The organism is Enterococcus sp. DIV0800, from assembly GCF_050559735.1.
Taxonomy (GTDB): domain Bacteria; phylum Bacillota; class Bacilli; order Lactobacillales; family Enterococcaceae; genus Enterococcus_A; species Enterococcus_A devriesei.
The window spans coordinates 461,371-519,041 of record NZ_CP187899.1; the positions used below are offsets into that span (position 1 = coordinate 461,371).

The 57,671-nt window shown below is 38.3% G+C and carries 52 protein-coding genes, 1 pseudogene and 1 riboswitch (2 of these 54 only partly in view); of the genes and pseudogenes, 21 read left to right on the plus strand and 32 right to left on the minus strand.

Annotation, left to right across the window (positions count from 1 at the left end):
- Positions 1 to 73, plus strand: the end of a protein-coding gene (locus IGI54_RS14130; protein WP_430621574.1) for a helix-turn-helix transcriptional regulator. It extends 860 nt beyond the left edge of the window; 73 of the gene's 933 nt are visible here — the last part of the coding sequence; its start codon lies off the left edge, out of view; its stop codon occupies positions 71 to 73.
- Between the two features lie 67 nt (positions 74 to 140).
- Here IGI54_RS14130 and IGI54_RS14135 read toward each other — a convergent pair whose 3' ends face one another.
- Positions 141 to 821: a DUF4767 domain-containing protein gene (locus tag IGI54_RS14135; RefSeq protein ID WP_430621575.1), complete on the minus strand. Its 681-nt coding sequence runs from the start codon at positions 819 to 821 to the stop codon at positions 141 to 143.
- Positions 822 to 1,331: 510 nt separating this feature from the next.
- Here IGI54_RS14135 and IGI54_RS14140 point away from each other — a divergent pair.
- Positions 1,332 to 1,937 (plus strand): ankyrin repeat domain-containing protein, encoded by a 606-nt coding sequence (locus IGI54_RS14140; protein ID WP_430621576.1) that lies wholly within the window; start codon positions 1,332 to 1,334, stop codon positions 1,935 to 1,937.
- A 122-nt stretch (positions 1,938 to 2,059) separates the two neighbouring features.
- Here IGI54_RS14140 and IGI54_RS14145 read toward each other — a convergent pair whose 3' ends face one another.
- On the minus strand, positions 2,060 to 2,839 hold the full coding sequence (locus IGI54_RS14145) for a hypothetical protein (protein WP_430621577.1): 780 nt from the start codon (positions 2,837 to 2,839) through the stop codon (positions 2,060 to 2,062).
- Between the two features lie 329 nt (positions 2,840 to 3,168).
- Here IGI54_RS14145 and IGI54_RS14150 point away from each other — a divergent pair, with 329 nt between their 5' ends.
- The 6 genes from IGI54_RS14150 to IGI54_RS14175 all read left to right on the plus strand — a co-directional run bounded on the left by IGI54_RS14150 (position 3,169) and on the right by IGI54_RS14175 (position 7,389).
- Positions 3,169 to 3,321, plus strand: coding sequence for a hypothetical protein (locus tag IGI54_RS14150; protein WP_430621578.1), 153 nt, complete (start codon positions 3,169 to 3,171; stop codon positions 3,319 to 3,321).
- A 256-nt stretch (positions 3,322 to 3,577) separates the two neighbouring features.
- The gene (locus IGI54_RS14155) at positions 3,578 to 3,787 is read left to right on the plus strand and encodes a hypothetical protein (RefSeq protein ID WP_311901239.1); all 210 of its coding nucleotides are present in this window, start codon (positions 3,578 to 3,580) and stop codon (positions 3,785 to 3,787) included.
- 45 nt (positions 3,788 to 3,832) lie between these two features.
- Positions 3,833 to 4,132: a hypothetical protein gene (locus IGI54_RS14160; protein WP_430621579.1), complete on the plus strand. Its 300-nt coding sequence runs from the start codon at positions 3,833 to 3,835 to the stop codon at positions 4,130 to 4,132.
- 193 nt (positions 4,133 to 4,325) lie between these two features.
- Positions 4,326 to 4,994 (plus strand): hypothetical protein, encoded by a 669-nt coding sequence (locus IGI54_RS14165; RefSeq protein ID WP_430621580.1) that lies wholly within the window; start codon positions 4,326 to 4,328, stop codon positions 4,992 to 4,994.
- A gap of 188 nt (positions 4,995 to 5,182) precedes the next feature.
- Positions 5,183 to 6,751, plus strand: a complete 1,569-nt coding sequence (lysS, locus tag IGI54_RS14170) for a lysine--tRNA ligase (RefSeq protein WP_430621581.1) — start codon at positions 5,183 to 5,185, stop codon at positions 6,749 to 6,751.
- A 131-nt stretch (positions 6,752 to 6,882) separates the two neighbouring features.
- Positions 6,883 to 7,389, plus strand: a complete 507-nt coding sequence (locus tag IGI54_RS14175; RefSeq protein ID WP_430621582.1) for a GNAT family N-acetyltransferase — start codon at positions 6,883 to 6,885, stop codon at positions 7,387 to 7,389.
- A 230-nt stretch (positions 7,390 to 7,619) separates the two neighbouring features.
- Here IGI54_RS14175 and IGI54_RS14180 read toward each other — a convergent pair whose 3' ends face one another.
- Positions 7,620 to 8,399: an SHOCT domain-containing protein gene (locus IGI54_RS14180; protein ID WP_430621583.1), complete on the minus strand. Its 780-nt coding sequence runs from the start codon at positions 8,397 to 8,399 to the stop codon at positions 7,620 to 7,622.
- A gap of 435 nt (positions 8,400 to 8,834) precedes the next feature.
- Between IGI54_RS14180 and IGI54_RS14185 the strand changes: the two genes are divergently transcribed.
- Entirely contained in the window at positions 8,835 to 9,845 is a 1,011-nt protein-coding gene (locus IGI54_RS14185; RefSeq protein ID WP_430621996.1) for an NADP-dependent oxidoreductase, read from the plus strand.
- A gap of 178 nt (positions 9,846 to 10,023) precedes the next feature.
- On the opposite strand, the gene IGI54_RS14190 is transcribed toward IGI54_RS14185, so the two are convergent.
- Positions 10,024 to 11,190 carry an iron-containing alcohol dehydrogenase gene (locus IGI54_RS14190; protein WP_379947243.1) on the minus strand — a complete coding sequence of 389 codons (1,167 nt, stop codon included), beginning with the start codon at positions 11,188 to 11,190 and terminating at the stop codon, positions 10,024 to 10,026.
- 213 nt (positions 11,191 to 11,403) lie between these two features.
- On the opposite strand from IGI54_RS14190, the gene IGI54_RS14195 reads away from it, so the two are divergent.
- A complete protein-coding gene (locus IGI54_RS14195; protein ID WP_430621584.1) occupies positions 11,404 to 12,414 on the plus strand; it encodes a PocR ligand-binding domain-containing protein in 1,011 nt (336 codons plus the stop codon).
- Positions 12,415 to 13,010: 596 nt separating this feature from the next.
- On the opposite strand, the gene IGI54_RS14200 is transcribed toward IGI54_RS14195, so the two are convergent.
- The 12 genes from IGI54_RS14200 to IGI54_RS14255 all read right to left on the minus strand — a co-directional run bounded on the left by IGI54_RS14200 (position 13,011) and on the right by IGI54_RS14255 (position 26,840).
- Positions 13,011 to 14,099, minus strand: coding sequence for an RNA-guided endonuclease InsQ/TnpB family protein (locus IGI54_RS14200; RefSeq protein WP_430621585.1), 1,089 nt, complete (start codon positions 14,097 to 14,099; stop codon positions 13,011 to 13,013).
- A gap of 349 nt (positions 14,100 to 14,448) precedes the next feature.
- Positions 14,449 to 17,058 carry a magnesium-translocating P-type ATPase gene (gene mgtA / locus IGI54_RS14205; RefSeq protein WP_430621997.1) on the minus strand — a complete coding sequence of 870 codons (2,610 nt, stop codon included), beginning with the start codon at positions 17,056 to 17,058 and terminating at the stop codon, positions 14,449 to 14,451.
- 246 nt (positions 17,059 to 17,304) lie between these two features.
- Positions 17,305 to 17,703 (minus strand): GNAT family N-acetyltransferase, encoded by a 399-nt coding sequence (locus IGI54_RS14210; RefSeq protein WP_430621586.1) that lies wholly within the window; start codon positions 17,701 to 17,703, stop codon positions 17,305 to 17,307.
- A 70-nt stretch (positions 17,704 to 17,773) separates the two neighbouring features.
- The gene (locus IGI54_RS14215) at positions 17,774 to 18,448 is read right to left on the minus strand and encodes an MgtC/SapB family protein (protein WP_430621587.1); all 675 of its coding nucleotides are present in this window, start codon (positions 18,446 to 18,448) and stop codon (positions 17,774 to 17,776) included.
- Positions 18,449 to 18,596: 148 nt separating this feature from the next.
- A riboswitch (M-box (ykoK) riboswitch) is annotated at positions 18,597 to 18,766 on the minus strand.
- A gap of 424 nt (positions 18,767 to 19,190) precedes the next feature.
- On the minus strand, positions 19,191 to 19,361 hold the full coding sequence (locus IGI54_RS14220; protein WP_430621588.1) for a hypothetical protein: 171 nt from the start codon (positions 19,359 to 19,361) through the stop codon (positions 19,191 to 19,193).
- A 5-nt stretch (positions 19,362 to 19,366) separates the two neighbouring features.
- A complete protein-coding gene (locus IGI54_RS14225) occupies positions 19,367 to 19,699 on the minus strand; it encodes an ArsR/SmtB family transcription factor (protein WP_311901236.1) in 333 nt (110 codons plus the stop codon).
- Positions 19,700 to 19,988: 289 nt separating this feature from the next.
- Complete coding sequence (locus IGI54_RS14230; protein WP_430621589.1) at positions 19,989 to 20,768, minus strand: histidine phosphatase family protein; 780 nt, start codon at positions 20,766 to 20,768, stop codon at positions 19,989 to 19,991.
- A 3-nt stretch (positions 20,769 to 20,771) separates the two neighbouring features.
- Entirely contained in the window at positions 20,772 to 22,196 is a 1,425-nt protein-coding gene (locus IGI54_RS14235; protein WP_430621590.1) for a family 1 glycosylhydrolase, read from the minus strand.
- Positions 22,197 to 22,208: 12 nt separating this feature from the next.
- Entirely contained in the window at positions 22,209 to 24,068 is a 1,860-nt protein-coding gene (locus tag IGI54_RS14240; RefSeq protein WP_430621591.1) for a beta-glucoside-specific PTS transporter subunit IIABC, read from the minus strand.
- A complete protein-coding gene (locus IGI54_RS14245; RefSeq protein WP_430621592.1) occupies positions 24,065 to 24,916 on the minus strand; it encodes a PRD domain-containing protein in 852 nt (283 codons plus the stop codon). Before IGI54_RS14245 ends, IGI54_RS14240 begins: the two co-directional genes overlap by 4 nt.
- A gap of 318 nt (positions 24,917 to 25,234) precedes the next feature.
- Entirely contained in the window at positions 25,235 to 25,435 is a 201-nt protein-coding gene (locus IGI54_RS14250) for a hypothetical protein (protein WP_430621593.1), read from the minus strand.
- 298 nt (positions 25,436 to 25,733) lie between these two features.
- A complete protein-coding gene (locus tag IGI54_RS14255; RefSeq protein ID WP_430621594.1) occupies positions 25,734 to 26,840 on the minus strand; it encodes a tyrosine-type recombinase/integrase in 1,107 nt (368 codons plus the stop codon).
- A gap of 548 nt (positions 26,841 to 27,388) precedes the next feature.
- Here IGI54_RS14255 and IGI54_RS14260 point away from each other — a divergent pair.
- The 6 genes from IGI54_RS14260 to IGI54_RS14285 all read left to right on the plus strand — a co-directional run bounded on the left by IGI54_RS14260 (position 27,389) and on the right by IGI54_RS14285 (position 31,056).
- A complete protein-coding gene (locus IGI54_RS14260) occupies positions 27,389 to 28,111 on the plus strand; it encodes a hypothetical protein (RefSeq protein WP_430621595.1) in 723 nt (240 codons plus the stop codon).
- Positions 28,112 to 28,129: 18 nt separating this feature from the next.
- A complete protein-coding gene (locus tag IGI54_RS14265) occupies positions 28,130 to 28,744 on the plus strand; it encodes a hypothetical protein (RefSeq protein ID WP_430621596.1) in 615 nt (204 codons plus the stop codon).
- A 423-nt stretch (positions 28,745 to 29,167) separates the two neighbouring features.
- Positions 29,168 to 29,374: a hypothetical protein gene (locus IGI54_RS14270; protein WP_379947221.1), complete on the plus strand. Its 207-nt coding sequence runs from the start codon at positions 29,168 to 29,170 to the stop codon at positions 29,372 to 29,374.
- 128 nt (positions 29,375 to 29,502) lie between these two features.
- Positions 29,503 to 29,715 carry a DUF2922 family protein gene (locus tag IGI54_RS14275; protein WP_430621597.1) on the plus strand — a complete coding sequence of 71 codons (213 nt, stop codon included), beginning with the start codon at positions 29,503 to 29,505 and terminating at the stop codon, positions 29,713 to 29,715.
- A 368-nt stretch (positions 29,716 to 30,083) separates the two neighbouring features.
- Positions 30,084 to 30,473, plus strand: a complete 390-nt coding sequence (locus IGI54_RS14280; RefSeq protein ID WP_430621598.1) for a hypothetical protein — start codon at positions 30,084 to 30,086, stop codon at positions 30,471 to 30,473.
- A gap of 34 nt (positions 30,474 to 30,507) precedes the next feature.
- Complete coding sequence (locus IGI54_RS14285) at positions 30,508 to 31,056, plus strand: DUF2922 domain-containing protein (protein WP_430621599.1); 549 nt, start codon at positions 30,508 to 30,510, stop codon at positions 31,054 to 31,056.
- A gap of 417 nt (positions 31,057 to 31,473) precedes the next feature.
- Here IGI54_RS14285 and IGI54_RS14290 read toward each other — a convergent pair whose 3' ends face one another.
- The gene (locus IGI54_RS14290; protein WP_430621600.1) at positions 31,474 to 32,805 is read right to left on the minus strand and encodes an FAD-dependent oxidoreductase; all 1,332 of its coding nucleotides are present in this window, start codon (positions 32,803 to 32,805) and stop codon (positions 31,474 to 31,476) included.
- Positions 32,806 to 33,363: 558 nt separating this feature from the next.
- On the opposite strand from IGI54_RS14290, the gene IGI54_RS14295 reads away from it, so the two are divergent.
- Entirely contained in the window at positions 33,364 to 34,593 is a 1,230-nt protein-coding gene (locus tag IGI54_RS14295) for a chloride channel protein (protein WP_430621601.1), read from the plus strand.
- Positions 34,594 to 34,812: 219 nt separating this feature from the next.
- On the opposite strand, the gene IGI54_RS14300 is transcribed toward IGI54_RS14295, so the two are convergent.
- Positions 34,813 to 35,481, minus strand: coding sequence for an aspartate/glutamate racemase family protein (locus tag IGI54_RS14300; protein ID WP_430621602.1), 669 nt, complete (start codon positions 35,479 to 35,481; stop codon positions 34,813 to 34,815).
- A 552-nt stretch (positions 35,482 to 36,033) separates the two neighbouring features.
- On the opposite strand from IGI54_RS14300, the gene IGI54_RS14305 reads away from it, so the two are divergent.
- Positions 36,034 to 36,639, plus strand: coding sequence for a rhomboid family intramembrane serine protease (locus IGI54_RS14305; RefSeq protein WP_430621603.1), 606 nt, complete (start codon positions 36,034 to 36,036; stop codon positions 36,637 to 36,639).
- A gap of 251 nt (positions 36,640 to 36,890) precedes the next feature.
- Here IGI54_RS14305 and IGI54_RS14310 read toward each other — a convergent pair whose 3' ends face one another.
- From IGI54_RS14310 to IGI54_RS14325, 4 genes are all read right to left on the minus strand, one after another.
- Positions 36,891 to 40,043, minus strand: coding sequence for a type I restriction endonuclease subunit R (locus IGI54_RS14310; RefSeq protein WP_430621604.1), 3,153 nt, complete (start codon positions 40,041 to 40,043; stop codon positions 36,891 to 36,893).
- 11 nt (positions 40,044 to 40,054) lie between these two features.
- Positions 40,055 to 41,272, minus strand: a complete 1,218-nt coding sequence (locus IGI54_RS14315; RefSeq protein ID WP_430621605.1) for a restriction endonuclease subunit S — start codon at positions 41,270 to 41,272, stop codon at positions 40,055 to 40,057.
- Entirely contained in the window at positions 41,262 to 42,857 is a 1,596-nt protein-coding gene (locus tag IGI54_RS14320; RefSeq protein WP_430621606.1) for a type I restriction-modification system subunit M, read from the minus strand. Before IGI54_RS14320 ends, IGI54_RS14315 begins: the two co-directional genes overlap by 11 nt.
- Before the next feature lie 572 nt (positions 42,858 to 43,429).
- Positions 43,430 to 44,350, minus strand: coding sequence for a hypothetical protein (locus IGI54_RS14325; protein WP_430621607.1), 921 nt, complete (start codon positions 44,348 to 44,350; stop codon positions 43,430 to 43,432).
- 318 nt (positions 44,351 to 44,668) lie between these two features.
- Here IGI54_RS14325 and IGI54_RS14330 point away from each other — a divergent pair, with 318 nt between their 5' ends.
- The 3 genes from IGI54_RS14330 to IGI54_RS14340 all read left to right on the plus strand — a co-directional run bounded on the left by IGI54_RS14330 (position 44,669) and on the right by IGI54_RS14340 (position 49,235).
- Entirely contained in the window at positions 44,669 to 45,721 is a 1,053-nt protein-coding gene (locus tag IGI54_RS14330) for an AAA family ATPase (protein WP_430621608.1), read from the plus strand.
- Between the two features lie 145 nt (positions 45,722 to 45,866).
- A complete protein-coding gene (locus IGI54_RS14335; RefSeq protein ID WP_430621609.1) occupies positions 45,867 to 48,107 on the plus strand; it encodes a S8 family peptidase in 2,241 nt (746 codons plus the stop codon).
- A gap of 309 nt (positions 48,108 to 48,416) precedes the next feature.
- Positions 48,417 to 49,235, plus strand: a complete 819-nt coding sequence (locus tag IGI54_RS14340) for a helix-turn-helix domain-containing protein (RefSeq protein WP_430621610.1) — start codon at positions 48,417 to 48,419, stop codon at positions 49,233 to 49,235.
- 158 nt (positions 49,236 to 49,393) lie between these two features.
- On the opposite strand, the gene IGI54_RS14345 is transcribed toward IGI54_RS14340, so the two are convergent.
- From IGI54_RS14345 to IGI54_RS14390, 10 genes and pseudogenes are all read right to left on the minus strand, one after another.
- Complete coding sequence (locus tag IGI54_RS14345) at positions 49,394 to 50,881, minus strand: M81 family metallopeptidase (protein WP_430621611.1); 1,488 nt, start codon at positions 50,879 to 50,881, stop codon at positions 49,394 to 49,396.
- On the minus strand, positions 50,878 to 51,186 hold the full coding sequence (locus IGI54_RS14350) for a hypothetical protein (RefSeq protein WP_430621612.1): 309 nt from the start codon (positions 51,184 to 51,186) through the stop codon (positions 50,878 to 50,880). The genes IGI54_RS14345 and IGI54_RS14350 overlap by 4 nt, the downstream gene beginning before the upstream one ends.
- 19 nt (positions 51,187 to 51,205) lie before the next feature.
- Positions 51,206 to 52,552 (minus strand): PTS sugar transporter subunit IIC, encoded by a 1,347-nt coding sequence (locus IGI54_RS14355; RefSeq protein WP_430621613.1) that lies wholly within the window; start codon positions 52,550 to 52,552, stop codon positions 51,206 to 51,208.
- On the minus strand, positions 52,545 to 52,877 hold the full coding sequence (locus IGI54_RS14360) for a PTS lactose/cellobiose transporter subunit IIA (RefSeq protein ID WP_311901206.1): 333 nt from the start codon (positions 52,875 to 52,877) through the stop codon (positions 52,545 to 52,547). Before IGI54_RS14360 ends, IGI54_RS14355 begins: the two co-directional genes overlap by 8 nt.
- The gene (gene rarD / locus IGI54_RS14365; protein WP_430621614.1) at positions 52,822 to 53,808 is read right to left on the minus strand and encodes an EamA family transporter RarD; all 987 of its coding nucleotides are present in this window, start codon (positions 53,806 to 53,808) and stop codon (positions 52,822 to 52,824) included. The genes IGI54_RS14360 and rarD overlap by 56 nt, the downstream gene beginning before the upstream one ends.
- 59 nt (positions 53,809 to 53,867) lie before the next feature.
- Complete coding sequence (locus tag IGI54_RS14370) at positions 53,868 to 54,008, minus strand: CAT RNA binding domain-containing protein (protein WP_430621615.1); 141 nt, start codon at positions 54,006 to 54,008, stop codon at positions 53,868 to 53,870.
- Between the two features lie 857 nt (positions 54,009 to 54,865).
- Positions 54,866 to 55,051 (minus strand): annotated as a pseudogene (locus IGI54_RS14375) (type I restriction-modification system subunit M N-terminal domain-containing protein); the annotation flags it as partial.
- A 157-nt stretch (positions 55,052 to 55,208) separates the two neighbouring features.
- Positions 55,209 to 56,363 (minus strand): lactaldehyde reductase, encoded by a 1,155-nt coding sequence (gene fucO, locus IGI54_RS14380; protein WP_430621616.1) that lies wholly within the window; start codon positions 56,361 to 56,363, stop codon positions 55,209 to 55,211.
- Between the two features lie 15 nt (positions 56,364 to 56,378).
- Complete coding sequence (gene fucU, locus IGI54_RS14385) at positions 56,379 to 56,804, minus strand: L-fucose mutarotase (protein ID WP_430621617.1); 426 nt, start codon at positions 56,802 to 56,804, stop codon at positions 56,379 to 56,381.
- A gap of 4 nt (positions 56,805 to 56,808) precedes the next feature.
- Positions 56,809 to 57,671 carry the 3' portion of a sugar porter family MFS transporter gene (locus IGI54_RS14390; protein WP_430621618.1) on the minus strand. 484 nt of this gene lie beyond the right edge of the window, so the window shows 863 of its 1,347 coding nt (coding positions 485–1,347); its start codon lies off the right edge, out of view — the gene reads right to left on this strand; the stop codon is at positions 56,809 to 56,811.

Consider the following 57,671-nt stretch of genomic DNA (forward strand, 5'->3'; position numbering starts at 1 on the left):
TTTAGCACCGCCTTGTGTACGGGAGGAAATAAAACGACGAATACAGAAGATGGCTAATTTGTACGAACAATAAGAAGGTTTTATAGACAATTTTCTACAAAAAAACAGCACTCGCAATTCATGCGAGTGCTGTTTTCATTTTATTCGTTGACGATCGCGGCAAAGCCGTTTTTCAGCTCTTGGTTTCCAGTTTCTTGAAGATGGAAAGCATGGTCTTCCATTCCTTGGTTTTGCATAGAAACTAAAACAACAGGCTGTTGATTATGAAAAGCAAAGAAGTAGACATGATTGTCCATCCGTCCGCGATTTTCCGCATCGGAATAAACCGCTACAACAGAATATTCCGCTGATGATGTGCCGTCTACGGACCACGCTGCTGTCGCAGGTTGATTGTCCACCGACAATGGCATTTCTGATCCACCGATCACGCCATCAGGTAATCGCAAGCCATAGAAATTCACATTATTACCTGGCGCATATTCCTTATACGATTGACCCATCGCTTGTTCCCAAGTACTGATGAATCCTTGCAGTTCTCCTGATTTAGTCGCATTCCACGTTCCGGCAGTGCTGACCGCTTGTGATACTATAGTCGATTCTTCGGTTTGGCTAGAAGCAGTGCTACTGGTCGTTTGACTCGTTGAAGCACTTGTAGATTGTGTTGATGTGCTTGTTGAACTACTTACTTTTGTCGAACGAACCTGAGCAACTTGGCTCGTAGCTTCTGTTGATGAATGTGCCGCTTTTGACTCATTGCTGGTACATCCGGTAAATGCTGTTATTGAAAATAATAATACCATCCCAAATAATGCCTTCTTCATAGGATCAATCCTTCCTTTTATCTAAATGAAAGTATAGCAAATATGATATTTTAAAATAAAATTATGGCAAATCATTTAACTGTTTATTACCTAAATACAATAATCAAAAAGAACCTTGTCATGATGAACAATTGAAGCCACCTCCATAAAAACAACGAAATAAATAACGAAATTTTATAATCAGATCCTTCATAACCAAAAATCTAAATTCTCATTTTAAGAGTTTTTTTTACAGACACTATCTGTCCCGCCTTTTGTAAGCTAGATCATTCTTGATTCATTAGACCCAATGTTATAATACTTGTTAATCGGAAAGGGGAATCAATCATGATTTTTTTAAACCTCAAAAAATGGTGTATCGCCTTTGTATTCGTTCTCTTCTTTACTCTTTTAAGCGGTTGCCAGGTGCAACCTTCCGAAAATGAATCGAACTCTTTGGAGACTAGCTCGACCAATTCAGCAAGTCCTTCCCACTCTATGTCTGTGCCACAATCAAAGGAGGAAACAAATGTGAATTATGTACCAGGCAGTTTGATTAGAGCGGTTTCCGCTAATGATCTTGAACAAACAAAAGAGCTCCTTCGTTCGACCGAGCCTTCGATTGATGAAGTCAATGAGAAATCGGAGACTCCCTTAATGATCGCGGTCCATAACAACCACCTAGCCATCGCAAAAATATTAATTGATGCGGGCGCGAATATCAATAAACAAGACGTTCTTCAAGACAGTCCTTACCTTTACGCTGGCGCGGAAGGTCGAACCGAAATATTGACTTATATGCTCGCTCACGCAACGCCTGACCAAGCGATCACCAATCGATTTGGTGGAAACGCCTTGATTCCCGCTGCTGAAAAAGGTCATCTGGATAATGTAAAAATTTTGCTGGCTGATAAGCGAGTAAATGTCAATCATCAAAATAATTACGGCTATACCGCATTAATCGAAGCCGTTGCATTAAGAGATGGCTCACAAATCTATCAGGAAATCGTCGCCCAATTATTGAAAAATGGCGCTGATCCAACTATTTTGGATAATTATGGAAAATCCGCACAAGATTATGCGGATCAATTGGGCTATGGCACTATTTCAAAAATGCTGCAGGAAGCCCATCCTTAAAGAAGAATATCGCTAATAAACGGCTGCTTTTTCTGCAACATAAAAAACGGTATTCGTTCTAAACTACACGAATAACGTTAAATCATCTTTGACTGAACAAGGTCAGATACTAAAATACTCTATCAATAAGACTGAATCAGTTCTTTTAATTTTTCTTGAGCGGCTTGATCCTCTGAGACTTGGAAATTTAAATCCGGTGTATAGCTTCCTTGGCTCCCGTCATCCGCATATTCCCCAAATCCCGTATTGGTACTTACCGGCATCCCATTGCCTGTCTTTAATTCATAAACAACGCCATTATCCCCTAAAAGATATTTGCTGACAGGTTTAGTATGATCTAGCTTAACCGAATAATTGGCCGCAAAAGAGTCCGCAAACAATTCTTGTCTACCGATACCGCCATCTTTCGCAGTATAAAAAATACAACCACCAATCCCACGAATCGGAAACGCATTTTTCCCAGGAAGATTATTATTTTGGACTTGGACTTGACCATCGGGTGTGTTGGCGTACCAGTCGCCATGCCCTGCTGCTCCATGATCAAAGTACCATTCACTAACCGCCATATTCCCGATTGCCGCCCGCTGACTAGCCCAATTTAGAAACGCCAGATTGATTTGATTTCTTTGTGCGTCACTCAGTTGAGCGCCTTTACTTGCGACATTCACTGGTTGACTAACTGTTTCTTCTGTTGTTGTCGAAGATTGACTTGTTGCTGTGGTTGTTTCTGAAGTCGATGAAACACTCGTTGACGATGTTGTTTGTGAAGTTGAGGAACTACTTGTTGACGATACCGGTGATATACTGCTTGAAGCTGAATTTTCTTTCCCCTCTGTTGAACCGCATCCGGCTAATAAAAATACTGAAAAAAGACCCAATACTAAATAACTACTTCTTTTCATTATGATCCCTCCAAAAACGAATGAAATATTTTTTATTTAATAATAGAGTGACTTCCATCTATTATTGTCTAGACTAACTTTATCACTAAATGAATAACAAAAAAAGATAGAAAAAAATAAACTTGAAGTACCTCTTTCGACGGCACGAGAGATTGACAAAATAAATCTTGAAAATCCCAAACTTTTCGACAATGTTAATTTTTATATAGAATAATTTAGTTATCGGACACTCTATCAGTTCCTTTTTTAAAGTTATCCGCTTTTTTACACTTATCTAACAGATTATTTACAATCCCAGTTCATAATGAACATAGAAAGGAGAGGATAACATGATTCACACAAACTCAGATAACCGTTGTGTCTGTGTAGTATTTAATACTAAATTAGATAAATTTCTCGTCTATGATAAAAGCAATCCTCATAAATTCGCGATTGGAATCACGATTGAACAAGCATTAAAAAAACTAACTATCGCCGCTTAGAACAAACTACTGAACTTCAGTAGCTTTTTTATTTTCCAGTCTTCTTTCATATAGTGCCTCTCTCGCCATCTCCTTCTTAGTCCCACTCTAGTATCAACAATTTGTTAGAGAAATCAGCTCACTTTCGTGTTTGCTATTAGAGATGGTAAGATCTCGATCAATCAGGAATGCTCTCACCCATTTTTTGCTTTCCTATGAAAGCTTCATTGTTAGCGATTTCCAAGAGTGCTATACTATTATAAGGAGAGTGATAGGGATGCGTTACGTAATCGGCGTTATTTTTTTATTACTAAGTATTTGGCAATTTATCATGGCTAAACGAGCATTTAAAAACCTTAAACAAAATGGGGATAAAGGTACTTCACCATTCATTATGTTCGGACTGTGGAGCGGTTTATTATTGGCATTTATTTTCTTGGTTGCTGCTTTCAGCTCTTTCTTTACTAATTTTTCTAGTTGGATGTAAGCGAAGTACTCGCATAAACTATTATTTATAGTAGAGGGATGACTCATGAAAAAAATATGTTTTGTCTTAACAGTCAGCATTGGACTAAGCTACATTACAGTGTTTTTACCCGTAAATTTTAGTGATAATAGTGATTTCAAAGACTATTTCTCCGAATATTATGATGTATCAATCAATTATCTTAGGGACAAAGACACCGTCGATTATTTGGTCGTCCCTGATCCCTATTTTCCTTTTGAAAATGAAAACAAGCTTCCAATCATCAAAGTTCCCGCAAAATTCTTTCTAACTAAGAATTTCACGGAAATAAAGAAATCTATCGATGCGTATTTCGCTAGTAATTAAGACTGATAATACAAGAGAGAGATCTCTTGTATTTTTTTATTTTTTCCAGTCAACGATGTTTCAGATGCCTATCAAAAATCTATTTTGTAACCATAACCTCATAGTTTCTGCATAACTTACTTTCACCTTATTTTTCTTTTCGTTCACTTTTTATCAGGTATAATTATAATTATCAAGTACATGAGGTAAATCAATGAAAAGAGACCAGCATAACAATCAAAAAAGGAATGCCATCCTAAACAAGCTACTGATTCTGGTGGGCGTGATTATTATCGGCCTAGTCGCTTTTATTTTGGGGATGCAATTTGTTCAACCCACTGCAATCCCAGCAAGTAGTCACAGCATCCCGACAACTACTCGAAGTTCAACTTCTTCTCAAGCATCGACCGCGACTTCTACGACGACTAAACTTTCCAGCTCCACAGAACCAAGCGCTACGCTGGAAGAAACGGGAGCCTATGCCGTTGATTTTCCAAAGGGCGATGTATTAATGGGAGAAGATGTTTCTTTCAAATTTGCGGTCACGACTTATTTAGCGAACGACTCCCTGATCGTCTCTTATACTCCGAAAGAGTCTCACTCACAGGATGCCCACAACGGTGAGTCAGCCACTTTGTATCCGACGACAATCCCGACAACCCGAATTTCGGTGGTTGAAAATGGCCTCACGAAAGACGTTAAAATAAACACCGAGTTAAAACTACCTGCCAGTGACAGTAGTAAACCAAATCTTGCATTTTTCCAACCTTTCAATGGTGATGATACTAGGATTTATTCCTATCTGAATAGAGGCGGAAATATCGTGCTGGCCTTTTCACCAAGTGATGAGCATGGTCCCTATTCAACAGTGGTGCTACAGTAAATTTTTTCATTCAAGAAAATAGTGGAGCTGGAATATTAATAATATTCCAGCTCTTGTTTGTGTCTATCAAGTTCTCACAATTTTCTTTCCAGCCAAGGACCCTCAGCTTCAAGTTTTTTCAGCTGTAATGATACAATGAGACTATCAATAGATCGGTTAATGATTATCAGGAAGAGGAGGTACTTTTTATGCATTGGGCTTTTCAAATCGCCACAAACTTGATTCAACAACATGAAGATCAACCAACACCGATTACTTGCGCCTCAGGTGTCAGCCCGTCCGGTTATGTCCACGTGGGAAATTTTCGGGAGATCGCCACGACGTATTTTGTTACCCGCGCGCTGAAGGAACTTGGCGCGACACCCCGTTATATTTTATCTTGGGATGACTATGACCGGTTACGGAAAATACCGAAAAATGTCACCGGTGTTGCAGAGGAAAATATCGGTATGCCTTACACGAAGGTCGCTCCGCCAGCTGGTAGTGAGACGAGCGCGGCTTCCTATGGCGCTTATTTTGAAGCGATGTTTATTGACGATTTGGCTAAATTAAATATCAAACCGGAATTCATTTTTGAGACTGAACGCTATGAAAACGGCGCTTATGATGACGAGCTGGCTTTAGTTTTAACCAATCGCAAAAAAATCTATGACATTTTAAGTCGTTTTCGGACCGAGGCGGCCAATGATACAGAGCGCGAAGTCTATTTCCCGATTTCTTTGTATTGCGATCAGTGCGGCCATGACATGACGACGATTTCCGCTTATGACGAAAAAAGCCAGACACTCCCTTATGAGTGTCGAAATTGCGGCCATCACGGCACGCAAACAATTGGTCAGCAACAGCACATCAAGCTCCATTGGAAGATCGACTGGCCGATGCGTTGGCGCTACGAAAAAGTCGCCTTTGAACCCGGCGGTAAGGACCATTCATCAAAAAACGGCAGCTTTGACGTGGCAAAAGCCATCGCCAAAGAAATTTTTGACTGGCAAGCACCGCTATACCAGCCCTATGATTTCGTAAATATCAAAGGCCAAACGATGAAGATGTCCAGCTCGACAGGAAATATTTTGACCTTGCCAGATTTATTATCGATCTACACACCAGAATTGGTGCTTTATTTATACGCCAAATATCAGCCAAAGGCCCAATTTGATTTAGGCTTAGACGATGATGTTTTACGAAATTATGCTGAATTTGAACGGCTCGTTCAAAAAGCCAAAACAAGTGAACTTGATGAAATGAACCAGCAATTACTGACATTAACCGGTGTTGATTTGGAGCAAAACTATCCTAGCTTCAATCATGTCGTCAGCATCTTATCTTTGACCGCCAACAACCAAGCAATCGCCAAAGATTTGTTGAAAAATGAAGCCGCCTATACCGAAGAAGCGATCGATTATATCTTGACTCGCGCCAGCTATTGGATCGAAAATGACGCGAAAACACGTTTAGTCACCATCAATCAACAACCTGATCAAAAGACTTACGAGCAATTACCGGCGACCGTCAAAGAGCAACTAGAAAAATTCGCTCAGCTCTTAGAGACAGCCACAACTCTAGGCGATGACGAGCTGATGCAAAAAATCTATGATCTCTCCGATGCCACCGATAAAAAAGAAAAGCGCACAGAACAAAAAGAACTGTTTTCGGCCATTTATCAACTGACTTTGAACCAAGATCACGGCCCAAGAATCCCGCTGCTGATCAAGGTCGTTGGGCCAGCAAAATTGAAACAGTTAATCCATTTTGACTAAGCTTAGGAGCATGGACAGTAAAATAGTCCCGGCTTTTTTTCGAATAAACAGATCGATCAATCGTGGCTGATTTAAGTTCTTTGTTCAGAGATGATATTATTAAGGAAAATACACTTTGGGGAGTGAAAACAATGAATCCAGTTCTCCGAAAATGGCGGGTAACAGACGCTGAAGCATTAGCCAATATTTTGAATAATAAAAAAATCCAAGCGAATCTACGAGACGGTCTTCCCTATCCATATACGAAAAAAGATGCACAACTTTTCATTGAAGCAATGTTAAAGGCTGATCCTGCCAAAACATTTGCTTTTGCCATCGTTGATCAAGAAAAAGTCATTGGCAGCATTGGTGCGTTCCGTTGCGAAAATATTCATCGCCGTTCAGCAGAGCTGGGTTATTATCTATCGGAAGAATACTGGGGAAAAGGTTTTATGACTGCTGCCGTCAAAGCACTGACGGAGTATCTTTTTACTGAGACAGATATTATTCGAATCTTCGCTGAGCCCTTTTCAACCAATCTTGGCTCTTGTCGCGTACTAGAAAAGTGCAGCTTTCAATTAGAGGGTACTTTACGGAAAAATGCGGTGAAAGATGGATGTGTAATCGATATGCAACTGTATGCGCTGATTAATGAATAACTGATTGGACTAAAAAAGGCACAAGTCGTTAGTTGTAACGAGCAAACCTTTGATAATACTAAAAGAAATGACTAAACAGTTTTCTTTAGTACCACAAAAAGAAAACCATGAAGCAAGTGTCTTTTTCAAGGCAATTGCTTCATGGTTTTTGTCTAGCAAATATAAATTGTTTTCTGCCTAGATAGTTATCCGCAGGTATAGCTTTAAATAAGTGACTGATTGTCTTCAGACTAGTTTTCTAGTAATTCTTTTTTCTTAGCATCAAATTCTGCTTGTGTCAAAATACCCTCATCTAACAGTTCTTTGTATTTACGAATTTCATCAACTGGTGAAAGTATCTCTGCTGAAGAAGCACTGGTTTCAGGAGCAAAGAGACTGTCTAGTTTTTCCACCAGTTTGTTATAATCATCGACTAATGCTCTTCCAGTGATGGAATCTAATTTGACATCTGTTTCAGCTAATAAAAATTGAATCTCCCGTCCATCTTTTAAATGAAAATCAATTCCTAAACGGCTGATGGATTCAATACTCTTTTTGCCCGTACTAGAAGCAACTAATGATCCTAACGGTCCCGCAACGACACCACCGACAACGCCACGGCTAAAAGTACCTTTACGCATCTTACCACTATCAAAAATCGGTGTATAGCTGTCAATGTCTTCGTATTTAATTAGCGACTGCGGCCGATTAAACATGATCGATTTCTTGATCAGCAAAGCCTGCTCTTGGTCATTAAATAGCACATCATTGATCGTTAAATTGGCATACGCTTTAAATTGTGCTAGTTGACTTTTATGCAGATCTTTTGCGTTAACCTCGCCAGCATCCGCTGGCAAGCGGTTTTTAAACTCAGCACTTGTCATCGTTTTCAATTCTTTGAGATCCGCAAAACTCCCCCCGTAACCAGCTAATTTGAAACAATTTTTACAAGCATAGTCACCATCGCCTAATTTGTACCCACTGCTTAACGCACCAATCTTGTTATCACATCCGACGCATATTTTTGCCATTTTTCTCACCCTCATTCCTTATATTATTTAATTAGTTAAAAATACAAGTCCGTCTTTACATTTGGCTTCTTACAAAAAACAGTTATTAAAAAAGTTATTAAAAGAATTTTATCTACCATTCAAGTGTAGCAAATAGTGACTAAAATTAGCAAGAAAGAATACAAATAGATTATTTTTATAATTGAAAAATCAAATAGAAACTATAAAAGATGTCTCATTTAGAGAATATCTTATGAACCTTTTCTCCATATATAACGTTGCACCTGACTAAATAATTTTCAGACCAGCAAACACAAAAACGTACATTCTATCCATCGATAGAATGTACGTTTTAATGGTTGACATTTTTAAACCAAGGCAGTAAACTCTCCTTAATAACCGTTTAAATTTTTAAACGATAACTTTAAATTGGAGGAATTTATTTTGACTCATACAATGAAGGCAGCCTTAATCACACATTATAAACAAGCATTTCCTATTATAGAACAAGTAGAAATCCCTAAAATAGGTGCTACAGATGTACTGGTTAAAGTCGTTGCTGCTAGTATTAACCCGATTGATTTAAAGACCAAAGATGGTGGGTTAAAAATGCTCTTAAAATACAACATGCCATTAATTTTAGGGAGTGATTTCGCAGGAATCATTACACACGTTGGCGAAAAGGTCACTGCTTTCAACGTCGGCGATCCTGTCTATGGTCGCGTCCAAAAGAATCGAATTGGGACATTCGCTGAATACATCGCTGTCGACCACAATGACATCGCTAGAAAACCACGAAATCTAAGTTTTGAAGAAGCCGCGGCGATTCCATTAGTCGGCTTGACTAGTTATCAAGCGCTACATGATATCATGAAGATCAAACCAGGCCAAAAAGTTCTGATTCAAGCCGGCTCGGGCGGCATTGGTACCATCGCCATCCAAATCGCAAAAATGTTAGGAGCCTATGTCACTACAACGACTAGTGCCAAAAATTTTGCGCTAGTTAAATCTCTCGGAGCGGACCAAGTCATTGATTATAAAATAGAAAAATTTCAAGATAAACTATCTGACTATGATTACGTTTTTGATACACAAGGCGGCAAAATTTTGGAGGATGCCTTCAAAATCATTAAGCCTGGCGGAAAAGTCGTCAGTATCACCGGGTTACCCAATGCGCGATTTGCTAAAGAATATCAATTGCCACTTTGGAAAAAACTAATTTTTGCTTTGATTACTAGCAGACTGACCGCTTTAGAAAAAGCCGCTAAAGCTGAATACATCTTCCTTTTTATGAAGCCTAGCGGAGCAGAATTAGAAACACTCCGAACTGCTATCGAAGCAAACAAAATAAAACCGGTGATCGATCGAGTCCTACCTTTTGCTGCAATTGAGGAAGCCTTTCGTTATTCCAAATCAGGCAGAGCAAAGGGCAAAATCATCCTTAAAATCAATGAAATAGCAGAATAAAAAACCGCTGATCCTCTATTTAGCTTGGATCAGCGGATTCTCTTATTTTGGCAATTCGGTAAGTTACATTTTACTGTCGGGATTCACACCCCTTTGATTGAATACTCTTTTTCAATTTAAATCAACGGCCTGCTTCAAAATTTTCAAGATTAACTTGTTGATGATTTATCAATAAAAGCTACGCATTGTAAGCTTGAGTAAATAATTCTACAATATCTTCTTTGGTACCTTTACGCGGATTAGAAAAAGCGTTTCCGTCTTTCAATGCGTTATCTGCCATCAGATCGAAGTCTTTAGGATTAGCACCAATTGCTTTTATATTCGCTGGAATACCAACATCTTCTGAAATTCTTTCTAAAGCAGTGATCCCTTTTTCTGCTGCTTCCATTTTACCTAGGCCTTCAATGTTTTCTCCTAAAAAGACAGCAATATCCGCAAACCGTTCTGGACTAGCTATCATATTCCAGCGTTCAACAGTTGGCATCAATACCGCACAACATACGCCATGCGGTGCATCGTATTGTCCGCCTAATTGGTGAGCCATGGCATGCACATAGCCTAAATCTGCATTATTGAAGGCCATTCCCGCTAAAAGCGAAGCATATGCCATATTGGTCCGTGCTTCCAAATCGTGCCCATTTGCTACCGCTCGACGCAAGTATTGACCAATCAATTTGATCCCTTTTTCTGCCTGTGCATCAGTGATAGGATTTCGATTTTCAGATACATAAGATTCAACACAATGACATAGTGCATCCATACCAGTTGCAGCGGTTAATTTGGTAGGTACATCTAACATCAGCAACGGATCGTTAAAAGATACTAATGGAACATTACGCCATGACACAACCACAAATTTTAGATGCGTTTCTTCATTTGTCAAAACCGCATGGCGTGTAATTTCAGAAGCGGTACCGGCTGTTGTATTAACGGCCATTAGTGGCGGCAATGGATTTTTCAAAGTTTCTATCCCTGCCAACTTTGTTACGTCATCCCCATTAGTTAGTACAATACCGATTCCTTTACCACAATCATGGGCTGAACCTCCACCAATGGTAATAATGGAATCGCATAAGCTGTCTCTATAGATCGCTGCACCGTCCATTACATTACGGATCTTAGGGTTAGGCTCTACACCATCAAAAAACACATACTCCACACCAGCAGCTTTTAAGCTTGCTTCCGTTTGTTTAACAGGACCATTTTCAAGATTACGCAAAAAACTGTCAGTTACTAATAATACTTTTTTCATATTCAGTAATTGCGCGCGTTCACCAATTTTTTCGATTACACCAGGACCAAAGAAGTTCACACTAGGCATCATAAAATCAAAATTATTTTTCATTGCGATCATCCTTTTTAAAATTTTAGACAAGTTACTTTTTTCACTTGTCGCTAAATACTGATTTCTATATTTGAATCATATATCGGATTCAGTTAAAAAGCATGACACTATGATGACGCTTTCTCGTCAGTTTAAACAGGATTATCTTACAAAATAGGATTATTTGTCATTAATAAAAAAAGAGGTATAATCATACAAAAGGAGGCGGTTCGAGTGGAAAATGCTTTTGAACTTGACACTGTACTAGATATAGAAAAATGGGAAAAGCTTCAAGACAAAATTGCTAGTGCTACACATTTAGCTATTCTATTAGTTGATTATCGAGGCGTTCCAGTAACGTGCCACAGTCAGGTAAAGCCATTTTGCCATTTAGCTCGTACCGACCCTCAAATGAGCAAATACTGCGAAAAGTGTGATGCTCGTGGCGGACTTGAGGCTGCCCGAACTTACCGGCCATTCATTTATAGATGTCATTTCGATATTATTGACATGGCAATCCCAATTACAATAGAGGGACGTTACGTCGGCGCGATTATGGCAGGAGAAATCATGTTAAATCATGATCAAGATGATTTAGAACAAGTACTAGATTTGAAAAATCTGCCAGAAGTTGCTACTTTTAAAAGTGATCACTATCAGTTATTGGAGAATTATCCTCAGGTATCTTTAAATGACCTTAAACTTACGGCAGACATGCTAGAAGAGCTATCTGAATATATCGTCAGTGAAGCCGTCAAAAAAGATTATCTTGCTATGTCGTATAACAAGACTTTACGTTTTTCAAAAAAATCAGCCGGTAATCAGCAAGATTCAGAGCAACATGACCCACTCTTTTTAAATGATACTTTACGTTACTCGCTATTAAAGAAAAGACTGCAAGACAGTGGTATCTACTTAGCCGAAAATAAACTACTCCAACCTGCAATCGATGCAATCTTTACGAATAAAGATCAGCATCTTGATTTACAAACTCTTGCTAAGTTAGTGAATGTAAGTCCTAACTATCTCAGCCGGCTATTGCGTAAAGAATTTGGTGAACCCTTCAGCCAGATCTATGCAAAGCTGAAAATATATTGGGCACAAGAATTGTTACTCACTACTGATCTTTCAGTTAACGCGATAAGTGATACGCTTGGCTTTCTGGAACCTAGCTACTTTATTCGCTCATTCAAAAAAGTTGCTCACCTGACTCCATTGAAATGGCGTCAACAAAAAAAAGACTAATTGTTTTAGTCTTTTTGTCGTGTTTTTCGTAGCGAGGTGTGTCTTCAATTTGGCTTCCGTAATCTCTTGAACCGTTTCACCAAACTTCTTCCTTAAACGCGTCTCTTATGTCTCAATAGTCTTAATATCATAGTGTTGAATCATTTCTTTAATTTGATCTTTAGAGAGCATCCTCATGGTCACTCCTCCCGAATTGTTTTATTTCATTTTACTATTGAAACTTACACAAAATATTATATACTCTCGCCGTTTACGATAAAAAAACTCCTTTCGATAAAATAAACGGTTGATAACCATTTATCGGTATATCGTAAGGAGTTTTTATCGCTAAAACATCTTTTTCCACCATAGAAACATGATTTTTATATACTTTCCAAAAAATATTGGCTAAAAATCATTGATATAAATACCTAAAGAATACTATTATGACCCACTAACATGCATTCTAGGAGTCGTTGCCAATATCTATCAAAGTCAATATAAATATTGTTTATTTCCTGATTCATCGTGTTGAGGCTAAACTATTAATTATAAAAAATGAATAGAAACATAACACTCCACAGGCGTATATTCGGATGCAACGCGTCCTACATTATCTAATTAATACTATAATCGATTAAATTCAAACTAGTATTTCTATCCTTTAAAATTGTATTGTTGCATTCTAGACACTGGTATACAACTCCAGATTCTAAAAGATTAAAGTTCATACTTTTACATCTATAACATATTTTACTACAAGGATAAGTTGGGGCCACTTCGGTAAAATCAATATTTAGTTCTTCACATTTGTAGTGGAGTTGCCTTTTTAATTCATAATAGCACTCCTTTGATAACCTTTTCTGATGTTCTTGTTTTTTCATTAATTCATGAAGAGGTAAATAAGAAATCACTATTTTCTCAGGGCGCTTCTTGAGAATGGTTGTGGTAACATAGTGCCAATAGTTTTCACGAATATTTGCAATTTTCCTGTAGATCAATTGAATTCTTATCTCTAACTTGTGAAGATTCTTTTTTTCAACAAATAATTTATCTTCATTCATCCTTATCTTTCGACGATGTTGTTGTTTTAGTCTAGCTAGTTTTTTTTCAAGTTTTTTTATTGTGTTAGTTTGGTTTATTGAAGTAAATTTTTCCCCCGTAGATAACACAACTGGATAAGTTCCATCCAAGCAAATTCCCAAAGTACCACTTATTGGATAAGTTATTTGATCAACTTCTAATCCCACAGCCAAATACCAATACTTTCCGTCAAAAGAGATTCTAGGATTATATACTTTCTTATTCACCGGCAAATTTACATTCGTTTTTACCCAACCTATTTTTTCCAACAATACAGACTTATCCTTAAACTTTATACGTGTTGAATCATTATAAAATGAGGGAGTTGTTTTCTTCTTAGTTTTATATTTCGGAATTTCAACATATAAATTACTTGACCCATCTATTGCATGAAACCACTTTTTGTAAGCATCACAAGCATCTTTAACAGCTTGCTTTGCTATATTATTCGACACTAAGCTTAACCAATAGTATTTAGGCCGTTTTTTCATTTTTGTAATATGTTTTCGAATCATCTGGTCGGAAAGAAATCCCCCATCATTAAATCGATAATTCATACGTTGCATACTTATTGTATAATTATAGACCCAACGAGCAGTTCCCGCGGATTGCCATAGCTTCATTAATTGTTCATTCGTGGGACATAGCCTTATCTTTTTCCTCGAATCATTTTTTTCCCTCCCTCGAGATTAATGATCTCTTCACCAGAATATTATTGACAAGTCTCCATTAAAATCATTAATTATAAATAGATAATGAAATGGAGTCTTCACTATATTTCTGTTGCTTTGAATCACAAACGACCAGTACAGACACACACACATATACAACAAGAAAAGTATAAAAATCACTAACAATCTCACTCTTCCCACTTCTTTCGTTGTTCCCTTCGTAAAAGAAACACACTATTTTTTTGATGACGGGTAACCTGAAAAATTGCCTACTTGACTGTATACTGTAAGATAATCCATTTTATAATAACTCTTTATAACGATGGATATAGAATCGTTTCACGATGGTCACTAAAGCCAGGTACGCCACAATAGTAGCTGCTAACCATAACCAATAATCGGTCGGCAAAGCCGCCAATCCTAAGCTTTGTCCAAAGTTTGTAAATGGCAAGACCGTCCCTACAGCGATACCTAGTGAAGTAATAGCTGTCATGATAAATGAACCCCTGCTTTGAATAAACGGAATCTTCGGCGTCCGTAATGCATGTAGTACTAAAGTCTGTGACCATAAGGATTCCACAAACCAACCAGCATGGAACACAGCAATAAACGCGACTTGTTGAGCTGGTGTCAGAGTATGAAATTCTCCGCCAATAACAGCCGGACAAATGACAAAATACATGAGTAAATAGGTCGTAATATCAAACACGGAACTTGTTGGTCCTAACCAAATCATAAATTTCCCAATACTAGAAGCTTCCCAACGTTTCGGTTCATCTAGATATTCTCTATCCATGTGATCCCAAGGAATCGATACACAGGAGATATCATAGATAAGATTTAAAAAGAGGATTTGTAAAGGTAACATCGGTAAAAATGGTAAGAATGTACTGGCAACTAAAACTGAAAACATGTTTCCGAAATTTGAACTTGCTGTGGCTTTGATATATTTCATGATGTTTCCAAATGTTTCTCGTCCAGAAATAATCCCTCGTTCCAAAATCATCAAGTCTTTTTCCAATAAAATAACGTCGGCAGATTCTTTGGCAATGTCAACTGCGGTATCCACTGAGATACCAACATCCGCTGCTTTCATAGCTGGTGCATCATTGATTCCGTCACCAAGAAATCCTACAGTATGACCATTTTCGCGTAAAATCCGCGTAATTTGTTGTTTTTGGTGTGGATTAAGTTTTACAAATACGTTGTATTTTTCCACTAGTTGGCTAAGTCTCTGATCTGAAATATTTGCAATATCCTCGCCACTGATTAACTTTTCTGTCCCCAAGCCAACTTGTTTACAAACTGATTGTGTTACCAAGGCATTATCCCCAGTCAACACTTTCACACCAACTCCATGCGTCTTTAAAGTCTCTAATGCTTGTTTAGTTGTTTCTTTTGGAGGATCTAAAAAAGCTAAATAGCCAATTAAGACCATTTCAGATTCGTCTGCTACTGAAAACTCTCCTACAACGCTAGGATTTGTCTTTTGTGCAACACCAATCACTCGTAAGCCGTCTTCATTTAATTCGCTTACCTTTTTCAATATTTCTTGTCTAACCTCATCAGTCAATTCTGTAACGGTCCCTCTAAAATCCACAAAGCTTGAGATGCTCAACATTTCTTCAATTGCACCCTTAGTGATCATTTGGGTTTTTCCACTAGTATCTTCTACTACCACACTCATACGTCTACGTTCAAAATCAAAAGGAATCTCATCAACTTTTTTGTAACGTATTTCTTTCGTATCCAGTTCTTCTTTTGCCGCATCAATAATAGCAACGTCCAACAAGTTTTTTAATCCTGTTTGATAATAACTGTTTAAATAAGCATGACGTAATACACGGTCGTCTTCCTCGCCAGATAAGTCCAAATGATACTCCAAAATGATCTTATCTTGTGTCAGTGTTCCTGTTTTGTCGGTACACAACACATCAATAGCACCGAAATTTTGAATCGAATTGAGATTTTTTATAACCGTTCCTTTCTTCGCCATAGCTGTTGCCCCTTTGACCAAATTGGTTGTAACAATCATAGGCAACATTTCAGGCGTCAAACCAACCGCTACAGATAAACCAAATAGAAAAGCTTCCATCCAATCCCCTTTAGTAAATCCGTTGATGACTATAACTGTTGGTGCCATCAAAGCCATAAACTTGATAAAGAGAAAAGAAGTTTTTCGAATGCCCGTTTCGAAACTTGTTTGAATCGGCTTGCTTGATAATGAACCAGCAACATTTCCAAATAGAGTACGATTGCCAGTTCCAATTACCACACCTTCGGCACTTCCGCTAATAACATTGCTTCCCATATACACCATATTCTCGTAGCTAGTTTCAGAATGATTTTGCGTAATAATAGCTTCTGAACGCTTTTCGACCGGATAGCTTTCTCCTGTTAGTGCGGATTGTGAAATAAACAAATCCTTAGTTGCAATGAGTCGGATATCAGCCGGAATCATATCCCCAGCTGATAATTTGACAATATCTCCACAGACAATTTCTTCCATAGGAATTTCATCATACTTGTTCTTCCGTTTTACGGTTGCCGTTACTTTTACGAGCGATTTTAGTTTTTCCGCCGCTTGATTTGATCGTACAGATTGAATTAAAGTCATTGTTCCGCTGATCAAAACCATTGCGAAAATAATACTACTCCCAAAAAAATCACGATCTTCCGGTGCTACAATGACAACATCTGTAATAAAAGAAGTAATCCCCAATCCAATCAGAACTAACGTAAAGGGAGTGATATAGGCTTTTACCATTTCAATGAAAAAGGGGGTTTTCTTTCCATATGAAATCTTATTATCCCCATATTCATTTCTTGCTCGGATTGCTTGTCCCTCAGACAGTCCTTTTTTTGATGTTTGAAATGTATCAAAAAGATTTTCAATTGTTTTTCGTGCCATTAAACCATAATTTACATCGTGATTCCCATTATTTTTAATTTCCACTCTTCTTTCCTTCTCTCCAAAAAAAATTCGCCACAATCCTATCCCAATCATTAGGTATAGAATGATATTTCCTAGCGTCTTCATAAAACTTCCTCCTTGCTAGGGTTTGGAGAGTCCAGGAACTAAAAACAAATAGACAATAATAATTGATTTGTTTTTAGTTCACTCTTTTTCCGCAAACCCAACTGCTTCGAACTACTGTCATCCATTTGTTTTCATCTCCTTTTTTTTCGAAAAATATACTAATTCTTTCTTAAATACTTTTAATGTCAACCCATTTTTATAATAAGCATCCATTAAATCACAATATCCCATTTTTTCATAAAATCCCCAGGCTTGTTTTCTTCCAGTTAAAAAAATGATGGAAAAGTTAAAATTTCTAGCTACCTGCTCGGCATACACAATTAGTCTTTTCCCTAGACTTCTTCCTTGATAATCTGGATGAATAGCCACTTGCTTGATTTGAATGCAATTTGAAGAACAGGGATGCATTAGTAGAGTACCTACTGTCATGCCATTCCGTTTGACCACCAAATGAATGTCATTTATCTCACTAATAGGTGAAGCTGTCATATAGGGTTGCCCTGCGCTGGCTTTCAACAACTCATTCCGTAAGATAATCGCTTCCCGATAAGTTCGACTATCCCATCTAACTATAGTAAACACTGTTTTACCATGTTTCTTCCTCCTTCGTTAGCTGATAAACTTCAAGTACCTCTTTGTTCCTCGATAAATGAGCAATGATTTCCTTCATTGCCAGATCCATATTTGAAGCGGGTTCAAGCTCAACTTGTAATTGAACCATACCTCCAGCAAGGTCTTGACATACAAAATGACAGAATGATAAATAATACCGATCTAATTGGGCGATAGTTTCTGTTCTCAGCGAAACTTCGGACGAAATTTTACCTGTAATGATCAAAAAGGAATTTTGCACGTTATTTACAGTATCAGGTCGATAAACTTCCGCAATTTGATCAAATCGATGAGAAATAAAACGTATCACAATGTTAACAAAAGTGATCACAATTGCTGCCAAGAAACCTTCTTTAATCGATCCCGCACCAATCATTACTCCTACTGCAGCTGTACACCAAAGTGTCGCAGCAGTATTTAAACCTGTAACGCTAAAACCATCCCGTAAAATGATACCCCCTGCCAAAAAACCTATCCCACTAACTACTTGTGCTGCTATTCTTGTTGGGCTAGTATCTGCCGTAAATGTCGAAGACAAAGAAACAAAAATTGTTGCTCCCAGTGAAACTAAAACCATCGTACGTACTCCAGCTAGTTTTTTTCGCCACTGACGTTCAATTCCAATCAATCCACCTGCCAGTACACTCATAAGCAACATAATTAAAAATTCATACCATCACTTCCTCTCTAGGTTATTAAAAATAAAAATGAATATGTTAAATAAAAAAAAACGGTTTTTCGCACAAAAACTCCGCGAAAAACCGTTCTAAAATCATCAAATCACATGACAAAATAAGACGTCGATCTAATCGTTGAGTTTTGGCACTATACAACGTAAAGACAAACATCTTAGCTACCTTAAGAAAAGCCTTGTATTCGACAATCCCTGTTCTACCCATTGGCGTCTCTCGACATTTTTGGGCAGTAGCCTATGTTTGCATAGGAGCCTCACCTAACAAATCATATTTTATTTTCATGGAAATAATAACAAAATGAATTAACACTGTCAACAAACAATTTTAGATTTATAAAAGAAATTTTGAAGAATAATGAGTTAATAATAGAACACTCTAGTTTAGATATTCAAATTCAAAACGAAATTTGATCCCAAAGAATTCTATGAATTTCCAACTAATTAGGCTAAAAGAGCCCCCCTTATGGTACGTTTACTATTTACTAGAATAGCGCTAGTTTTTCACCCATCCACATATCCAGATTGGGGGTTCTTACTGTCCCTGCATCTCACTGTAATATACATGATTCATATATAAAGAATCTATTCTAATAATTTTGATCCAAATCTCGAATCGTTGATTCGTCAAATATTCGAAGGAATACTCTACAAAAATTCTGGCCTTGATAAAAACTAACCTATTTTTCAACAAATAAATTTAGACTAGCGCAGCTTGAAGACTATCTCCTTTTTGTTGATAAACAAGTCGAACCAATTCAGCAAGTTTCAAGTGGGTATTGATTGGGAGTATTGTGCTATTTTCAACATAATATTCAAGCTCATTCTCATCGGAAAAACATCCGTATCTCCCAATTAATACTTTTTTCATACCATTTACACTTTCCCTTTCTCCATAACAGTCGTCACATTCGTCAATAATTGTTTCAACTTATCAATCTCAGTCGTAACATGGGTTAAATAGTAGTAATTCTTCGTTCCTTCGCGACGATAATCCACTAGCTTCGCATCTCTTAAAATTTTAAGATGATGGGAAACTGCGGGCCGTGATAAATTGGTCGCTTCGATCAACTCATTCACCCGCAAACCTTGGCAACTTTCCTCTTCCAATAACCGCAAAATAATGGCTTGCCGCTTCTCGTCCCCTAATGCGACCAAAAAACTGCTTATATCGGCAAATTCTGCTTTTAATTTGATTAACTCATTCATTATACTTCTCTCCATTTAATGGTTCTTATTTTTAAACCATTAAACCATTACCTGATCGATTTGTCAAAAGGCTATATTTAAAGAGAGACATGACGGTTCTCATTTAAAAAAATAACCAGCCTGTCTAGCAAGAAAAGATAGACTGCTCATTGGTACATAGCCCGTCGAAGATAATAATAATTTGTACTATTATTTTTTGATTGTATATCCATTGTCTTAAGTGAAGAAGACTACCCGGTCAAAAAAAGCCTACTTTCGATATCTCATGATCGAAAGCAGGTTATTTTTTTTATTCTACATATTGAGTATCATTGATTTTAGCTACTGAATAATTATTGTCTTTATATTTAAGTGTGGTTACACTGCAATTATCAATAGCTTCACCTTTGTACTCACCAGGAACAAGCATCTCTAATATAGTAGGAATCATACTGCCAGAGGAAACGATCAAAACGTTCTTCGCTTTTTTCTTTTTGGCATCCGCAACGACCTTATCCATTGCGGCTTGTCCTCGTTTGGTGATCTCTTCATAGGTTTCAGCTACTTTTAACGAATCTGCATCTGCAATGGCATCGGCTACTCCTTCATCGCCTAGCTTATTCACCAACTTGTCATAGTCTGTCCAGTCTTCATCAAACTTTAAGTCATTTGCTTCAAAAATCGGTGTCCACATCTCTGCGTTGGTCTTCCCTTCAAAGCCGCCGTAATTCCACTCTTTAAAACCGTCATGTTCTGAAAGTGCTGGTTTTTTATTTGTGTTTTCAGCTAAAATCAACTTTGCGGTATTTCGTTGCCGCCCTAAATCACTAGCATAAGCCAAGTCAAATTTTGTCTTTTTAAGTCCCTCACCAACCTGTTTTGCCTGCGCTGTCCCTTTGTCAGTCAACGGTGAATCCGCAAATCCTTGAACTTGTCCCGTTGTATTGAAAAAGGTCTTTCCATGACGAACAAGATAAATGGTCACTTCATCATTTTTATCTGAAGCTTTTTCTTTTGCTTGACTCGAAATCCCACCAGTTAAACTAAGACCCAACAGTGCTACAAACAATAGCCCCCAAATTTTCTTCATTTTTTACAATTCCTCCCCATTACTACTAATCACCTTTTTATACCAATCAAAAGAATCCTTTTTTGAACGCTTCAAGCTGCCTTTGCCATCATTGTCCAGATCAACATAGATAAAGCCGTAGCGTTTACTCATTTCTCCAGTGCTGGCACTGACTAGATCAATCGGCCCCCATGTTAAGTAGCCAAAGCATTCCACATGATCTTCTTCCACTGCTTGTTTGACCGATTTGATATGCTGCCGCAAATAATCGATCCGATAGTCGTCATGCACTGTTCCGTCTTCAAATTGATCGACAGCCCCTAAGCCATTTTCCGTAATGATAATCGGTAGTTCATATTTCCGGTATAAGTAATTCATGACGAAGCGAATCCCAGTAGGATCAATGCCCCAGCCCCATTTTGATTGTTCCAAGTAAGGATTTTGAATCCCACCAAACAATGCGGCTTCACCCTCCACAGGTGTGTTAGGCTCTGAAATACTGGACATATAATAGTTTAAACCGATGAAATCAATCGTGCCTTCAGCAAAATCTTCAACATCACTCGGTTGATTACCTAGATCAATTCCCAACACTTCATACTGTTTCATCTTATATTTCGGAAACTTGCCATTACACATCGCATCTACCTGATAATAATCCCGATCATTATCTAAAAAGCCTTTTAACACATTATCTGGCTGACAATCATATGAATAGATTGGGTTCAAGCCAAAGACACAGCCAATTTTGTTATCATGATTGATTTCACGTCCTAAACGTGCGGCTTTGACTCCGGCTAATGTCATATTGTAACCAATACGAGCAAGATCTTCCGCTGGGTTTTCCATCTCGCTATATTTCAAGCCTGCAATTAGATAAGTAAAAATATCGGCTTGTTTCGTTTGCGGATCAAGATGATTCATTTCATTAAAGGTCGCCCAGTATTTCACTTTACCATCATAAGCCCGCATCACTGTCCCGCAATAATGCAAATAAAAATCAATTACTCGTCGAGTTTTCCACGAACCATACGCATGAACCAAATGAATCGGCATTTCGAAATGGTAAAGGGTTACAATTGGTTCGATCCCATTTGCCAGCAATTCATCAATTACCTTGCCGTAAAAAGCTAACCCTGCCTGATTCGGTTCCTTTTCATCACCTTTTGAAAAAATCCGTGACCAATCGATCGAGATTCGCAAGGCATTGAAGCCCATTTTCTTAAATAATTGAATGTCTTCCTTGTAATGATGGTAAAAATCGATTCCTAGATGGGAAGGATAATCTAGCTTTGGATCAATCGTCTCTGTAATCGTTCGCGGCTCTTTATTTGATCCTTTTGTAACAAAATCCATCATTGCCGGGCCTTTTCCATCTGCTTGCCAAGCACCCTCACATTGATGGGCAGCGATACTGCCGCCCCATAAAAAATCTTTCGTAAACGTCATAGTCTGCTCCTTTTATAAAATAACTGTCAATAACTCTTCGTCTTGTTCGCTGCTGGCTGAAATGACGTCGAGATAGTCATTTGAATTCGTTACAACAACAATGATCACTGGATCAAAACCGGCTTCTGCTACTTTATCTGCTTGATACTTCGCTAAAATATCGCCTTTTTTGACTTCTTGACCTTGTTCAACGAAGCCTTCAAAGTATTTGCCTTCTAGGTTCACTGTATCAACACCGATGTGGATCAATAATTCTACCCCGTTTTTAGTTTTGATCCCATACGCGTGCTTCGTTGGGAAAGCGACGGTGACTGTTCCTTCGACTGGGGAAATAATTGTTTCCTCTGCTTGTGAAGGCAAGATGCCGACACCTTTGCCTAACGCGCCTGAGGCAAAGGCTTTATCGCTGACTTCGCTTAATGGAATTGCCATACCTTCTGCGATTTTCCCGATGCAGACTTGTTTCAGGCTTCGATTACTTTCTAAAGCTTCAACTAATTCTTTTTCTTCTAGTTCCTCTTCAGTTTCTTCCGTTGGTATGCCGACACCATACGCCACTACTGCTGCACCAACAAAACCTACGATGACACTGATCAACATCCAAATGAAGTTGCTGGTGCCGCCTGCTAAATAAGTTGGTAAAGCGGCCAATCCCCAAACAAACCCCATAGTTCTGACACCTGTTAGACCCGCAATCAATCCACCAAGTCCGCCGCCAATAATAACTGCTAAGAATGGCCGACGATATTTTACAAAGACACCGAAGACGGCCGGTTCAGTAATCCCCATCAAGGCACTGAAACTCACAGTACCAAACATTTGGCGTTGATGACCTTTTTTCGCACGCAAGAAATAGCCGAACATCGCACCACAAACGGCAATATCAGAAATAGTCGCTGCGTGGTTGATAATTGGGTCATAGCCTAAAGTTCCTAAGAAGTTCAGTACGATTGGATAAGTAAAGTTTGCGGCTCCTAATACGATCAAGAATGGTTGGAAGGCCGCATAAAGCGTAACTACGATCCAGTTACCGATTGTGTTCATCAACAGATCAAAGAAGGCACTGATACCATCGCCGATCAAGGTTCCGATCGGACCGAAGAATACTAAAATAACAGGGAAGGTCAGTACAAGGGACAATGCTGGTACTAAGAAGTACTGCAATCCGCTTGGAATGATTTTTTTCAAATATTTGGTAATGATACTTAAGAACCAAACACCAAGCAAGATCGGAATAAAGGTATTTGCGTAACCGATCGTCGGTAAGTTGTAGCCGAACAATTCAAGCCCTTTAGCACCATCGATATTGGCTGAAAGTAGAGCAACCGCTAACGCCATCGCCACATACTCATTGATTTTCATTCGCTTCGCTGCTGAAGCCGCGATAAAGACCGGTAGGAAATGGAACACGCCACCGCGTAAAGTATCAAAAATCATATAGGTCGAACTATCTTTTGAAACTAGTCCAGTTAAAGAAATAATTGCCATGATACCAGCGATCATACCAGCTGCTAATAACACTTCAATGATCGAAGTCATTGTTTCTGAGATCATGACTAAGATCGAAGAAGCAATTCCTTTGATACCTTTTGGTTTTGGCTTTTCAGCCTCTGCACCATCTGGCGTTAAGCCCAACATCGCCATAAATTCATTGTAAACATCTGTTACATGCGTTCCAACGATGATTTGATAAGCGACATCATTGGAAACAACATCGATTACACCATCTAAATTCTTGATTTCTTCTGTTTTAGCCAAACTGCGGTCATTTAAAGTCAAACGCAAACGCGTCACGCAATGAGCAACTGCCTTGATATTATCTTTACCGCCGACCAGTTCGATCAGCTGCTTGTTTAATTTTTCATAACTCATTTTTTATCCTCCATTCTTTCTGTTACACGGTTGATATGAAGCATCAAATAGGTTTCTTCATTGATTGAAATATCTAATTTAAACTGTGATTGCACATAAATTTTCATTTTCTGAACGGCTTTAAAAGACTCGGGATACAACTGGCAAACTTGTTTGTACAGCTCCAATGTTTCCGATCCATCATTAAAGATTTTACCTTCGATAATTCGCTGAACAAAATACTGCAAATGGGTCGTAAACCGCATATAATTCGTCGATTCTTCATCTAGGTTAACATTGAAATGATGCTCGACAATGGAGACCAAGTCTGCTAACGTACGCATCTCAATTACGTAATCTTTGCGGTTTTCACGACTCTCTTCCATATTGACAAAGTGCAAACATAAAGATACTGCTTCATCTTCCGGCAATTGCAAGCCTTTTTGTTCCTCGATCATTTTTAACGCCTTCAGTCCGACTTTGAAATGATCAGGATAATAACGTTTTGTATCCCAAATCAACGGACTTTTAATAAACTGCTGCTTTTCCACTCGCTTCAACAAGAACTCCAAGTGGTCTAGAAGAGCCAAACTTAAATAATCACTTGCCTTGATGTTTAACACTTTTTCTCCATAGGAAATAATATTGCTGATTAAAAGGATGTCATTAGGATCTGAATGCGACAATAAGTAGCTAAAATGATCCAACATATCGAAAGAATCGAGAATGTACATTTTTTCGACTTCCTCTTCAGATATTTCTTGTCCCTTTTTCTTTCTAAAACCAATTCCTTTTGCAACGACGAAGACCTCATTTCCTCCACGCCTCACCAATGCAACGTTGTTATTTAAGATTTGGCTGATCTTCATTTTTTCCTCCTTTCCAGAAAAAAAACTCAAGAAAAGATACACTTAGACCTGTGTCTACAGTGATCTTTTCCTGAGTTCTGCCTGATTATATTCAGTAACATACTCAAAATCATGACTCCAGCGTCATGATCTGTTTTTTTTTCTAATGTACTTTACGCTATTATTTTAAGTCATGAAGACATCATTGTCAACGCTTTCTTTCAGAGCTGTTTGTGTCGCTATAAACGATATTACAAATTAGGTAATACAGGCCATCGAATGAGCCACATTTTTTATCTCTATCACTCGACGATTTCTAATAAGCACGGATATCACGAATTAACTGTTGTTTCCCATCCCTACTCTGTGATGATGATCGTCAAAATCATAAATGGCTATTACTTCTGCTAGTGAGGCAGTAGCAGTTAATACCCCACCAATCAGAGCAGTATTAACAAGCCTGTCAATAATTTTTTGTTCATCTCTTTTCTCACCTTCAATTAAAATTAATTTTTTATATCTAAAATGTACAAAGTCCACATTTATTATTAGAATAAAAGTAACCATTTTTATGGGTTGTGTTCTTGTTTTTGACTTGGTCTTATGAAAACCAACAAACCTGTTTTAAAGGCTGTTGCAATCGTACTTTCAGCTTTTTTTTGACTAAAATAGACGGCTTATAAAAGATTGTGCATTCCTAAAACCTTCTCTTTTTACAATTATTTAAAGAATAAAATAATTGTTTTTTAGCATCTCGAAGGTAAACGCTTACTCTTGAGAAGAAAAAGAAATTCCACCAATTTTAATAAATTATTTTTTTGAAAACAATTTATTGAAATTAACTTATGGCTTTTTCCATCTGATAAATAATTTTTACTCGCTGCTCAATCATTGAATCAGCATAGGTATCTAAGGTTAGCTGAGTAGAGGTATGACCCAACATAGCACTTACCGATAAGATATCTCCTTGTATTTCTAAGCAACGAGTCGCAAAAGTATGACGTAGTTGGTGAAAGTGAATCCGTTCTAATCCACACTTCTTACGTAATTTTTGAAAATGATAGGTTAGCAACCTGGGTTCCAACGGTTTGTTTTTATAGGAGAAAACATACTGACTTGTAGCACTTTTTTTAAGTTTAGATAATAGTCTCTTTAATTTATTTCCCAGTGGTACAACACGAGTGGAAGCTTCCGTTTTAGCAGTATCAAAAACGAGCTGTGTTCGTTGATTACCCAATGGTAAAGCAATTCGTTGATAAGTATGGTTTACCTGTAAAAGATTATTCTCAAAATCGATATCTGACCAACGAAGTGCAGCGATTTCACCAATCCTCAGACCTGTATATAAAGCTAGATACGCTGGAACTCCTTGATTATGTTTTTCTTTCAAAGCAGTATTTTCTAGTCTTTGTTGTTCATTTTTTGTTAATGCACGAATCTTAACTTTATTTTCCTTAGGTAATTTAACTGATAGAAAAGGGTTATCTTTCAATTGCTTTTGTTCCTTGGCATATTTCAAGCATTGACAAATGATTCTAAAAATGACTTGTTTAGTGGAGTGTTTAAGTCCGTAACGAGTCCATTTTAACAGTAGTTTTCCGCCTATTTCGGGTGTCAGCTCATTAAGGAAAACATCACCGATAAAGGGAAAAACGTATTTCGTCATTTTATAGTAATAGTTCGCGTATGTAGCTGGTTTCACTGATTCTTGGATTTCCTTAAGCCAAAGAGTTGCCCATTCTTCAAAAGCAACACATGAGCTTCCCTGCATTTCCTGAATGGTCTGATAATGCACCTTCAACGGATAGAGCTTATTACGTACTTCGTGCAAAGTCTTACCATAAACATAGCCATACTTTACACAACCATCAGACTTACGACCTTTTTTGTATCTACCCTCCCATCGACCATCCCTTCTTCTATATATATTCTCTCCTCTACGCATAAAAAGCACTCCTTATATTGACGGCTCATTTGACGTTCTAAAAAATCAAATAATCACCGATTAATTATTATTTTTGTTGCTTGGTTTCTTAAATCAAAGCTCATATAAATTCAAAACCAGTTATTTATTCAAAAAATATTAATTGTGGATTAGGTATGTCTTATAATGAATTAGTAAATGTTTATGAATAGTTGGTTTTTGTACTATTCACATACATTAAGTCTTGGTTTTCATAAGACCAAGTCAAATCACGGGTTATAAATAACTTAATTAGTAATAACAAAAAAACAAAGCATCTTCTTTCCAAAACGAGAAGATGCTTTTAAACGTGGTTTTTAAGTATGGTTTATTTAGACCCTCTTTTGATTACATCAACAACAAATAACTATTATAAATCAGCGATATTCTCAGTGTCACCTATCTGTATTGAATTATTTTTACTTTCTTTTTAATTGAAATAAAAATTTTTAATATTAAATCGAATTTTTATTAGTGTACTCTTTGAGATGTAGTAGTAACTATAATTGTTTTATTAGGAGGATGCTGTTATGGATAAGTTTGTTGAGTCAGAGTATCTGGATGATCGTTGTTGGTCGCACACCTGGGAATTTCATCTCCAGCAAGCGCTGCTTTATGATCCACTGAGGGTCGGTATAATCTCTGCGATCATACCTATTCCTGAAAGTAAGGCTGTTTTGATCTTTACAGAGGAATGTGTGTATCGCAGTGAATCGAACGGATTAGAAGTATTAAATCAGCTTTCGGCTGCACAATGCTTCCCAAGCTATGGCATCATGTCCGCCTGTCTAAGATCCTTGAAGTGTTTTGGACGATATAAGTTTCCATGGATCTGTCCTTATTTCACTTTATTTCCCATAGAATCACCGGAGCGTACAACTTGGATTAATCCATTGATGGTCTACTGTCTTCAAGTAAAGAATAATATTTACTATGCGAAGATGGTGAATGGGCCAAACTTAGTCCTTCCGCTTCAGAAAAAGGCTTTTTTAAAGCGTGCAGACGTTGCCTGCAGTGCATTGGCAACAGTCCGGCGAGATTTATTTCGTTTTTCGGTAAAAAGTCACTCGCCGACGGATTATATCGACTCCACCACTCCTTTCTATCGTCATCTATTGTTAAAAAGCTCATCGTTGCAACAATTTTCCCTTCAGCTAGGTGCGTTTTCGCGACACTACGCGAAGGCCCACTTTCTCCATCATTATGACAAATTAGATCAAGAACCACATATGATCGATTGGCGTCGGTGGTAATAGAGAGGAAGGTCAGCAATGAGAATATTTGAAGAAATACAAGGTTTAGACAGTCAACAATGGTCTCGTCTTTGGTTGCGTTGTTTGGATCGCGCCATCCCCTTAAATAGGATAGATGCGATGACTATCCTGGATGTTGCCAGTATTGTTCCATTACCAAATATGGAAGAAGTATTAGTATTTTCTAGTGAGAGTACCTATCACTGTAGTAATGACTCTCTGAAAACGATGATTGCGCTAGAGACCTCACATCAATTTCCTGAAATAAATGAAAACGATTTCCTACGCACTAAAGATACTCCTTTACCTCGGGTATCACCTTTATACTTGCTTTTTTCCACTGGGAAGGAAGCTAACTCCCTGTGGATCAATCCACTAAAGATTCATCACCTATATTCTGTTAATCACTCATTATATGCAGAGATGCTGGAAGGACCAAATCTTGCTCTACCAATAAAGCTGGAACAGTTTTTGTCCTATGCAGAACAAGCCTTGTGTCTCTTTCTTTCACTCCGATTGGTTGACCTACTTGAGAATATGGATACACCCTTTATCGCTTCCCTGATGGATCGACCTTTATTGAGGCAAGTGCTACGGAAGGAATCCAGCAGAACAAACAGTTTTCAAATATAAACAAATAGATCATGCTAGTCCATAAGCTGTAAAAACTCAATAAATAGAAAAGTCACCCTTCTTTGAATAGAAGAGTGACTTTTCTGTTTCATCAAAATACGGATTATAGGCAAGTGCTAATCTTTCAAAAACAAACCCGCAATTATGATTTCTATGCATCATTTTGATGAATGTCCATTTCTAAAACCTGTTTCGCCGTTTGTCCATCGTTAATTTGTTTAAAAAGGGACTAATTTGGTCTCTTTCATTCCTCGGACTAATATAAAAGACGCATAAAATCAATGTTCTTTACACGCAACCCTCTCAAAACAGACGAAATCGACCCCTTTTTGACTTTTTTCTCTTTCACTGGCTTCTGCTTTTTCGGTGTATTCTTACCTCACCGGCCGGAACCACCAAATAAAGGCAAATGGAGGAACTTAAATGATTCAAAATCTTGGGAACAAACTACAGGTCCAGATCGAGGGACCGAACTCAGAAAAAATTCAGAACATCAATTTCCAAAATGTCAAAGAGGCTCCGGAAGAGAGCGCGATCCTCGAACTTGGCGATATCATGACCGAACTAGCACTTGACGAAAGCTACTTGAAAGGGGTCATCTTGACCAGTCAAAAACGGTATAGCCGATAGAGAGCATCAATGAGACCCTCGTACCTGACTGTTCAGATGTTCGAAAGTAAGAACAAAACTAGAAGGTCACTCACTTTCGGACATACTGAATCGTTAACTAGAGGAAAAGAAATTAGAGGAGGAATTTTATGTTAAAACTAGTCGCAATCTTTAAAACCCGCACAGGAAGAAGTCAAACGTGGAGCTTTGCCAATCCGAATACGAACAAGGCACCTGCACAAATCAAGGGATTATTGGAACGGATTGGACCGCTAAAGCTGTTCAATAAAGAAGGAGATGATCTCTATGATACCGTCGAAAGCGCTATGTTCGTAGAGACCACGGAAACAGTCATTTTCTAGTTAGAACAACTCGGGCGGTGATCTCTGCCGCCCTTTTTCTTTATCCGTTCTTCTTGCTTTTCACAAGCCCAATGGAAAGACAGACGGTTTAAATAGAAAAGGAGGACATCAAATGATCAAACTCATCGTTACCTTCAAAACCACCGACGGCAAGTATCAACGCTGGCAGTACATAAATCCTAGAATGGATCACTCTCCAGAAGAATTGCATCAGCTCATGGAACGGCTTCTTTTTTTAAATCTTCTTCCCTTTGCGTCCATCGAGAGGGCCTGTTATCAAGAAACACTGACCACAACTCTTTTTACTAAAACTCATACAAACGGACTCGCATCTGTCCAGTCTTTTCTAAATCGAGGAGGAAAAACCTATGAACGAACAAGCTTTTACCCAACAACAGCTATTTGGCTTAAAAAAATCCACGCTGGAAAAACGTATCCCTGCGTACTTGAGACTCTCCGGCGACATCGACGGCACCATTCAATATCTGATCGCACTGCAGATCCGCGATCGCCTAGGCGACAGTGAATTCCATTTGATCCTGCCAGACCTAGTCCAGTATCTATTCAAACAACGAAAAATTACGAAAACCATGCGGAAGTTCTTCTTCCATTTTAAAGAGTACTTCGAAACAAAAGACTGGCGCTACCTCAATCTCCGTGTCTTCCCTGTCCGTCAATATGCGAAAAAAGCGATCAGTGCTGTCAGAGGTTTGACCTCAAACACTCTGTCTGGTAATCACGCCGTACAAGTCGAGTGACTTCTTTAAGCCAACTAGAAAGGACAATGAAAAGATGAAAATCATAAAAACTAAAAAACTCGTCTCGACGTTTAAAAATAGTCTTGGACAAAAACACAACCTGATTATCAAAAATCCAACTGTTGATAAATCCGCGGAAGAAATTCGGGAAGCCCTTGTCTTATTGACCACATTAGATATATTTGAAGAAGAAAACGGTGTGAGAACCTATGCCGAGATCGAGACTTGTAAATACGTTGAGACCACCAAATACGTCCAGTTCGATCAAGAGCACCCTGTAGAAGATTCAACGCCGCCGACCGTACCTGAGAATCCAGTTGACACGCCTAATCCCGCTTCATGTCTAAATCCCTTTAAAGCGTTAAATTATGGAAAGTTTGTGGAGCTGGCGTGTCCGAAAGTGTTGGAGCTGGAGTTTGACACTTATCGTGTAGAGAGGGCACGACCAATTAATCACTCTGAAGAAACGTTAAACGTCGACAATCCCCCCGACATCATCCCCGCACGCTTAGAGCAAATACGAAGGAGAAAGCTTTTTGCCAAAACAAAAAATAGTTCTTCTAAAAAGTGTGATGATTCCTAGAGAGGCTGACTATTAGATTTTATTCGACTGAAAGCTCGCTAATACGTTTAATGCTTACTAAATAATAGGGTCTGTGACTCTGAATTTTTTTAAAGAGGTTACACTTGCCGATTGGAAGTACCTTTATTTTCTGATACAAATAAGAAGAAAAGCTTGCTACATAAATGACTAATTTGGACAAAAAAAGAACAACCAATGAATGATTGTTCTTACGGTACAGATAAGTGAATGGACAATAAGTATTCTGCATACTTAAGCCATACAGCTAGCCTTTGCCAGCATCGGCGGCTGTTAAGATATCCCGGATTAATGTATTATTATAGTCCTTTTTATAGATTCATTCGCCTGCAGTCGTCAGTAACCTTTCCTCTGTGTACCCAAGTTCTTCCCTTCGATTGTCCGTTTCACTGAAAGCGACTACTTCAACACATCATTCAGAGCCTCACTCATGGTTGGGTGAGAATAAATATGATCGCGTAACATCGTATACGGCAATTTCGCCTTGATTGCTAAGGCAATCAAATTGATCACTTCATGTGATTCTTCGGCGTAAATGCTGGCCCCTAGAATTTGCTCCGTGTCAGGGTCGACCAATACTTTAAAGACTCCCTTCGCATCTTCCATGACCTGTGCCTTAGGTACTCCAGCGGTCATAAATTTGAAAAGTTTATAGTTGATATTGGCTTTTTTAGCTGCTTTTTCGGTCAATCCAACATTGGATAGTGGTGGGGTAATAAATACGCTGTATGGAACTACGCTTCGATCAGAAACTCGGCGCGTACCTGCACCAGTTAATTGATCTAAGATAATCCGATAGTCATCTAATGAGATATAGGTAAATTGCAGGCCACCTTTGACGTCACCGATCGCCCAAACATCTTCGGCTGTTGTTTTTAACAAATCGTCCACCACAACGGCTCCGCGTTCATTCACTTGAATCGTCGTGTTTTCCAAGCCTAGATCAGCCGTGTTGGGTTTTCTGCCGGTAGCAGCTAAGACGTTGTTCGCTGCTATTTTTTTAACAGTGCCATTTTCCGTATAAGTCACTTCAGCCATATCGGTTTTGTCTTGGATCTGATCCACCGCAACACCGAGATGAAACTCGATACCAGCTGCAGTGAGATCCTGATAAATCATTTCAGCGATATCATCGTCCTCCCGGGAGATAAAGCTTGTGTTGGCATCTAAAACGATCACTTTACTCCCATAGCTAGCAAACATCGCCGCAAATTCCAAGCCAATGTAGCCGGCTCCGATGATCACCAATGTTTCAGGCAATTCGCTTAGATCCATCGCACTGGTAGAATCCAATAAATAGCGACTGTCTTGTAACCCAGGGATTGGCAGGATTACTGGGAGAGCGCCGGTATTGATAAAGATTTTTTCTCCTTCAACTTGGATCGTTGATTGGTCCGGTAATATGACTTCCAACACATGATCTGAAATGAATTTAGCCGTCCCATCTAAAACTTTGCCGGTTGGTTCATCTGCAATCATATGATAATTTTTATTACGAAGCATGCCTGTTAACTGTTCCTTATGTTCAACCGCTTCATTAAAGGGTAACTGTTTTTCACCATTTAAAATCAAAGATTTCGAAGGTATACAACCAATATTAATACATGTTCCACCGTACATTCGTTGAGATTTTTCAATCACTAATACCGTTTGACCTTTAGCAGCTAACGTTTTAGCTAACGTTTTGCCACCTTTACCGAAACCTATAATAATATTTTCATATTTTTCCATGACGAACCTCCAACTTTCTCTGTACCTATCGGTAGGTACAATTTGATTATAGAACCTTCGCCATTCAACTGTAAACTAATCTGTTTGACTAAAAGTACCAATTTTTAAAAATTAGATTTCAGCCATTTTTAGAAAGCTTTGTTTCAAATAAACTCGGAGAACCGACTGCCTTCTCCGGGATGATGTTACTATTTCGTTAATGGGCTGCCATTTGAGGCGTTCACTTCTTGGTACCAATTATTTTATAGCCTTCCAAAGTGTCTGATCCATCATTCTGGTGATCGCCATAGATCAATACCCTAACGTTTTTGATCTCTGCAGTGGTAAAACTAATCGATACAGCCTTTCCACATTGTTAGAAAAAGGACTTTACTGACTTTTTCGACTCAACTTTGCTAAAATATTAGGTAAAGTAAGTACTGAAACTGTTCCAAATGAAACGCAAAACAATGCCCTTATCTTGTATGAATTATGAACCAATAAGTAATATGGCTGAATCGAAACAGCCAATATCGGAGCAACTGCTTACTCCAACTAAAATTAAAAAGGGGGCTTTCAATGAAATTTAAAAGTATGTTCACTATCTATGCGGCTGTGCTTGGTTTATGCGTTGGTTTAGTCTCAGGGGCTTTTTTGACGCTCGTCAATCTGCTGAGCCAACTGTTATGGCATACCGTGCCTGCTAGTTTCGATCTGCCTGTTTACTATCCGATCATTTTCGGATTGATCGGCGGGATCTTGGTCGGCTTATTCCAAATCTATGTAGGCGATTATCCTAAAACAATGGAAGATACCATGGAAGAATTCAAAGCGACAAAAGCAGTCAAATATGAGAAAAAATTAGCCAAAAACTTTTTTGGTGCCGTTCTGGTTTTATCTTTTGGGGCAAGTTTAGGACCGGAAGCTGCCTTAGCCTGTATCTTAGGTGGACTGGTCACTTGGGTAGGTGACCATTTGAAATTTACTTTTGCGCGACGGGAAGAATTTCTGAAACTAGGGATTGGTGCAATGCTGGCAACGATCTTCAATGCACCCCTAGCTGGAATTTCAGAACCATTAGAAGAAGAATATACGAGCAAGACTCGCCGTTTAAAATGGAAAAAACTGGTTCTCTACGCCCTGACCACGGCCTTTGGTTTGGTCGGTTTTTCGCTAGTAGAACAGCTAGTTCCTAAAGAAACGATTTTCAAGATCCGAATTCCGGTTATTGACTGGACGCCCCAAGCCTTCTTGTTAGCGATCCCAGCTTTACTAGTCGGCATCGCTTTTGGCTGTCTCTTTTTAGTGTTAGAAACATTCAGTGACAAATTGGCCGAAAAAATCCAGCGACCGCTGTTGTTAGCCGTCTTGGCTGGATTATTATTGGGTAGTTTGGCCATGATCTCGCCGTATTTTCTCTTTTCTGGTGAGCATGATCTACTGCCTCTCTCAGAAAGTTATCAACAGATGACCGCCGACTTTTTACTGTTCTTAGCGGTTGGAAAAATCTTTTTGACCAATCTTTCTTTTGCCTTTGGTTGGCGGGGTGGGAAAATTTTCCCGGCGATTTTTGCTAGTGCCGCAATCGGCTTTGCCTTTGTCACCCTCTTTCCTTACACACCAGGGCTTTTGACCGCGATCATCGTGGCCGCCAGTGTGACGGTGATTTTAAAACAAGCGATCGTGACCGCCTCTTTATTACTATTGCTGTTTCCTTTACAGTTTTTTCCAGCAATTTTATTGGCTTGTTTTATCGCTCAAAAATTCAGCGCGTTTTGGACCAAAGCGCCACCCGAAAAATCCGTTTGATAAAAAAAACTTCGTGAGCTCCGATAACTTTTGAGCAATAAGACCGCTGATTGCTGATAACGCTAATTCGTGAAGTCAGACATGGCTATTCTTGCTGCAAAGTGATCTATTCATGTAAAAATTGCTCTCTTTATAGTTAACAAAACCGCTGAGGCGTTTGCCTTAGCGGTTTTGTAATAAAATAGTGTTTTATACCCATGTCTTGCTCAAGAAAAACGCTTAAAATTTCTCAGTGTCAAAGAGAATTGATTTTATCGTTGCAATTAGCGCCTCATCGGGATTGAGACAGGGAATCGTGGTCCTCGACTGATATTCGGCCAAAAAATACGGAAAATGCGTACACCCGATCAAGATCGCTTCGACGTGATTTTTCTGGAAAAAGCTCATGGAATCCGTCAAACCAAATTGATCGACAATGATGCTCGGCGCGATCTTCGCTTCGACGGCTTGGACCCAATCCAAATTTGTGACATTGTAGACTTGGATGCCCGCATGATGCTGGACTAAGACACTCTCAATGCCCGCCGCACCTTGGCCGTTAGCCGCCAGTACCCCAATGCGCCCATATTTTTCCGCAAAAGCAGCATACATCTGAAAAGGTGTCACAATCGTCAAAGCATACTGCTCAGCAAAATAGTCAAAATCGATCGACGCGCTCAAGGAATTGCAATAAACTAGCAGCAGATCGACCTTTTCGCGGACAAGTTGCTGGATTCTTTTTTCAATTTGCTGCATTTTTTCAGTGGTCGGCAAGGTTTGGAAATACGTCTGTTGCACCGGATTTTTTGAAATAGCAAGCTCGATCAGCTCACAGGGAAAGTCTTGGATCAGTGCGGCTCCCATCTTTGTATCGACTGGCGTCCCCGCCATTACAGCAATTTTTACCATCCTTATGACACTCCCTTCAAAAAAAGAATTTTTGATTATTATACGCTAAAAACACTTTTTAACAAATAGCCCCACGCTCCTGGCTTTCGCAAATGTGATCAGTCCCAAAAAAAACACGGCATTTTTGCTTTATTTCTTAGCGAACTAGTTCATCCAGACAGCACCAGAATAGTTGATCGAATCTTCTTAATTAAAGTAATTTAACGAAGAAGTTCGTTTCAACCTTCAAGAAAAATAACGGTAAAAACAGAACCTGATCATTAAGCAGTGACCGCCGGCAAATCCCTAGGAGAAATTTATGAAATGCTAGAAACCGTTTCTTCAAAACTGATACTTGAATCAATACAGCTTAAGTCTGATTGAATAAGAAAAAATTGAATGCTATCATCGCTTTATATATCATAAATTACATTTGGATGAAGCCTTGACGAATCGTTTATTTTCTAAAACACCAGTTTTGATAAAGCTTATTTCATAAATAAGAAAAGCTTCGATTTCGCTCTTTTGATTATCATTACTTGTCTTATTGGACTAACTAAAAAGGGGGATGACATGGAAAAAAGAAAACTAGATAAGTTAATCAGCTTCAACTCACCAGTTATTTTAGGACTGACCATAGCATCGTTTATCGTACTGATTCTAAATGTAATGACGAATGGAGAAATCAACAAATTATTTGCCGTGTACTATTCATCCTGGGCAGACCCAATGATGTATTTACGCTTATTTACCCACACACTTGTTCATCAGGATTTGAGCCATTATTCGGGAAACTTTCTACTACTATTAGCAGTTGGACCATTAGTAGAAGAAAAGTATGGCAGTAAAAATGTGTTAATCATGATACTGGCTACTTCTGCAATCATCGGCTTGATCAACGTCATTTTCTTTCCGCATACAATGCTTTTGGGCGCAAGTGGCATCGTCTTTATGTTTATACTGCTAGCTTCCTTCACTAACATAAAGGATGGCAGGATTCCCCTTACAGTTATTTTGGTAGGCACGCTTTATATCGGAAATGAAATCGTAAGCGGTGTGATATCCCATGATAATATTTCGAGAATGGCCCATATCATTGGTGGTTTGTTAGGTGCATTGTTTGGATACCTGTTTCATATGAAGGGACTTCAAAATAAGAAGGAGAAGTATCGTTATTAAGAGGCTTAGACTAAAATCAGAGGAACAGCAAAGATTGCATTCTATACGACCTCTTTAACAACTATTTCGTAAACCATTAGAAGCTGACATTCAAGTCATTTATAAATAAAAAAACAAGCTCAACTCAACGCTCTCATTTTTAAAACGAGGCTTTTGAGCTGAGCTTGTTTTTATTGAATGTAGACAGCGAGTTTTAGTACAAAAATGCTAGTACTACCTAAAAATCGAAGGTTTTTTTACATAGTCTTGATCTATCGCAATTCATCTTCTAAAGGTATCAACTCTTCATCAAGAACCTCACGCCATGCGCGTTTCATCGCTTGTGGATATTTGAATGGCTTAGCCTCTGGATTTTGCGATTTATACCCTTCAAAATTCTTACTTTCGATGACTCCTTTGATATTGGGAATCGGATCTTCACCGATGATATATTGCACTCTTGAGGATTGAAGTTCATCACCTGAGACAAACCACTCTTCCGCAAAATGACCAACGATCTGATCAATTGCTTGGGTAAAGTAGTGACGTTTAACGACGAAAATATCTTCATTGGGCTCAATTTGTTCTTCATCGAACGCATTAAGAATCTGACGATACACATCTTTCACGCACTCGGTTTTATTTAATTTTTTCAGTGCTTTTTCGATTTCTTCACGAACATCTGGACTATTCGCTGCATAGGTTCCTAGAAGTTGATCAATGTAGGAAGAGTCAATGTCATACAGCTTGATCGAATTGTCACTAAAGAATTCAATCGATGACAGGTCTGCTTTTTCTCCACCGCCATCATCACCATCGACTAGCGATCCTTTTATCGTCTGATAAACGCCTACTTGTTCTTCTAAGATTGAAACCTGACCTTTAAGAGCTTCTGAACCAACAATATCCTCATTATATTCATCATAAGTCACCAACGCTTCATAAGAGTTATTTAACTCCTGAAAGGCTTTGACATAATCCACCCGTGTTTCCAATGGCGTGTCTTCACTAATACCCGGTAAGAGGCTAAATTCTTGCAGTTTTCGATATGCTTTTTTGAAACGTTTTTTTGACTCATTATAAGTTGGATAAATTAGGCCAGAATCTTCTTTTACTTCTGAATATAATTTAGTCGCTTCTGCAACGTTAGACTCCATTGTATTCGGTTTTCTAAAGGTCACGATTAATCCTTTAGTTTTATCTGGATAGGTTCGATTGGTACGAGAAAAGGCTTGAATCAAGCCCGCATATTCTAAATTCCGATCAACAAATAACGTTTGAATCGTTGGTGCATCGAAACCTGTCAATAGCCGATCAACAACGATAACTAAATCGATTTGTCTGCCAAACTGTTTAAACTCAGCTTTTTTTCTAGCCAAACGATTGTTGATATCTCCGTTATAGCGTTCAATTTCAGCTAAGTTCCACGCAGTATTGTAATAGGCATTATATTCACTGATAATTCCTTGCATCTCATCTTGTTGTTCTTTGGCATTGTCTGTATTTTCATCTAACGAATAAGTGATAGCAATTCTTGGAAAATCAGGATCATCCATCGTTCGTCCTTCACGAATTGGTTGGTTCGGAAACTCCCGTTGTATCCAATCTGATTCTTTCGTCATTTCCTTAATCGCTTGGTAATACTTCTTCGCCATTTGAATTGAACTGGTGGTTAGAATCGCCGATTTTGTTGGACGACCGTTTCTGAAATCAAATTTCGTATACGCATTATTCGGTCGTAAAATTTTATGAATCACTTTTTGAATGTGATCATTATGATCATAGACCGCTGGCTCAATGTAGCTTTCCTTCTTGATCGGATTCATATTATCAACAATCAGATTGATTTGTTCGGGGGAATAGTCCGCATATTTTTCGACTTTAGCTAGTTCATTATGGATTTTATTGTCTAACGAGGTTGTTTCAATCGTATTCTCATGTTCTACTTGAAACCCTAGCACAGAACCATCTTCTAAGGCATTCTTGATGGTATAGGTGTGTAACACTTCCCCGTATTGATCTGTCGTTGTCCGAGCTAATTGCCCTTTGGCTTGTTTCTTATTCACTTCAAAAATTGGTGTACCGGTAAAACCAAACCAAGTCGATTTTGGGAAGAAACCTTTAATTTCCTCCATATTTTCAGCGCTTAAGGCACGATGACATTCATCCACGACAAAAACGATATGTTGCCCCATTAATTTTTGATAGCGATTCGTGCCATTTTTCTCTTCTTGCTTTTTAGCATACTTCAACGCCGCATCCAATTTCTGACGTGTCGTCACAATCACGACATTCGCATTGGCATCTGCTAACAACGTATCGCCTAGTTCTTTCGCACTACCTGTTCCGACAATTAAACTATTCGATTTGGCATTGCCAGAAGAAATTCCTGTATTATATTCAGACGCAAACTTGGTAAATTCACTGGTAGTCTGACTATCTAAGTCTTTACGATCGACTAACATGATCGTCCGATCGATCCCTGTTTTTCGGGCCAGCAGCTTCGTTGAAACAAAACTCGTCAATGTCTTCCCTGAACCTGTCGCATGCCAAACATAGCCAGATTCATGCTTATTTGCCGCAGTAAATAATGCTTCAATTGCATGAATCTGATAGGGATGAAGCACCATCAGGACTTTATTGTCTTGATCCTCACTAACAATTGTATAGTCAGCGATTAACCGATGGGCTTTTGGAATATTCAACACTTGCTTGCAGAACTCATACAAGTTCTCGACCTTCTTATTATCTCTTGTCCGCCAACTAAATAAGAATTTCTTGTGCATATCTTTCGGCATCGCATTAGCAAAATAGCGCGTTGTTTGTTCATTCGAAATGACAAATAATTGCAGCGTAGAAAAGATATTATTCCGAAACATTCCTTCTTCCGCATACTTTTTGATTTGATTGAACGCTTGGTACACGCCATCTTTAGCAGTCGTTTGCTTCAACTCAATTTGAACAATCGGCAAACCATTAATCAATAACGTCACATCAAAACGACGATCTCTCGCATCCGCACTACTACCTTGTTTCGCAATTTGATTGACCACTTCATAGGTAGAAAGCCCACCACCAATGTCTTGATTAGAATAAATAATCGGAGAAATTGAACCTAAACTAGCATCTTCACGCTCAATCGTAATCCGAGCAATGCCATTCTCACCCTTCAACCATTTCGCCGCATCAAAAGGTGTCTGCGTACGCAATAAAATTTCCATCTTAATCGTTTCAAATTCTTTATCAGTTAATGGATGTTCACCAATTTCAGATAAATTATTCTGAACAATTTTCTGATGTAGATTTTGCCAAAGATCAGCTTCAGACTTTAAATCGGAGCGATAAGTCCACTGATTATAGCCTTCACCTAAGACATCAATTAATTGACGTTCCACTTCTGCTTCTTCCCGATGAGGAATTTTCATTATGACACCTCCTAGACAAATAGTTTCTGTAAGAATGCTTTTTTGGTTAGTTGGAGAAGTTCAAGTTCACGTTGATGAAGAGCGATAGTTTTGTCTAATTGTTTAAAGAATGAGCCGATTTTCTTTTGTTCACTTCTTGTTGGCACAGGAATTATTATTTCACGCATTTTTACCATCGTCAAAGCTTTCTGGTTTGACCCTGCCGCACTGTCAAGTAGCCTTTTTTTTCCGATTCCATCATCAAAATAGGAATACACATAATCGGAGTCAGCTTTCAAGTTACTTAATTGAATCAAATTTCCATCCTTATAATAGAATTTTCTATTATCCACTTTCCATACATTTCCTAAAGTACCAACTGCAGTTATCAGTAGATCATTTTCGCTCGGGACTCCATATTTTTCTTTTATATCTTGATATAATTCTTCGGAAATAAAAAGCTCTTGTTTTTCGGCTACTCCTCGTGTACTTATTTCACTGCCTCTGTAAAATGGAACACCTTTTTTTACATAATCACTTAAATGAATTCGTTTGCTCGAGCATAAAAGAGCAATATCTCCTAGTCTAAGTTGTTCCCAATCATCAGTAAATCCTGGAAATCGTACTTCTGGTACTTTTTCCCCTTCTTTCGGAAACATCTTTTGCAAGAAGCCTTGTTTTGTTTGTTTTAGAGTAGTGAGTTCTTGCTGATGTAAAAATATTCTTTCATCAAATTGTTTTAGAAAAAAACCTATTTTTTTCTGTTCATTTATGTTTCCAACGTATGGAAACCTTATATTTTTGAAATTTTCAAAGAAAAGATACTCTCTTACACTTCCCTCTGTATTTCTTCTAACCTCATTAATGAAATCCCTTGATTTTATATACTGCAGTATATACTCATTATCTATTTTTTCACTCATTTTTATTACTACATATAATGAGCTGACAAGCACAGAATGATTCAAATTATTAAAAGCGATCGATCCAACATTAATCCTAGCAGGATTGTAAGCAAATTCCTTCGGATGAACAAATTTATAGCTTTTTTTATCAAGATTATCTAATCGGCTATTTTCAAAGTGCTCTGATTGTTGAACAAGTCCCACTTTGTTACTAACCGAATATGCGGGAATATTCTCATCTCTTGAATTTCTTTTTCCAGACTTGCTAATATAATTTTTAAACTTTTCCCTACTCCAATTTCCTTCAAATCCCAAAAATCTCACTGCTGGTTGTTTATTCTCCATGATCAAACACCTCTAATGCTCCTTTTAACCACTCCTCGTTTTCTGGACTGGTTTGTAAAGTAGAAATCGTTTCAAATAAACTTTTTTCTAGCTCTTGTTTTTCCTCACGAATTTGTTTGATTTCTTTCCCAACACTAACCATATCAACTGGCTCTTCTTCTTCAAAGGTATCAACATAGCGTGGAATATTTAAGTTATAATCATTTTCTTGAATCTCATCAAAACTTGCTAAATGAGCATATTTTTCAATATTTTTTCGTTCAACAAAAGCCGAAACGATTTTTTCAATATTTTCTTTTGATAATTTATTTTGATTCTTGCCTTTAATAAAGTCATTGCTAGCATCAATAAATAAAACATCACGAGTTGTCCGATTTTTCTTCAAGATGATCACGGTTGTTGGAATCGATGTCCCAAAGAATAAATTAGCAGGCATTCCAATAACTGCATAAATACTACCATCTTCTAATAATTTTTGACGGATTGTACCTTCCGCCGCACCACGGAATAGCACGCCATGAGGCAATACAATTGCCATTGTGCCAGTTTCTTTTAAGTGATAATAACCATGTAGCAAGAAAGAAAAGTCAGCTTTTGATTTTGGCGCTAATTTCCCATAGCGGTTAAAGCGTGAATCATCTAAGAAAGAGGCATCCGCTGACCATTTTGCTGAATATGGTGGATTCATAACGACCGAATCAAATGTATATGGTTCGTCTGTCGGCCAGTCTTTATTCAAGGTATCCCCGTTACGTAGGTTCATATCTTCTGAATCAACACCGTGTAGGATCAAGTTCATTTTTGCTAAGTTAAAGGTTGTTGTATTCAATTCTTGTCCATGAAATTTTACATTATCTTGATAAGTTAAATATTTACGAACATTCAACATTAATGACCCAGAACCCATAGTTGGGTCAAATACGCTGAATAGCTTCTTATCTTTTTGATCAATCGTGACAATTTGTGCCATCATATCTGAAACCATAGCTGGCGTATAAAATTCTCCGGCTTTTTTTCCAGCTTCTGAGGCAAACTGACTAATCAGGAATTCATAAGCATCACCGATGACATCGCCCTCATGTCCAATCACATCGATATCATTCAATTTCTTCAAAACTTCTGTAATCGTAACATTACGTTGTTGATCGTCAGAGCCTAGTTTTTTCGACTGCAAATCAACGTCATCAAATAAACCATTAAACTGTTCATATTTTGAAGACAAGTCCACAAAGGCTTTGTTTAAATCATTTAATTGAAATAAATTTTGTTTCGCTTGATCTGCTAATACATTGAATAAATATTTTGGGTCAATGTCGTAACCCAATGTATCGACGATAGTTGCTATCAGGTCCTCTTTTGAGTCTTCGTCTGATAATAACTCTTTATATAAATCTGTTTGTTTTTCCGTTGTGTTATACTCTTCTAGTGATTCATCTGCTAGTAATACGATCTGTTGTAATAATTTATCTGATAGATATTTATAAAAGATTAGTCCTAGTAGATAGTTTTTATATTCTGCTGCGTCCATTTTGCTGCGAAGATTATCCGCTGCACTAAATAAACGTTGATTTAGCTCTGCGCCCATTTTGTATACTCCCTTTAAATAAAATTCAATTGATTGCGTACCATAGTATTTTACCATTTTAAGTCAATAAACTCATGAAACATCTTAAAACTATTGATATAAAATTATAAGTTATGCTCAAAAAAAACAAGGTCTTTTCAACAACCTCGTTTATGAGAAAAAAGCATCTAGCAGTTTGCTAGATGCTCTAAATCAGGAGAGCGAACTCCATTTTTATGGTAGCTTCTCTTCTTTCACTAATGGCCTCATGGGGCGAGATAATGATCTTTTTCCTTTCCTTACATTTAGTATAAGCTTCAGACTTACGAAGGATTTATTTTGGAAAAGATATGATTCCAGCACATTCATGCTCTTTGTTATGCGACTCTGGAATGTTGTAATTGTACGCAGCATATTCATAAGTTGCGGACTTATCGTCTTCTGCAATTAACCGCTCATATGCTCCATATCCTCTACCCATTCTTACTCTTCCTTAAGAATTTTAGGTACTCATCAAACTTACATAAGTTGAATCTTTTTAAATTATACCCGTACAAATAAACTACTTTCTAATTTCACCAATGCAATAAAAATTATATTGCCTTTGTATTGATTGCAATAACGATATCCGTTAAACGCTCAAATTTCCGACCATTTACAAATTGAAATCCCATCTCATCCGGTTCATAAATATAAACAGTTAGATCTTCTAAATCAATAGTAGTTGAATGACAAAGTGTCGTAATGAGCAATTTTACATCGTTCTCATCAACAAATTTTTTTAGATCAAATAGATAGCTCTCCAAAATATCTGGTGCGATATTTCTTCGGGAATCTTGAAAGAAAGTTTCCGGGATAACAAATCGAATCTTTTTATTCTCAAACTCACCAAGAATTTCTGCATATTTCCCGTTCTCTTTCACCATTACGGATTGAATAAAAGCAGACGTTCGTAGATTTTTATTAACATCTTTTGCTGAGATCTGATGAGGCAAAAACTTATAGTAAGTTGGTTCTCTTACCTTTTTCTCAGGATTCGAAGTATCAATAATTTCACCTTCTACATCATATTCGACTTTAGTCACAATATTAGCAGTTGTAGAACCATCCTTTGCTTTCTTCTTCTTTGGTGTTGGTCTTTTATCGGTTTTTGGTTCTTCGCCGGATTCCTTAGAACTAAAATATGCATCCATATCGCTCATGAGCTCTTTTTTCCGCTTTTTAATCCCTTTGTTTGAGGTTCTGCCAAGTTCTTTCATGTATTCTGTCACGCTTTTAGCGGTAACGGTTTCATTTTCGTGGTATGGACACGATTCAGTATGTTCATATGCCTTATGCTTACTTAGATATGGACCAGTCGTTCTTTTATTGTAAGTCATCTTGGCTTCGCAACCACCACCAGTACAAAATAGATTATCTACAACATCTAAATAATCAACTCTTGAGTCAATGTTGTTAAGCGATACAAACTCCTCTTCACCATTTTTCTTATAAATAGCTCCATCAAATTTCATAATGATTCCTCTTTTCTATTTTCGTAAGAAAAAAAAGAAATCAGATATAACATACAAACATCATTGACAAAATAAACGACTTTACAATAATTTTGATAGTTGCTATACTTTGCTTGATAATAAATGACTTAGTAGAGCTCCTAAGAGTTGCTGCTATTTCTAATTTCCCAAAAACAGTAGACGGCCATCTACTGTTTTTCTTTTTCTTCATTTTTGATAATATCATACAATAAAAACAATTACAACCTGTCCCTTATTTTATATACTTTGTCCCTCGAATAGTGTACAATCAATAAGAACAGTAGGAGGCAAAATACGATGAAAAAACAAAACATATTAAACCTAATAAAATACCATGTCGAACGAAACGAAACTGCCTTCAGAAATGAAGCTATAGAAATTGCCAAACGTTTTGATAGTCTAGGTGACTATCAATTAGCTGAATATATTATGAGTCTGATCTCAGAATCTAACTTATACGCTCCTCAAGCAAGTGATTTTGAAAGTGAATTTTTGAAATCTATAGAGTTAAAATCACTCTCCTCTTTAAGTTTACCAACTGATATAACAGATGATCTTAAGGGGATAATTAACGCAGTCAATCATAATATCGGAATAAACAAATTCTTATTTGAAGGTTTACCGGGGAGTGGTAAAACAGAAGCAGCTAAACAAGTCGCTAGATTACTTGATCGTAACTTATACTATGTGGATTTTGATAATTTAATTGATAGTAAACTTGGGCAAACAAATAAAAATATTGCTAATGTATTTAACGAGATTAATAGACTTCCTTATCCTGAAAAAACAGTTATCTTATTTGATGAAATAGATGTAATAGCATTAGATAGAATCAATAGTAACGATGTACGCGAAATGGGGAGAGTCACCTCAGCAATTTTAAGAGAATTGGATCGATTAACTGATTTAAATAAAGGAATCGTGCTGATTGCTACTACGAATCTTTATAAGAATTTTGATAAAGCACTTTCTCGACGTTTTGATGCCGTTATTAATTTTAATCGTTACACGAAAGCTGATTTAATCGACGTAGCGGAATTTTACTTTTCTTCTTATATTAAGAATTTCGATACAGTTTCAAAAGATATTCGTTTATTTAGAAAAATATTGAGCATCCCTGATAGTCTTCCCTATCCAGGAGAACTCAAAAATATTATCAAAACCTCTTTAGCTTTTAGTGATGTTCATAATAGCTACGATTACTTAAAACGATTGTATAACACTCTAGTTGGTAATCTTGAACAAACCAGTATGAAACGATTACATGAACAAGGTTTTACTGTAAGAGAAATTGAGAAACTAACCGGTCAATCAAAAAGTGCAGTTTCTAGAATCTTGAATGAGTTATAACTAAATTAATTAAACAACTATTCAATTTATAGTTAAATTGAATAGAACCAGAATTATTGATAATTTGTTGTGTAATATTGAAGTGAGAGTACAAATAACTTTTTCTATTAAAACTATGCATGTTAACTGAAGTGAGGGAATTTTTATGTCAAATAATGTTTTAGAGTTAAGGGGGAACAAGTTTAAACAAGCGGCTAGAACTGCCTCCGGTGGTGGAGCCAGCATGAACAGTAAGGTGCCTGTGACTAGCGAAGAACTGATTCATTTGCAAGAACAATTAAGTGAAATCCGTTCATTTTGGATAAAGGAGTCACGACCATTTAAAGGTGTATTTGTCAGTGTGTACTATAACAAGATTGTTGCCAAGAGTAATCGGATTGCTGGTTTGCTTAAGGGAAAGGATTCTAACAATGCAATTGTTGGTGCAAAATTCAATGATAAAAAAACAAAGCACATTATCACTTACTACGTTGAAGATAGATACTTAGAAAAAAGTATTTTCAACCTTCAAAAGGCTGCAAAAATTCTAACAAAAAATATTGGTGGATATATAAATAAAGAAATATTTGACGATCAAAAACTTTTTAAACAACTTACATTCGATAATTCTTATATGAGTCGTTCCTTATTTAAACAAATAATAGCTGATGTTTCATATATTGAAAAATTCGAAATTGACCGCTATAAAGAAGTACTCCAAGAAAGTATCATTACACTGTACGATACAAAAATGGATACAAAAAAACTCTTATCCGGTTTGGGAATTAATATACTTTCACATAGAATCATTGATAATCAGACCGTGTTTTTGAATGAAAATGAGTTAAAACTTCTACAGGAAAAGGCTCCTTATCTTGTGGCGATGGCAAGCACCGATTTTAATGAATTATCTCCAGAAGATTTTGACACACATATTCCTCAACAGATAATGGAAATTCCTGATCCAACAATAGAACCAACGATAGGTGTCATTGATACATTGTTTGACGAACGCGTGTATTTTAATAAATGGGTAGATTATCATGAGATGCTCTCAGAAAACTACCCTAAAAATAAAGATGACTATAAACATGGTACTGCGGTTTCTTCAATAATTGTTGATGGTCCACGACTAAACCCTTGGTTAGATGATAACTGTGGTAGATTTAAAGTTAGACATTTTGGTGTAGCAGCGGGAAAGAATTTTTCTTCTTTTATGGTCATCAAACGAATCAAAGAAATTGTTGCAAGCAACCGCGATATCAAAGTATGGAATATCTCATTAGGAAGCAATCAAGAAATTAATGATAACTTCATTTCGGCAGAAGCGGCTGTCTTAGATCAAATTCAATATGATTACGAGATCATTTTTGTCATTGCGGGAACCAACAAGCCAAATGAATCAATCACTAAAATAGGCTCTCCCGCTGACTCCATTAACAGTATGGTGGTAAATTCTGTTAGTCGAAATGGATTATCTACAAGGTACTCTCGCAGAGGATTAGCACTATCTTTTTTTGCAAAGCCCGACATTAGTTATTATGGAGGAAGTGGTGAACAATATATTCGTGTCTGTGAACCTTTAGGAGAAGCAAATGTAGCAGGTACGTCTTACGCTGCTCCTTGGATTGCTCGAAAACTGTCTTATTTAATTGACATTTTAGGTCTGAATCGTGAGGTCGCGAAAGCATTAATCATTGATGCTGCAAAAGGTTGGAAAGATAAACCTACCCCCGAAGAAATATCATTGTATGGACATGGGACAGTTCCAATCAAAATAGAAAGTATTCTCCATACAGAAGATGATGAGATAAAGTTTTTAGTTACAGATATTAGTGAAAAATGGAATTCATATAATTATAAATTTCCGATTCCTTCTCAAGATGACAAATATCCTTATGTAGCTAGAGCAACAATGTGCTATTTCCCCATCTGCGAGCGTACACAAGGTGTAGATTACACAAATACAGAACTAAATATCCATTTTGGGAGAATCAAAGATAACGGAAAAATAAACGATATTAAGGGAGATCGTCAAAATCAAGAAGAAGATATTGACTCAGAAAAATACTTTTTACTTGAATCTGATGCTCGATCAAATTTCCGTAAATGGGATAACGTGAAATATGTTGCTGAAAAACCCAAAACTCGCTCCCAAGCTAAAAAAGCGTATAAAGAAAATAAAAATTGGGGTATGGAAATAAAGACTAATAATAGACTGAATCCGGAACATGGCCAAGGACTTCGCTTTGGTGTTGTGGTAACTATTAAAGAAATTAATGGTGTTAACAGGATTGACGAGTTTATCAAGAATTGCTACTTAAATGGCTGGTTAGTCAATGAACTTGATATTCAAGTTCGTGAAGATATCCATCAAAAATTAAATGAGGATATCGAATTCGAATAACAACTTCTATGCAGGGGTCAATAGGTCGTTAATTCTTAGCTTAGAAGAATTATTGCCCAATCAAAGTACAATTGAAAGTTTCTTTTTATATTGGAAATCCTCAAAGTATTTCTTTAGTCTAATTTTAACGTGTATATCTTGTGTTACCTATTCTTTTGCTAAATTGTTGTAACACGTCTTTCCAATTATCAGTTATCTAAAAAGGTTTAGTCCGGTAATATCTAGTACTTTTTTCTTATCAATGTAAACTCGATTTTACAGTTCTAATTTGATCACTATCAGATATACTCAAAATCAGGAGGGATCAATATGTATAAAAATCGGCTTAAGGAAATAATACAAGGACAAAACCTCAGTCAAAGTTGGCTGGCAGATCAAGTGGGAATTACTCGTCGAGGATTAAGAGATATTATGGATAATCCATTTAGAAATGTATCAATCAATGTTGTGACAAGATTAATGGAAGTATTAGATATTTCTTTTTCTGAATTAGGAAAGGTCTACAAGTTCAGCGAGTATCTTAATGAAAAACTAATTGATAAGTGTTTTAATGAAAAAAATCTAGAAATACTATCATCATTAGTAAAAGAAACAACTGGATTAAGGTTGCTTTTCAGGCCCTATAACAACAAGCAAAGTTTGAATTTACATGCCGATAGACGTTCCAAAAAGGATTTCTCATGTAATATAAGAATTAACGTTACCTTAGAAGGTTTAACTTTCAAAATTGTTGACTTCGACTTCTCTATTTCTCATCCATCAACAGATATAAATGATTTCTTGTCAACATTTTCTAAACTGATCGACTCATTTGAGATTTATGCTAAAACAATTGGGTTTAACCTAATCGTTTTCCATGTCGAACCATATTTTAATCGAATTGTAAAAACACAGTATCCATATATGAATCTAGATTTTTCTTTACTTAGAAGAAAGCTAGAAATCTCAAAATATACATCTAGCGAAAATGAATTGGTAAAACTAATTTTATTGATGAAGAGAGGATTCACTACCAAAAAAAGAACATCAGAGAGTCATACTTTAATGTATTCCAAACAACTCAATACTTCAGTCCTATCTCCCGGAAAAATTGAATTAAGCTATACAGAACCTCGAATCTATTATTAATGACTTCACAAAAGTTATCTTTTTATTTTAAGATGACTTTTGTGTACTTTCTCAATTTGCAATAAAAAAAACCAAATAAAAAATCCTTTCGCATTTTTGAAAATGAATCCAAATTGCGAAAGGATGCGTTTATGCTTTCAATTTTTAGTTATTACTCTTTACTCAAATCCCCCATTAAGCTTCGGCAGATATTCATAATCCACTTCATCATAGGGAAACATCGGTCGCTGAATCTGCTTAAATGTCAGCTTCTCCGTCGCCTGTTGAGTTGGGCCGTCTGTCAATGCCATCACGCAATAGGCTCCATACGTGTCAAAGTCTGGCGAGATATATCCTTGTTTTACTACGATCACTTCGTAGTCCTCCACGGGTACATTCGCCCACTTAAATTGTGCTAGTTCTGTAAAACTTACCGATTCTCGTTGCACCACTACTGTGATGGGATAGTCCTTCAATTTCACCCCGACCACGCAACCCATTTCGGGGGTCTCTTGGTAGTCTTGACTGACCACTCCTCTTGAGACGATCGTTCCTTCTAGCGATACTGCTTTAGACCGTTCATCTAGATCTTTCCCTAATTTGAACTGTACTACGTCCCCTAGTGTGAGGTGTTCCAGCTCAGAGGTCGCTTGTTCGTCAATAATGCCCGCGATCAAGGTTGGTTTCCGCCAATCGGGATAGGCTTCCAATAAATTTCGTAAGATCACCGTACTATAGCCATCGCTGCCGGCACCACAGTTATCCCCGGAGTCGGTAATGAAAATCGGTTTCTCTGTCCTATTTTCCACCTCAGCGAATACCTGATCTAGCTCCCCGTAATTCCCATGATAGTGAAACTGGTAACGTCGGCGCAGGATAAAGTCAGTTAGTTCATCAGCTTTTTCTTTGGCGTAGTCTCGATAACGCTGATCGACTGGTACTACCGTCACTCCACAGCCCAACCGATCACTGTCATGCCGGACATAGCCTACATTGAAGGATGCACAAAGGATTCGTTGATCTTGTTCCAATTCATCGAGCTTTTGGTTGATGGAACGGACGGGTTCGTCCGAAGATACCGAACGCTCACCTCCCACGATGATCGGCAATTTGCGACATACCGGTTGAATGACTCGTGTTCGATCCTGTAAGATTTCACAAAAAAGGGTTGCCGTTTTGTCGAATGTCTCTTGGATATCTGTATGAGGAGAGTGTCGGTAGCAAGTCACCAGATTGGTCATTGCTACTAATTCTTCTGTCACATTGCCGTGAGGGTCCATCACCACGGCGATTGGCAGATATGCGCCCACCAATTTACGGATCTCCCGTAAAATCACAAATTCCGCTGACCCTTCCGGCGAATCCATTACCTTGCTGGCACCATGTAAATACAAATAAATACCATCAAGCTCAGATAGATTCTGTTTTACTCCAGCTAGAAAACGCTCTAGGATGTAGTCAAATGCCGCTCTCTCGATCAAGCCACCAGGATGACCATTCGCGTAGAATCCCGGAATCAGTTGGGTGCCTAGACTTTCGAAGATGGGCTGAATGCCCATCCTCGAAAGCATATCGTCCCCTTCCGCAAAGAGAAAACTCTCCTTATTCATCATTTTCGATGTATGCTCGTTGCTCTCTGAATTAAAAAATCCCACTAATACCTTCATTTACGACTCTCCACCACCGTCATCATATTTTGATAAACACCTTCTGCGTTCATTAAGCCAAAATCGGTGGAGTTGATTACCATGATCGGGATTTCAGCAGGGACTTCTTTACGGACATTAGGCACTGCGTAGCGGACTTGGGGCGCCAACATCACCAGCTGTTTGGCCTGGGATTCCGGTCCAACTTTTTCCAGCCCTACTGCTTCGATATGGAGGGGCTGCCCGGCTTTTTCTGCCACCTCACTGATTTTCTTACACAAGATCGCGGTACTCATCCCCGCTTGGCAAACCAATAATACATTCATGCTCATTCTTCCTTTCTCTCTAGTAAACTTCGATTGCGTCTTCTGTGCTCTGTTCCAAAGGCTGCTGTTCTTCTGCCAACTTCTCTTTTTCAAATAATTTATAGAACGGGTAATACACCAGCATATTGGCGCCGATACATACTACCGTCAGAATCACTGCCCGGTAATCAAGACTGGACAGCCATTGCCCCAAGCCCACCGGCACGGTGGAACTAACATTGATCATCGTACGATTGACCAATCCCACCGCCATCGCTCCGTAACACAAGAAAATATTCACCACTTGGGTCAATAGAAACGGGATCAAAAAAATCGGGTTCAAGACGATCGGCAGTCCAAACAACACCGGTTCATTAATCCCAAAAATTCCGGGAATGATCGCCAACTTACCTACCGTGCGAATCTGAATGGATTTACTGCGCAACATCAACAGCACCAAGCCTAATGTCGCGCCACCACCACCGATCGCCACAAAATTAAAATAAAACGAACTTGTCACGATCCGAGGCAATTCTGTCAACGGTGTGCCCGCTGCATAAGCTGCCGCATTTTCTAAGATATTGGCATCAAAAGACGGCATCACCATTGACAAGATCGCACTACTATGAATGCCAAACCACCAGCCTAGTTGAGAGACCACCGAGGCAAGGGAAACTCCAAAGACCGAATCCACCGCTAGATTCAACGGTTGCCCGATCATCATCATCAGTCTTGGCACTGACGTCGAAAAGACTTCCGCAAAGATCAAACGAATCAACACCATTGTCAAAAACACTGCCGCTAATGGCACCAAAGCTCCAATCGACTCCTTCAACGACGCCGGCACCGTATCTGGAAAAGCAATATATCCCACCTTTTTTTTCACCAAAAGATGATACATTTCCACCGCTACAAAGGTCGTGATGATCGCCGAAAAAAGCCCCGTACCGCCGAAATAGGCCGTGTCCCAATTCCATTCCACGTATTGGCTATTCACCACTAAAAAGGAGACCAATGCCACCAACATAGTTAAAAAAACATTCATTTGACGTTTTTGCGCCAAATTATAGGCGATTGCCAGTGACAAATAGATTCCCTGACTGCCTAACGTCACCCCAAACAAGAAATTCAGGTGCGAACCGTAGACCTCCGCCGCCTGTGCCCAGCCCTTCATCACGGGATAAAAGATATCTGTCGAAGATAGCAACTGATAGTCGACGATTGGTTGCGACAAAATCAACGCAAAAGAACCTATCAAAATCAACGGCAAGATCGTCATAAAAGACGTGGCGATTACTTGCAAATAAAGGTTCCCCGCCAACTTCGCCGCCAGCGGCGCAAAGAGTTTTTCCAAAACATTCGAGAACTTCTGTAGTTGTTTACTCATAAGTTTCTACCTCTTCACGTTCCAACTGATCAATCAGTAACTGGCACATCCGACTCCACGAGATCGCATTGGCAAGATGGTCCTGCGCATGGGTCATAATCAAAGAATATGGCACCTCTTCCTCATTAACCTCCGCTTTGATCAACTTTGTTTGAATATTATGCACCTCCGCCATTCGCTCCTGCCCCCGTTTCATCGCCACTATCCCACTATCTAACCTGACTCCATCAAGATAGGTGCTCAATCCTTGATAAAAATCATCCATCGCGTCACCGGCGATGCTGATAATCTGAAACGCTGTCAATTGAACTTCTTCTTTTGTCATGTTTTTCTTCCTCCTTAGTATGTTGCATAAGACCAATCACAAATACGATACTTCCCACCAAAACCCAGCTATACGTCAGCAAATCGCTAGGATGCCACGGCTCCCGGAACAAAAACACCGAGACCGCTAACATCAAGGCTGGATTCAAATACTGCAAAATCGCCAACACCGTCTGAGGCAGACGTTTACTAGCAGCCATAAATAAGATCAACGGCAACGCTGTAGCAGCCCCACTAGTCGCCAACAACAGATTGCCACCCAACATCGGCAACAACAACGGCATCTTGGTAAACCACATGATCATCAGCGCTACAGGTAATAAAATCACTGTCTCCACCCACATCCGAAATATCGGGTTTAATGCCCCTTGTTTTTCCAACACACCATAATAAGCCACCGCTAACGCCATCAACAGCGGTACGAACGACAACGATGCCCCCGTGAACAGCTTTGTGAAAATACTTCCCATTAATAACACCACCGCAAACCGTTGCCAGACATTTAGCCGCTCTTTGAAAAGAAAGTGCCCAAAGAACACCGTAAAAAGCGGGGAGCAGAAATAAGCAAAGCTCGCGTTATTCGTTTGACCACTGGCGACACAATAGATAAATGCTCCCCAATTGCCACCGATCGAAAGCGCCGCCAGACACAGATTCCACCGTACTTTGGCATCTCGCCACACCACCAATAATTGCTCGACGAACATCTCCTTTTTGAAAAAACAGAGACATGTCAGCGACATCACCAAAAATGACCAAATAATCCTATATACCAGCAATTCCAACGAGTCAATTCCTTCTAACAACTTCCAAAAAATCGGTAGAAAGCCCCAGATCGTGTAGGTAATCACCCCATAAATAAGCCCTTTCTTGATAGAACCAATCCCTTCTGTCAGCCAATTGGCTAAAATAAAAAGGCAGGCCCGACACATCTCACACTCTCTGTGAAATGGATCAAGCCTGCCTAACAGTCACCCTCCAAATGGTTAAACTATTCAATTTTTCGGTATTTCTTTTCGAGATTTGTAGCAACGATCGCGTCTCCTTTCTTCTTGCCAAATCCGATCCCCTTTTTTACCAAGACCCACTCTCCTTTCCCTTCACGAGCCACCACGACATTATGCGTTAACACCTGAAGAACCACCATATTCCCACCCTTTCTGATAAATAATGAGTTCAAATAAAAACATCAGCTATTTCACTAAGACGAATCAACCACCTATTGTGATCCAAAACAAAGAAAAAAGGTATCGGACATTAACTGCCCAATACCTTTGACATAGCGAAATAAACGTATACCACGCCTCAAAATTTACCCACAAAAAAGACTAGAAAAAAAGCTTAAATTTGGTACAATAATGAAGTCGGTGTGATACACTGACTATGGCAACTTGATGGGTCAGTTGGTGCTGACTTCTCAAGGCTCTATGTTCTGGGTCCGACCAGAATGTAGAGTGCCTTTTTTATTTGATTAATTAAATATCTGAGTCCATTTTATTGAAAGCGGATTATCTTGTCAAGCGAACAAAATATTTTTTTTGATACTGAATAATAAAGAGCTGTTGATTCGAGTATAGTTACAATACAAAGAACTGAGTCCTCTATCAATCATAGGACTCAGTTCTCTACTTTTGGATCTGAGCCAATATCTTGGACATGTTTAAGAGATACTAAACACCTTCTTTTAATAAAACTTGATAGATCTTTGCACCACCATAGCGTTGTTTATTCATAAAAAAATTGTTGAAATCTTCTTTTTCAACTTATTATTTCTGATTTCTGTAGCTGTCAGCGGGTTGTTTTTATAAAAATAATAGACACTTCTAGGGATTTCTAATACCCGGCACAACAAAGAAACAGTATAATCCTTACACCATTGTTCAATAAATTGAACAAGCGAATTTAGTGAAAAATGGTGAGAACCTATCAAAAAGAAAACAGGGTAACCGTCTCTACTAAGATGTGCCCAAGATATTGACTCAAATCCAATTTTTCCGGAGTATTGTATTCTTCTAGTGATTCATCAGCTAGTAATACGACCTGCTGAAACAATTTATCTGGTAGATATTTATAAAAGATTAGTCCTAGCAGATAATTTTTATATTCTGATGCGCCCATTTTGTATACTCCCTTTAAATAAAATTCAATTGATTGCGTATCATAGTGTTTTACCATTTTAAGTTGATAAAGACAGGAGTTATCTTGAGATACAAAAATAGAAGAACGAAATTACTTTTAGTAACTTCGTTCTTCTAAATAAATTTATATAAGTTTGTTTTTTAGCATTTTCTACCAACTGTTTTCAAATACTGCTATTACGCTCCTTAAAAGCTTATAACATAGATTTATACAACGCTACAATTTCTTCTACTGTCGTATCCCGCGGATTCCCTGGTGTGCAGACGTCACGCAAGGCATCTGCCGCGATTTTTTCGATATCTGCCTCTTTCATACCGATCTCGGTCAAGTTTTGTGGAATGCCGACATCAATGCCTAATTGTTTCACTGCTTGTACGGATGCTTCCCGAACAGCTGCTAGATCCATCTCAGCGGCACCTTCAATTCCCATTGCGATGGCGATATCGCGATATTTTTCACCGGTGTAGTCTTTGTTGTAATCCATGATCAATGGCAATAATGTCGCACAGGCTACGCCATGTGGTGTGTTGTACCAAGCTGACAATGGATGCGCCATCCCGTGGACTAAACCTAGACCAACGTTTGAGAAACCCATCCCCGCGATATATTGCCCTAATGCCATTTCTTCTCGTGCGGATTGTTTGCCTGCAACAGAATCACGCAATGAATGACTGATGATTTCGATGGCTTTGATGTGGAGCATATCGCTCATTTCCCAAGCACCTTTTGTGATATAACCTTCAATGGCGTGTGTCAAAGCATCCATTCCGGTAGAAGCACAAAGACCTTTCGGCATCCCCATCATCATATCGCTATCAATAAAAGCTACGACTGGGATGTCATGAGGATCAACACAGACGAACTTGCGGCTGTTTGTTTTATCTGTAATGACATAATTGATCGTCACTTCTGCAGCTGTACCAGAAGTCGTTGGGACAGCTAAGATCGGCAATGCTGGTTTTTTGGTTTCTGCTGTGCCTTCCAAGCTCAAGACATCAGAGAATTCTGGATTCTCTGTAATGATTCCGATAGCTTTGGCTGTATCAATTGGTGAACCACCGCCAATCGCGACTAAATAATCCGCCCCGGCTGCTTGACAGGCTTTAACTCCAGCTTTAACATCTTCGATCGTTGGGTTAGGAACGATCCCGTCATAGATTGCGTATTCTAAGCCTGCATCTTCCAAAACTTTGATAACTTTTGTTGCGACTTCAAATTTGATCAAGCCTTTATCGGTTACAACTAACGCTTTTTTGAATCCGCGTTTTTTAGCTTCTGTCGCGACTTCTTGGATGGCGCCTTTTCCAAAATAAGATGTTTCATTTAAAATCATTCTGTTGACTGTCATGTTTTCCCGTCTCCTCTATTCAATAACACCTTTTTTTAAGATCAAATTCCCGTACAATGCGGTTTCTCCCGTTTGGATGATCGCAAAATTTTGCTTAGAGTATTCATAGAACGCTTGTCGTTCTAAATTTTTGATGACTGCATTTGGAAAAGCTTCATTGATCTGCGCTTTATAGTCTTCCCAAACAACTGGTTTGGTCGGATCGCCTTCAACGACTTCCATTAAAATAGCTTGATAGTCTGAATAGGAGTCCAGCGGCATAAGTTCAAGGATCGCTTTCAATAATTGCGGTACGCCTAAGCCGTCTGCTCGGATCACACGATCATTGTTCGTAGCTGCCGGATAGTTCGCATCCGCCAGCAAGATCTCATCGCCATGCCCCATCTCCATCAGAGTTTTGACTAATTCTGGTGATAATTCTTTAGGTATATTCTTTAACATTCGATTATTCCTCTCTTTCTTGCCAATATTCTTCAATATCTTCCAATGACTTTCCTTTAGTTTCCAAGACATAACGTTTGATGTACCAAACTGCAAAGAGAGATAACGCTGCAAAGAAGTAGAAGATATTGATGCCAATTTTTTCTAAAATAACTGGAAATACCAATGAAAATACGGCATTCAATAAATACTGTGTAAAGGTAATAACACCCATTCCTAATGCACGTGCTTTTAATGGTAAGATCTCAGGAACGTAAGACCAAAAGACTGGACCTAAACCAAAACCAAACATGAACACATATAGGAAAATCGCGGCAACAGCAATCGTCGCATTGTCAGACCAGATACATAGAGCAATCGCTGGAATGACTTGTCCTCCAAGACTGATCTCTAATAATCTTTTCCGTCCTAGACGATCGATGAAAGGCAATGAAGCCAAGGTAGAGACCACTAATGCGATCCCAACACCAAAGTTGGCCACAATACTGGCATGTGCCAAGCCTAGATTATGGAAAATCTCAGGAGCATAGTAAACTGCTGCGTTGATCCCCGTGAACACTTGGAAAAAAGTTAACACGAACAGCAAGATCAAGACTGGTCTAAAGGTATGGAATAACTCGTTCAAACCAGCTTCTTGAGTCGTCAAGCTTTTTTGGATATCTTGAATCTCTGATTCTATTTCTTCTTTTGAAACGCGGACTTTATTCAAGACAGTCCGAGCTTTGCCCACCTGTCCGTCACGAATCAACCAGCGGGGGCTTTGCGGACTGAAGATCATACCAATCATAAAGATCGCAGAGGGTACAACACCTAACCCAAGTGTCCATCGCCAATCGTTTGTCGGCAGGTTATGGGCCCCAACGCCAT

What these genes read in the sequence shown, in the direction of transcription:
- IGI54_RS14135 (WP_430621575.1), bottom strand. Translation starts at nt 821, where the DNA reads ATGAAGAAGGCATTATTTGGGATGGTATTATTATTTTCAATAACAGCA.
- IGI54_RS14145 (WP_430621577.1), bottom strand. Translation starts at nt 2,839, where the DNA reads ATGAAAAGAAGTAGTTATTTAGTATTGGGTCTTTTTTCAGTATTTTTA.
- IGI54_RS14150 (WP_430621578.1), top strand. Translation starts at nt 3,169, where the DNA reads ATGATTCACACAAACTCAGATAACCGTTGTGTCTGTGTAGTATTTAAT.
- IGI54_RS14155 (WP_311901239.1), top strand. Translation starts at nt 3,578, where the DNA reads ATGCGTTACGTAATCGGCGTTATTTTTTTATTACTAAGTATTTGGCAA.
- IGI54_RS14160 (WP_430621579.1), top strand. Translation starts at nt 3,833, where the DNA reads ATGAAAAAAATATGTTTTGTCTTAACAGTCAGCATTGGACTAAGCTAC.
- IGI54_RS14165 (WP_430621580.1), top strand. Translation starts at nt 4,326, where the DNA reads ATGAAAAGAGACCAGCATAACAATCAAAAAAGGAATGCCATCCTAAAC.
- lysS (WP_430621581.1), top strand. Translation starts at nt 5,183, where the DNA reads ATGCATTGGGCTTTTCAAATCGCCACAAACTTGATTCAACAACATGAA.
- IGI54_RS14175 (WP_430621582.1), top strand. Translation starts at nt 6,883, where the DNA reads ATGAATCCAGTTCTCCGAAAATGGCGGGTAACAGACGCTGAAGCATTA.
- IGI54_RS14180 (WP_430621583.1), bottom strand. Translation starts at nt 8,399, where the DNA reads ATGGCAAAAATATGCGTCGGATGTGATAACAAGATTGGTGCGTTAAGC.
- IGI54_RS14185 (WP_430621996.1), top strand. Translation starts at nt 8,835, where the DNA reads ATGAAGGCAGCCTTAATCACACATTATAAACAAGCATTTCCTATTATA.
- IGI54_RS14190 (WP_379947243.1), bottom strand. Translation starts at nt 11,190, where the DNA reads ATGAAAAATAATTTTGATTTTATGATGCCTAGTGTGAACTTCTTTGGT.
- IGI54_RS14200 (WP_430621585.1), bottom strand. Translation starts at nt 14,099, where the DNA reads ATGAAGCTATGGCAATCCGCGGGAACTGCTCGTTGGGTCTATAATTAT.
- mgtA (WP_430621997.1), bottom strand. Translation starts at nt 17,058, where the DNA reads ATGGCACGAAAAACAATTGAAAATCTTTTTGATACATTTCAAACATCA.
- IGI54_RS14215 (WP_430621587.1), bottom strand. Translation starts at nt 18,448, where the DNA reads ATGAGTGTACTGGCAGGTGGATTGATTGGAATTGAACGTCAGTGGCGA.
- IGI54_RS14220 (WP_430621588.1), bottom strand. Translation starts at nt 19,361, where the DNA reads ATGAAAAAAGTATTAATTGGGAGATACGGATGTTTTTCCGATGAGAAT.
- IGI54_RS14225 (WP_311901236.1), bottom strand. Translation starts at nt 19,699, where the DNA reads ATGAATGAGTTAATCAAATTAAAAGCAGAATTTGCCGATATAAGCAGT.
- IGI54_RS14230 (WP_430621589.1), bottom strand. Translation starts at nt 20,768, where the DNA reads ATGAAGAAAATTTGGGGGCTATTGTTTGTAGCACTGTTGGGTCTTAGT.
- IGI54_RS14235 (WP_430621590.1), bottom strand. Translation starts at nt 22,196, where the DNA reads ATGACGTTTACGAAAGATTTTTTATGGGGCGGCAGTATCGCTGCCCAT.
- IGI54_RS14240 (WP_430621591.1), bottom strand. Translation starts at nt 24,068, where the DNA reads ATGAGTTATGAAAAATTAAACAAGCAGCTGATCGAACTGGTCGGCGGT.
- IGI54_RS14245 (WP_430621592.1), bottom strand. Translation starts at nt 24,916, where the DNA reads ATGAAGATCAGCCAAATCTTAAATAACAACGTTGCATTGGTGAGGCGT.
- IGI54_RS14255 (WP_430621594.1), bottom strand. Translation starts at nt 26,840, where the DNA reads ATGCGTAGAGGAGAGAATATATATAGAAGAAGGGATGGTCGATGGGAG.
- IGI54_RS14260 (WP_430621595.1), top strand. Translation starts at nt 27,389, where the DNA reads ATGGATAAGTTTGTTGAGTCAGAGTATCTGGATGATCGTTGTTGGTCG.
- IGI54_RS14265 (WP_430621596.1), top strand. Translation starts at nt 28,130, where the DNA reads ATGAGAATATTTGAAGAAATACAAGGTTTAGACAGTCAACAATGGTCT.
- IGI54_RS14270 (WP_379947221.1), top strand. Translation starts at nt 29,168, where the DNA reads ATGATTCAAAATCTTGGGAACAAACTACAGGTCCAGATCGAGGGACCG.
- IGI54_RS14275 (WP_430621597.1), top strand. Translation starts at nt 29,503, where the DNA reads ATGTTAAAACTAGTCGCAATCTTTAAAACCCGCACAGGAAGAAGTCAA.
- IGI54_RS14280 (WP_430621598.1), top strand. Translation starts at nt 30,084, where the DNA reads ATGAACGAACAAGCTTTTACCCAACAACAGCTATTTGGCTTAAAAAAA.
- IGI54_RS14285 (WP_430621599.1), top strand. Translation starts at nt 30,508, where the DNA reads ATGAAAATCATAAAAACTAAAAAACTCGTCTCGACGTTTAAAAATAGT.
- IGI54_RS14290 (WP_430621600.1), bottom strand. Translation starts at nt 32,805, where the DNA reads ATGGAAAAATATGAAAATATTATTATAGGTTTCGGTAAAGGTGGCAAA.
- IGI54_RS14295 (WP_430621601.1), top strand. Translation starts at nt 33,364, where the DNA reads ATGAAATTTAAAAGTATGTTCACTATCTATGCGGCTGTGCTTGGTTTA.
- IGI54_RS14300 (WP_430621602.1), bottom strand. Translation starts at nt 35,481, where the DNA reads ATGGTAAAAATTGCTGTAATGGCGGGGACGCCAGTCGATACAAAGATG.
- IGI54_RS14305 (WP_430621603.1), top strand. Translation starts at nt 36,034, where the DNA reads ATGGAAAAAAGAAAACTAGATAAGTTAATCAGCTTCAACTCACCAGTT.
- IGI54_RS14310 (WP_430621604.1), bottom strand. Translation starts at nt 40,043, where the DNA reads ATGAAAATTCCTCATCGGGAAGAAGCAGAAGTGGAACGTCAATTAATT.
- IGI54_RS14315 (WP_430621605.1), bottom strand. Translation starts at nt 41,272, where the DNA reads ATGGAGAATAAACAACCAGCAGTGAGATTTTTGGGATTTGAAGGAAAT.
- IGI54_RS14320 (WP_430621606.1), bottom strand. Translation starts at nt 42,857, where the DNA reads ATGGGCGCAGAGCTAAATCAACGTTTATTTAGTGCAGCGGATAATCTT.
- IGI54_RS14325 (WP_430621607.1), bottom strand. Translation starts at nt 44,350, where the DNA reads ATGAAATTTGATGGAGCTATTTATAAGAAAAATGGTGAAGAGGAGTTT.
- IGI54_RS14330 (WP_430621608.1), top strand. Translation starts at nt 44,669, where the DNA reads ATGAAAAAACAAAACATATTAAACCTAATAAAATACCATGTCGAACGA.
- IGI54_RS14335 (WP_430621609.1), top strand. Translation starts at nt 45,867, where the DNA reads ATGTCAAATAATGTTTTAGAGTTAAGGGGGAACAAGTTTAAACAAGCG.
- IGI54_RS14340 (WP_430621610.1), top strand. Translation starts at nt 48,417, where the DNA reads ATGTATAAAAATCGGCTTAAGGAAATAATACAAGGACAAAACCTCAGT.
- IGI54_RS14345 (WP_430621611.1), bottom strand. Translation starts at nt 50,881, where the DNA reads ATGAAGGTATTAGTGGGATTTTTTAATTCAGAGAGCAACGAGCATACA.
- IGI54_RS14350 (WP_430621612.1), bottom strand. Translation starts at nt 51,186, where the DNA reads ATGAATGTATTATTGGTTTGCCAAGCGGGGATGAGTACCGCGATCTTG.
- IGI54_RS14355 (WP_430621613.1), bottom strand. Translation starts at nt 52,552, where the DNA reads ATGAGTAAACAACTACAGAAGTTCTCGAATGTTTTGGAAAAACTCTTT.
- IGI54_RS14360 (WP_311901206.1), bottom strand. Translation starts at nt 52,877, where the DNA reads ATGACAAAAGAAGAAGTTCAATTGACAGCGTTTCAGATTATCAGCATC.
- rarD (WP_430621614.1), bottom strand. Translation starts at nt 53,808, where the DNA reads ATGTGTCGGGCCTGCCTTTTTATTTTAGCCAATTGGCTGACAGAAGGG.
- fucO (WP_430621616.1), bottom strand. Translation starts at nt 56,363, where the DNA reads ATGACAGTCAACAGAATGATTTTAAATGAAACATCTTATTTTGGAAAA.
- fucU (WP_430621617.1), bottom strand. Translation starts at nt 56,804, where the DNA reads ATGTTAAAGAATATACCTAAAGAATTATCACCAGAATTAGTCAAAACT.